The 57,671-nt window shown below is 46.3% G+C and carries 37 protein-coding genes (1 of these 37 only partly in view); 31 read left to right on the forward strand and 6 right to left on the reverse strand.

Annotated elements, in window-relative coordinates; all coding sequences use genetic code 11:
* Positions 1-51 carry the 3' end of a sensor histidine kinase gene (locus AABW11_RS07655; protein ID WP_340104243.1) on the forward strand. It extends 3,372 nt beyond the left edge of the window, so the window shows 51 of its 3,423 coding nt (coding positions 3,373-3,423); its start codon lies beyond the left edge, outside the window; its stop codon occupies positions 49-51.
* A gap of 11 nt (positions 52-62) precedes the next feature.
* Here the strand turns inward: AABW11_RS07655 and AABW11_RS07660 are convergent, their stop codons facing one another.
* The gene (locus AABW11_RS07660) at positions 63-533 is read right to left on the reverse strand and encodes a DUF4174 domain-containing protein (RefSeq protein WP_340104245.1); all 471 of its coding nucleotides are present in this window, start codon (positions 531-533) and stop codon (positions 63-65) included.
* A 198-nt stretch (positions 534-731) separates the two neighbouring features.
* Between AABW11_RS07660 and AABW11_RS07665 the strand changes: the two genes are divergently transcribed.
* The 10 genes from AABW11_RS07665 to AABW11_RS07710 all read left to right on the forward strand — a co-directional run bounded on the left by AABW11_RS07665 (position 732) and on the right by AABW11_RS07710 (position 14,869).
* Complete coding sequence (locus AABW11_RS07665) at positions 732-2,372, forward strand: N-acyl-D-amino-acid deacylase family protein (RefSeq protein WP_340104247.1); 1,641 nt, start codon at positions 732-734, stop codon at positions 2,370-2,372.
* 146 nt (positions 2,373-2,518) lie between these two features.
* Complete coding sequence (locus AABW11_RS07670; RefSeq protein WP_340104249.1) at positions 2,519-2,911, forward strand: VOC family protein; 393 nt, start codon at positions 2,519-2,521, stop codon at positions 2,909-2,911.
* A gap of 120 nt (positions 2,912-3,031) precedes the next feature.
* The gene (locus tag AABW11_RS07675) at positions 3,032-4,135 is read left to right on the forward strand and encodes a nickel-binding protein (protein WP_340104251.1); all 1,104 of its coding nucleotides are present in this window, start codon (positions 3,032-3,034) and stop codon (positions 4,133-4,135) included.
* A gap of 102 nt (positions 4,136-4,237) precedes the next feature.
* Complete coding sequence (locus AABW11_RS07680) at positions 4,238-5,107, forward strand: helix-turn-helix domain-containing protein (protein ID WP_340104253.1); 870 nt, start codon at positions 4,238-4,240, stop codon at positions 5,105-5,107.
* Positions 5,108-5,651: 544 nt separating this feature from the next.
* Positions 5,652-6,059: a YybH family protein gene (locus AABW11_RS07685; protein WP_340104256.1), complete on the forward strand. Its 408-nt coding sequence runs from the start codon at positions 5,652-5,654 to the stop codon at positions 6,057-6,059.
* A gap of 252 nt (positions 6,060-6,311) precedes the next feature.
* Positions 6,312-7,682, forward strand: a complete 1,371-nt coding sequence (locus tag AABW11_RS07690; RefSeq protein ID WP_340104258.1) for an FAD-binding oxidoreductase — start codon at positions 6,312-6,314, stop codon at positions 7,680-7,682.
* Positions 7,683-7,773: 91 nt separating this feature from the next.
* Complete coding sequence (locus AABW11_RS07695; RefSeq protein ID WP_340104260.1) at positions 7,774-8,463, forward strand: hypothetical protein; 690 nt, start codon at positions 7,774-7,776, stop codon at positions 8,461-8,463.
* A 331-nt stretch (positions 8,464-8,794) separates the two neighbouring features.
* Entirely contained in the window at positions 8,795-11,236 is a 2,442-nt protein-coding gene (locus AABW11_RS07700) for an outer membrane beta-barrel family protein (RefSeq protein WP_340104263.1), read from the forward strand.
* Positions 11,237-11,481: 245 nt separating this feature from the next.
* Entirely contained in the window at positions 11,482-12,393 is a 912-nt protein-coding gene (locus AABW11_RS07705; protein ID WP_340104265.1) for a carbon-nitrogen hydrolase family protein, read from the forward strand.
* 451 nt (positions 12,394-12,844) lie between these two features.
* The gene (locus tag AABW11_RS07710) at positions 12,845-14,869 is read left to right on the forward strand and encodes a serine hydrolase domain-containing protein (RefSeq protein ID WP_340104267.1); all 2,025 of its coding nucleotides are present in this window, start codon (positions 12,845-12,847) and stop codon (positions 14,867-14,869) included.
* Between the two features lie 256 nt (positions 14,870-15,125).
* Here the strand turns inward: AABW11_RS07710 and AABW11_RS07715 are convergent, their stop codons facing one another.
* Positions 15,126-15,893, reverse strand: coding sequence for a ZIP family metal transporter (locus tag AABW11_RS07715; RefSeq protein WP_445263748.1), 768 nt, complete (start codon positions 15,891-15,893; stop codon positions 15,126-15,128).
* A gap of 418 nt (positions 15,894-16,311) precedes the next feature.
* Here AABW11_RS07715 and AABW11_RS07720 point away from each other — a divergent pair, with 418 nt between their 5' ends.
* The gene (locus AABW11_RS07720; RefSeq protein ID WP_340104271.1) at positions 16,312-16,515 is read left to right on the forward strand and encodes a dodecin family protein; all 204 of its coding nucleotides are present in this window, start codon (positions 16,312-16,314) and stop codon (positions 16,513-16,515) included.
* A gap of 84 nt (positions 16,516-16,599) precedes the next feature.
* A complete protein-coding gene (locus AABW11_RS07725) occupies positions 16,600-17,913 on the forward strand; it encodes an RNase J family beta-CASP ribonuclease (protein ID WP_340104273.1) in 1,314 nt (437 codons plus the stop codon).
* Here AABW11_RS07725 and AABW11_RS07730 read toward each other — a convergent pair.
* Together AABW11_RS07730 and AABW11_RS07735 are read right to left on the reverse strand one after the other, a co-directional pair.
* Entirely contained in the window at positions 17,910-18,761 is an 852-nt protein-coding gene (locus AABW11_RS07730; protein WP_340104275.1) for a universal stress protein, read from the reverse strand. The genes AABW11_RS07725 and AABW11_RS07730 overlap by 4 nt on opposite strands.
* Before the next feature lie 2 nt (positions 18,762-18,763).
* Positions 18,764-21,193 (reverse strand): Lon protease family protein, encoded by a 2,430-nt coding sequence (locus AABW11_RS07735; protein WP_340104277.1) that lies wholly within the window; start codon positions 21,191-21,193, stop codon positions 18,764-18,766.
* A gap of 376 nt (positions 21,194-21,569) precedes the next feature.
* Between AABW11_RS07735 and AABW11_RS07740 the strand changes: the two genes are divergently transcribed.
* Both AABW11_RS07740 and AABW11_RS07745 read left to right on the forward strand, forming a co-directional pair.
* Entirely contained in the window at positions 21,570-24,638 is a 3,069-nt protein-coding gene (locus AABW11_RS07740) for a BamA/TamA family outer membrane protein (RefSeq protein ID WP_340104279.1), read from the forward strand.
* A gap of 286 nt (positions 24,639-24,924) precedes the next feature.
* Positions 24,925-26,457 carry a M20/M25/M40 family metallo-hydrolase gene (locus tag AABW11_RS07745; RefSeq protein WP_340104281.1) on the forward strand — a complete coding sequence of 511 codons (1,533 nt, stop codon included), beginning with the start codon at positions 24,925-24,927 and terminating at the stop codon, positions 26,455-26,457.
* 158 nt (positions 26,458-26,615) lie between these two features.
* Here the strand turns inward: AABW11_RS07745 and AABW11_RS07750 are convergent, their stop codons facing one another.
* Positions 26,616-27,188: a DsrE family protein gene (locus AABW11_RS07750; RefSeq protein ID WP_340104283.1), complete on the reverse strand. Its 573-nt coding sequence runs from the start codon at positions 27,186-27,188 to the stop codon at positions 26,616-26,618.
* A gap of 147 nt (positions 27,189-27,335) precedes the next feature.
* On the opposite strand from AABW11_RS07750, the gene AABW11_RS07755 reads away from it, so the two are divergent.
* The 9 genes from AABW11_RS07755 to AABW11_RS07795 all read left to right on the forward strand — a co-directional run bounded on the left by AABW11_RS07755 (position 27,336) and on the right by AABW11_RS07795 (position 37,725).
* Positions 27,336-27,470 carry a hypothetical protein gene (locus AABW11_RS07755; protein WP_340104285.1) on the forward strand — a complete coding sequence of 45 codons (135 nt, stop codon included), beginning with the start codon at positions 27,336-27,338 and terminating at the stop codon, positions 27,468-27,470.
* A 12-nt stretch (positions 27,471-27,482) separates the two neighbouring features.
* A complete protein-coding gene (locus tag AABW11_RS07760) occupies positions 27,483-27,782 on the forward strand; it encodes a serine hydrolase domain-containing protein (protein ID WP_340104649.1) in 300 nt (99 codons plus the stop codon).
* Between the two features lie 84 nt (positions 27,783-27,866).
* Positions 27,867-28,859 (forward strand): DUF4097 family beta strand repeat-containing protein, encoded by a 993-nt coding sequence (locus tag AABW11_RS07765; RefSeq protein WP_340104287.1) that lies wholly within the window; start codon positions 27,867-27,869, stop codon positions 28,857-28,859.
* Positions 28,856-30,967, forward strand: coding sequence for a PP2C family protein-serine/threonine phosphatase (locus tag AABW11_RS07770; RefSeq protein ID WP_340104289.1), 2,112 nt, complete (start codon positions 28,856-28,858; stop codon positions 30,965-30,967). The genes AABW11_RS07765 and AABW11_RS07770 overlap by 4 nt, the downstream gene beginning before the upstream one ends.
* A gap of 21 nt (positions 30,968-30,988) precedes the next feature.
* Positions 30,989-32,365 carry a hypothetical protein gene (locus AABW11_RS07775; protein WP_340104291.1) on the forward strand — a complete coding sequence of 459 codons (1,377 nt, stop codon included), beginning with the start codon at positions 30,989-30,991 and terminating at the stop codon, positions 32,363-32,365.
* A 90-nt stretch (positions 32,366-32,455) separates the two neighbouring features.
* Positions 32,456-33,343 (forward strand): alpha/beta hydrolase, encoded by an 888-nt coding sequence (locus tag AABW11_RS07780; protein WP_340104293.1) that lies wholly within the window; start codon positions 32,456-32,458, stop codon positions 33,341-33,343.
* A 528-nt stretch (positions 33,344-33,871) separates the two neighbouring features.
* Complete coding sequence (locus AABW11_RS07785) at positions 33,872-35,548, forward strand: M1 family metallopeptidase (RefSeq protein WP_340104295.1); 1,677 nt, start codon at positions 33,872-33,874, stop codon at positions 35,546-35,548.
* Positions 35,549-35,731: 183 nt separating this feature from the next.
* Positions 35,732-36,382: an NAD(P)H-binding protein gene (locus AABW11_RS07790; RefSeq protein ID WP_340104297.1), complete on the forward strand. Its 651-nt coding sequence runs from the start codon at positions 35,732-35,734 to the stop codon at positions 36,380-36,382.
* A 47-nt stretch (positions 36,383-36,429) separates the two neighbouring features.
* The gene (locus tag AABW11_RS07795) at positions 36,430-37,725 is read left to right on the forward strand and encodes an amidohydrolase (protein ID WP_340104299.1); all 1,296 of its coding nucleotides are present in this window, start codon (positions 36,430-36,432) and stop codon (positions 37,723-37,725) included.
* A 122-nt stretch (positions 37,726-37,847) separates the two neighbouring features.
* Here AABW11_RS07795 and AABW11_RS07800 read toward each other — a convergent pair whose 3' ends face one another.
* Positions 37,848-38,981: an ATP-binding protein gene (locus AABW11_RS07800; protein WP_340104301.1), complete on the reverse strand. Its 1,134-nt coding sequence runs from the start codon at positions 38,979-38,981 to the stop codon at positions 37,848-37,850.
* 484 nt (positions 38,982-39,465) lie between these two features.
* On the opposite strand from AABW11_RS07800, the gene AABW11_RS07805 reads away from it, so the two are divergent.
* From AABW11_RS07805 to AABW11_RS07835, 7 genes are all read left to right on the forward strand, one after another.
* Entirely contained in the window at positions 39,466-39,651 is a 186-nt protein-coding gene (locus AABW11_RS07805) for a hypothetical protein (protein ID WP_340104303.1), read from the forward strand.
* Between the two features lie 320 nt (positions 39,652-39,971).
* Positions 39,972-41,408 (forward strand): oxygenase MpaB family protein, encoded by a 1,437-nt coding sequence (locus tag AABW11_RS07810; protein ID WP_340104305.1) that lies wholly within the window; start codon positions 39,972-39,974, stop codon positions 41,406-41,408.
* 6 nt (positions 41,409-41,414) lie between these two features.
* Positions 41,415-42,272 carry a methyltransferase domain-containing protein gene (locus tag AABW11_RS07815; RefSeq protein WP_340104307.1) on the forward strand — a complete coding sequence of 286 codons (858 nt, stop codon included), beginning with the start codon at positions 41,415-41,417 and terminating at the stop codon, positions 42,270-42,272.
* Positions 42,269-47,785, forward strand: a complete 5,517-nt coding sequence (locus AABW11_RS07820) for an AAA family ATPase (RefSeq protein ID WP_340104309.1) — start codon at positions 42,269-42,271, stop codon at positions 47,783-47,785. Before AABW11_RS07815 ends, AABW11_RS07820 begins: the two co-directional genes overlap by 4 nt.
* Positions 47,786-48,298: 513 nt before the next feature.
* Positions 48,299-52,717, forward strand: a complete 4,419-nt coding sequence (locus AABW11_RS07825) for a hybrid sensor histidine kinase/response regulator transcription factor (RefSeq protein WP_340104311.1) — start codon at positions 48,299-48,301, stop codon at positions 52,715-52,717.
* A 1,701-nt stretch (positions 52,718-54,418) separates the two neighbouring features.
* Entirely contained in the window at positions 54,419-54,904 is a 486-nt protein-coding gene (locus tag AABW11_RS07830) for a nuclear transport factor 2 family protein (protein ID WP_340104313.1), read from the forward strand.
* A gap of 590 nt (positions 54,905-55,494) precedes the next feature.
* Positions 55,495-57,318, forward strand: coding sequence for an immunoglobulin-like domain-containing protein (locus AABW11_RS07835; RefSeq protein ID WP_340104315.1), 1,824 nt, complete (start codon positions 55,495-55,497; stop codon positions 57,316-57,318).
* The last annotated feature ends 353 nt before the right edge of the window (positions 57,319-57,671 follow it).

Genomic DNA, 57,671 nt, shown 5'->3' on the forward strand with positions numbered 1-57,671 from the left:
TCGGACATGGGAGGAGCTCTTTTTGTGATTACGCTGCCGATTGTCCAATGATGTGCAAAGGGTTAACCGCCATCTCTCATTTCACGCTGACGCATTGGCATTCTGTCAATGACGCGGAATAATTCGTCCGTGGCAAGAAACTCGTCCTGTTTTAGTTTAACACCGCCGTCTTTGCCAATTAAAAAAATGGAATAGCTGTTGTCAGGGGGAGAGAGGCGGGACCGAATGCTATTTGCGGATTCATCAGAAATTATTTCATTTTCCAACGTAGCACACTCCCCCTCAAAAACTGATATCAGAACCAAATCTCTGTCACGCAGTTCCTCAGAGTGAAACGCAAATTCATTCATTTGACGCTGATAAGACTCGCTTTTTGAATGCTTTGCAAACATCACGATGATCCGGTTTTCCCACTGGAACTGATTGAGTGAAATGTCTTTGCCTGGGCAGTCCGGTTCATTTTTGTCGTCACCGGCCTGAATGTGTGCCATAATAAAGAAAGGCAATAACGTAAGTAGTAAGATCTGATTCATAGCTATTGTTCAGTGTAAAGGGATGAATTTAATTTGAACGTTCATCAATTCAATAAACGGACAGGTGGTAGCGGGCCGTTCCATTTTACAGATGTCAAAACATAATATATGATTACTTTACAGTTAGCATCATTAATGATTCATTAGTATAATCACGTAAGCAACAAAGATAAGCTTATTAAAAGTGTGAGATATGATATGATAAAGAGAGTCTTGTTTGCAGGTTGTATGATATGGTTTGCTGCCTGCAGTACCACCGAATACGACCTGATAATAGAAAACGGCCGGATTCTTGATGGATCAGGAGATCCATCCTATACCGGTGACCTTGCCATAAATGCCGACACCATCGCCGCGATCGGGGACCTGAGCAAAGCCAGTGCCCGAAACGTTATTGATGCAGAAGGCCTTGCCGTTGCCCCGGGATTTATTAATATGTTGAGCTGGGCAAATGTATCGCTTCTGCATGATGGCCGGTCGATGAGCGACATCTTCCAGGGTGTCACGCTAGAAGTGATGGGAGAAGGGACATCGATGGGGCCGCTGACCAGCAAGATGAAGCTGGAGATGGCCGATAGCCAGGGCGATATCAAATATAATATATCGTGGAGCACTCTGGGAGAATACCTGGAAAATTTAGAGGAGAATGGTGTATCTACAAATATAGCATCATTTGTTGGAAACGGAACGTTAAGACGGTATGTGGTTGGGTTCGAAAATCGGCCCGCAACCAGCGAAGAACTCGACCAAATGAAAGAGCTTGTTCATGAAGCAATGCGGGAAGGGGCTGTTGGGATTTCCTCTTCCCTGCTCTACGCACCCAGTGCTTATGCCGATACAAATGAACTGATTGAACTGGCAAAAGTGGCATCTGAGTATGAAGGGATGTATATATCTCACATCCGGGATGAAGGCGACAGCTTGTTGGAATCTATTGATGAACTTATCACCATTGCCAGGGAAGCAAACATTCGAAGTGAAGTTTATCACCTGAAAGCATCTGGCGAAAGCAACTGGGCGAAGCTGGATACCGCAATCACAAAAATTCAGCAGGCTCGTGATGAAGGATTAGCCATCACCGCAGATATGTATAACTATCCCGCCAGTTCAACTGGTTTGCATGTGCAACTTCCGGATTGGGTGCGTGATGGAGGTATTGAAGCTATGATCGAACGGCTTGCAAATACATCGTACCGGGATTCGATTCTCTCAGACATTGAGTTCTCTCATACTCCTGATAAAATTCTTCTGGTTGGATTTGAAAATCCTGACTTACGCATTCACCAGGGAAAATACCTGTCGGATTTGTCAGAAGAGCTTGAAAAAAGCCCGGAAGAGGCCATGATTGACCTGATTGTGGAGGATGACAGCAGGATACAAGTAGTTTATTTTTCGATGTCTGAAGAGAATATGGTCAAAAAAGTGCAGCAGCCCTGGATGAGCTTCTGTTCCGATGCCGGTTCCTATGCACCGGAAGGTGTTTTTTTGAATTACAGTACACATCCGCGGGCATACGGATCTTTCGCTCGGCTGCTGGCCAAATATGTACGTGAAGACCAGGTGATTTCGCTTGAAGAGGCTGTTCGTAAGCTGACGTCTTTGCCGGCTGAGAATTTAAGACTGGAAAAGCGTGGGTCGCTAAAAGTAGGCCATTTTGCTGATGTAGTGGTGTTTGATCCCGAGACAATTCAGGATAACGCCACATTTGAAGATCCGCATCAGCTGGCAACAGGTGTTGAACACGTGTGGGTAAATGGAGTTCAGGTACTCAAAGATGGTGGACATACCGGTGCCATGCCGGGGCGAGTAGTTCGCGGCCCGGGTTATCAACCTCTATAGATGGGCATAAATGTGTTTGTCTTAGACTTAGTTTGACTGTTGATTTGATTAAGCAGGTAAATTTTTGTTCTATGTAAATCTGTTGAGTGCTAAGTATGAGGAATGCCAAACGTATAATTTAAACCGACAGTATAACAGTGCAAGTTATGCCTGACCTGAGATTTAACCACTACACAATTAAGGTGAAAAACCTGGACATAAGCGCAGCATTTTATGTAGATGTTGTAGGGCTTGATGAAATTAAGAACAGAACTGAAAAGCCGTACATACGATGGTTTTCGATTGGCGAAGGCGAGCTTCATATTGTTGAGGGAGATACATCCAGAATACAAACTACTGTCGGTCTTCACCTTGCTCTGAAGACATCAGATCTTGACGGTATGATTTCACAGCTCAACTCTAAGAATATATTGCTTCACGATTCATCTGGTACGCCTCACAGCTATACCTCGCGGGCCGATGGCGTGCGGCAGTTCTATTTTCAGGATCCGGATGGATACTGGATCGAGGTGAATGAAGCTGATTCAGTTGAAGGGTAAGGTCCAATTCCGGAATCTACTTAAGCAGTCATGAAAAAATCGCAATCATAAAAGTTCAAATTTGAAGTTCCAGACTTTTAGTTACATTGATAGGTCATTCCCTTCCTAATATCTGACATTATGCCTTTATTCATGGATTATCACTTGATTGATGAGATTGATATCGATTCGGTAAAACTGGGTCATAAGTTAGATAAATCCCTGCAGGATAAATACAGCGTCAGGTATCTGCAATATTGGGTGAATCAGGAAGCCGGAACAATCTTCTGCCTGATTGAGGCGCCTGATAAGGAAGCTTGTGAAGCAGTTCACCAGGAAGCCCACGGGAATATCGCCTGCCAGATTGTTCAGGTAGAGAGTGGCTTTTATAAATTGTTTATGGGTGAAACCCATCAGCTCGATGATGGGATTGTTGTAGGTAAAGACGGCAATTTAGACAAAGCCTATCGGTATGTGCTTGCGATCGATATTTGGGGAATTACAAAAGCTACAGTCACAACGGAGTTGAACCAACTGATACTGCCCGGGAAACCTAAAAAGCTGGTCCGGAGAATCATTCCCACGTACGATGGACGAGAGATCAAAAACAGTGAATTTTGTGAATTTCTGTGCGTCTTTACGCAGGCTGATGAAGCGATGGATTGCGCTATTGAGATACAAAAAGAGCTCTTAAAACGAAAAGAGAGCTCAGAGGATGAATCATGGAACATCACATTCCAAATGGGGCTCGGGGGCGGTCAGCCGGTGAAAATGAGTGATTCTTTGTTTGAAGAAACCATCAAGATTGCCCGGCGGCTCAGTTTAATTGCCAGTGACGTGGAAATTGTAGTATCGAACATCGTTAGCAGATTAAGTGCGGATGATGAGATAAATGAGAGCATTCCATCATTAAAAGCGATACAATCAGCAGAAGAGGAGTTTCTTGTACAACTGTTTGATATTACTGAAGAGAATCTCTCAAACCATGCGTTTAATGTCGAAAAACTTTGCCGCGAAATCGGTATCAGCCGTCCGCAGCTCTACAGAAAAGTGACAGCCATTACGGGCAGGCCTCCTGTGACGTTCATCCGCGACATACGCCTGAACAAAGCCTTATCACTCATCAAAGAAAACAAGTGCAACCTGTCCGAGATTGCCCTGGAAATCGGTTACAATAGTCCCTCCTACTTTTCAAAGTGCTTCCGCGGAAAATATGGTGTGAAAGCTTCAAGTGTTGCTGTATAGGTTGATTTTAAAAAATATGATGAGCTAATTTCTGGAATGCTTTGTAATTATTCCAGATGTCTCCGTTTTATTTTTCCCCTTCCAACTAAATGGACATAAAAAATGAACTTAAAAACTGTCACGATACCAGGATCAAAAACCAGGTTACAGTTCGGCTCAGGAGAAAAATCAATTTGTGATTATGGGCTTACCTACTCCTATATAGGTTTTTCAATTCCTGAGCAGTTTACAACCCTTTTTCCACGAATTGGCTTCCTTACATTTACAATGGTTACCGGGAAAGACATTGAAACACAGTTCCTGAACTATGAGGGCTCGGTAACAAGGCCGAACCACTTATACATTTCCGGTTTGTTTACCGAAAGTTCGTTAAAGATCAAGCAAACAGGAACCGGTGGTGCTTATGCAATGAAAGTGCATCCGGTGGTTGGCTATCACTTTTTAAAAATCCCTATGTATGAATTGTTAAACCGACAGGTCAGAATTTGCCGAATTATCGATTCGAGAGGCCGGTTCTTAGAAAAGGTAGAATCGGATTATGAAATTACATCGTTTGATAATCCCTACGTAAATCAGTTTTTCGAGGAAGTTCTGCCCCCCAAAGCAATGTTTCTAGACGACCCTATCTATCACGCTGTAAATAGTATCATCAAAAAAAGAGGCTTGATCTCGGTAAAAAAACTGGCAAAACAATGTTTTATGAGCAGGCGGACTCTGAACAGGCATTTTCAGCTAAAAGTGGGACTTTCTCCACAGGCGTATGCCAAAATCTGGCAGGTTCAGTATGCCATGGAACTCATACAGCGGAATCCAAAGGCCAGTCTGGCTAAAATCGCTTTTAAAGCCGGTTATTACGATGTGGCCCATTTAGCCCGCGATTTCAGAAACAAAGTAGCTCTCCCCCCTTCAGAATTGCCTCAGAGTATTAATCCTCTCTCCCAAAACTTCCTTGATGCACCGGGTGTATCGTAACCCGGATTATTCATCTAGAAATTTGGTGGTGGGCAACATGACGGCTGTCGGGACACGATCAAATTTCGAAGCTGCCCTGCAATCACCTGAACTTGAGTTACGTATACAAATTTTTATCTATAATAAAATCAGTTACTTATACTTTTATTTCACGCATATTCGTGAATCTTACGGGGGTAATATTGTCCGATTCGTACAGTAGAAATGAATCATATTCTAATTATGATTTAATTGGTAAAATACTGTAAAACCTATCTTTTGTCAGACCAGGTTGAAATGGGTGCCACGCCCCATTATGGTATGATGAGCGGCCCTAGGAAAAATACTACAGTAAACATTGGGGATTCGCCATTTCTTCTGACAATTGAAATAAATCGGGCAAGAGAATAATGGTTTTAAAGAGAAGACCGATTTCTCAGCCAATCAATTATTCACATTCTAAATAGCAACTATTATGAATCTTTTATTAAAAATCTCATTCACATTTATACTGATTAGTAGTTGGTGTATAACAACTCTACAGTCTCAACCTAAAAATGGAATCATGGCTGAATACCCCGAAGAGCAAGCAGAAATATTACAAACATGGGACGAAATTGTTAAGAGTGTTAAAGCCGGTGATATAGATAAATTAATTTCATTTCATGCGTACAGCCCCAAGTTTACAGAGTTTAAACAAGGCGCCCCCCGAAACGGAGCTGAGGACAACGAAGCTTTTGAACGGGGAGTGTTTGGAAGTGTAAAAGAAGTTTTGAAAATGGATGGGAATGATATGAAAATTGCTGTCTATTACGGAAACGTAGCCGTAGTGACCTTCCACTCAGACTTTCATCTGCAGTTTGAAGAAGAACTCGCCGTAGTGAATGATCAGATCAGCCTGGTATTTGTTAAAAATAGTGCCGGGGATTGGAAAATTGTGCATGAGCATCATTCGCCTTTGAAAGAGGTTTAAACGTGTAGCCATAAAAGGAGCTTCAAGCGTTGCCTGTGTTTTCCGGCATCCTTTAAGTGTCCTTTTTTAGTCAAGCTCTCCAATAAATGAATCAAAATTGCTACTTATTGAATGATTTGTGATGGATTTCCGACTTTCCCCCGAATAAATTGAATTAAAAGGTGAAGAGAGAACCATTGACTTTATTACAAGACCGGACAGCGTCCGACTTTTTTATCCAGTCATACTTTCAAAATCAAAAACAAGAGTAATATGAAAACAGTAATCAGTGATTTAAGACACGACCTGAATGTGGAAGTCATCCGGCCCGGGGATGTGACTTATGATGAAGAACGAAGTATATACAACGCCATGATCGATAAGCGGCCGGCTCTGATTGCGAAATGCAAAAATGTGGATGATGTGATTGAATCTGTAAATTATGCCAGGGAGGAAGGCATTGAAGTGTCCATACGCAGCGGCGGACACAGCGGCCCCGGCCTTGGCCTGGTGGATGACGGTATGGTAATTGATCTGTCTCCTATGAAAGACATTCAGGTAGATCCCAAAAGAAAAACTGTTAAAGTTGAACCAGGATGCACCTGGGGTGATGTGGATGCCGCCACTCATGAATACGGTCTGGCAACCGTGAGCGGGGTCATATCCACCACAGGCGTGGGTGGCCTCACGCTTGGAGGCGGCCATGGGTATCTGACCCGGAAATATGGCCTCACCATTGATAACCTCATCAGCGCTGATGTGGTACTTGCCGATGGAAATCTTGTGCACGCAAGTGAAAACGAAAATGCAGACCTGTTCTGGGCACTGCGCGGAGGCGGCGGAAACTTCGGAGTTGTCACTTCATTTGAGTACCAGCTTCATACCGTAAAAAATGTAATTGCGGGACCAATGTTTTGGCCAATCGATCAGCTTGAAACCACGATGAAATGGTACCGCGACTGGCTACCTGACATGCCGGACGATGTGTACGCGTTTTATCTTGTGTCAGAAGTTCCATCTGCAGATCCTTTTCCTGAAGAGATCCGGGGAATAAAAGTATGTGGCCTGATGTGGTGCTACACGGGACCGCAGGATCAATTTGAAAAATATCTTAAGCAGGCCCGCAGTGCAGCTAAGCCGCTTTTTGAATTTACAGGCGAGATGCCCTATCCCGCACTTCAAACCATGTTCGACGGATTATTCCCGCCTGGTTATCAATGGTACTGGAAGGGAGATTTTGTGCACGAAATAAGCGATGAAGCTATTAAAGAGCATGTGCGTTTTGCCAATATACCCACTCCTCTCTCGACCATGCACCTCTATCCTGTTGATGGTGCCGCACACGAGGTTGGCAGCGATGAAACCGCCTGGAATAAACGTGACGCCCGGTGGTCGATGGTGATTGTGGGCGTAGATCCCGATCCTGAAAATGCTGAGAAAATCAAAACATGGGCCCGGAACTACTGGAAAGCCGTGCACCCTCACACGCTTGGCGGATCCTACGTCAATTTTATGATGGAAGAGGGGCAGGATCGTGTAGAAGCATCATACGGAGATAATTATAAGCGATTGCAGAAAGTAAAAGCTAAATATGACCCGGATAACTTTTTTCACATCAACCAGAATATTAAGCCGGCAATCTAACACAATCATCCAGGGAGAGTTACAGCGTGTTTACAGATTAAACAGGCACAAAAAATGTGCCATTACATCTAAAAATAAAAAAGGAGAAATCATGAAAACAGTAAAACTGATAACTGTGCTGCTGGTAGCAGGCCTTTTATATGGGTGCGAATCTGAATCGCCTGTCGCACCGAACAGCGATCTGGACCAAATAGCATCTTTAGATGCACAGTCAATAACCGCTGATGCCAAATCAAATACCAAGTCTGCTGCTGATATATTCAATGTCGTTACCGGCAAAATGACAGGAGAATCCACGCTGCACCGCAATGGCAATGGTATAACAGTAAATTTTAAAACAACCGGCCTGATGCCAGGTCACGCCTATACCTTGTGGTGGGTGGTTTGGAATAAACCGGAACAATGTGCTACTCCGGGCGCATGCGTAGAATCTGATTTCGCAAATGCCCTGAACGTGGAAGTTCAGCTTATGTATGCCGCAGGAAGCGTTGCAGGAAATAACGGGAAAGGGAATTTCTCGGCTCACCTGAAAGAAAATGATGACAGCGGCTCAATTCATGAGCTTTTTGGACTGCCAAGCTTTGGCGGCCTGCAGGATGCTGATGCCGCAGAGATTCACGCTGTGCTAAGGAGCCACGGCCCAAAAGTACCCGGCCTGGTAAACGAGCAGATTAATAGTTATGAAGGCGGCTGTGTCGTCAATTTTGCCCCCTTTTCTGAAATACCTGACGAAGTTGGAGAGTGCGGGGATATCATTGCTGCCATTCACGCTCCACTATAAAAGTTTTTGATCCAGTCATGGCCAGACCCTTTTAATCAATAGATCAAGAGACCCAAAGGCCGGATTGATGATCTTCAAAACGGCTTTTGGTTTAACACCGGTTCAAATCAAAAGCGAAGATTGTATATATGGCTTCGAGCTAAAAAAGCCTGAAAAGTCCAAATAGTTGCGCGGTATGTCCAAAAATAAGCCTCCGGCGACCAATATATTGGATACTACGTGATGAGACAGAAACTCCGCTTTGCCGGGATTTATCACTTGCAGCGACTCTTCAAGTATTATCGGCCGGTGATTTTACAGAAGGAAAATTAACAGAGAAAAACAGATCAATATGAGAAATTTCAAGAATATGTTATTCGTATGCACACTATTTACAGTCTCTCTTCTCTTTTTATTTGCTCCGGTTATAGAGGCACAAGGTCAAATTACAGGAACTATCCTTGAAGAGGACGGCTCACCCATTCCAACAGCTAATGTCCTTTTATTGAATCCCGCGGATTCGTCAGTGGTGAAGGGAGCCGTAACCGACAATTCGGGGGTCTATGAACTCACCGGCATCACGCCCGGCCCGTATCTGCTTTCTGTATCCATGATAGGGTTCAGGCGTTATGTCTCTTCTGTTTTTGATGTAAACCAAAGCTCAATCGAGTTCGATGAAATTGTACTCCGGCTCTCGCTGGAACAGATGGATGAAGTGGGTGTTACCGCCCGGCGCCCCCTGTTTGAGCAGAAGATCGACCGGCTTGTTGTGAACGTTCAAAGCAGTATCACCTCGTCGGGCAGCTCCGTGCTTCAGGTTCTGGAGAAGTCGCCCGGAATACAGGTAAACCGGCAGAGCAATTCCATCTCCATGAGCGGTAAATCCGGCGTGCGGGTGATGATCAATGATAAATTCGTGCAGCTGCCTATCGATGCCGTCATACAGATGCTGAACGGAATGAGTGCCGCAAATATCGAACAAATTGAGCTCATCACCACGCCGCCGGCCAGGTACGATGCGGAAGGAGATGCGGGAATCATCCATATCAAAATGACGGAGTTTACCGAATTGGGAACCACAGGTATGGTGGGTGGAAATGCGGGTATTAATTATGCAGAGATACTGGGCGGAAATTTTAACATCAGCCATCGCAAAGAAAGATTTGCCATGTTTCTGGATTACTCCATTAACTACGATCGAACGCAAACTACTTGGAACAATCAGAGGGATTTGGTAACGGATACCTTTACGGAGCAGGTCATCATGGAGAGCACCCGGAACCCATCCACGGGAGTTCAAAATGCTCGTATGGGACTGGAATTCAAAATGGGCCAAAAAACAACAGGCGGACTCCTTGTTACAGGATATCAAAGACTCTGGGAAACACGGGATATTTCGGACAATTTTAACCGCTTCAGCCCTTCTTCCAGCCTGCTCACCGAAATGTCGGTACGAGAAACCAACCGGTGGAGAAACGGTCTGATAAACGTCAGCCTCGATCATGACGTCAGTAAAAACGGTTCGCTGCGGTTTGATGTGGATTATCTCTATTACGTAAATAACAACCCTTCATTCTACGTGAACAGGTTTGTAGAGGGTGATATCAACCGTATGGACGGTGAAAGTATTGATGTTGAAAAAGAGACACCCATACATATACGGGTTGCAAAACTGGATTACGTTGAGGTAGTTTCAGATAAGTTTACCCTTGAAACCGGAGTGAAAGGTTCGCTCTCTGATTTCACCAATATCGTGAGCGTTTCCAACCTGGTACAAAATGCGTGGGTTGTCAACGATACGTTTTCTCAGGATGCCGACCTGTCGGAAAAAACAGGTGCTATATATCTTTCCGGAAACTGGAGCCCCGTCGAAACGATTCAGGTGAATGCCGGACTGCGCTTTGAGTACACAGACCGCTTTTTAAGCACCCCCGACAGCCCCGGGCTTGTAGACGTACAGGATGGCTATCTTTTCCCCAGTTTATTTGTTCAGAAAAGCTTGCCAAAGGATAAACGTATTGGATTTTCCTACTCCCGCAGAATTACCCGGCCAACCTTTAATGATCTGGCACCATTTGTTTTCTTTTTGGATCCAAACACGTTCTTGTCTGGCAATCCCGACCTTGAACCTGCCACCAGTGATGCACTGAAACTGGACTATAACCACAAGCAGCTTCTCGTATCCCTCCAGTACAGCTACACGAAAGACGAAATTGTTGCATTTCAACCCGTTGTAGATCCGGACAGGAACGAGCAGACATTCAGCACGCAGAATCTGAGCTATTTTCAATCCTATGGATTTACGGCAAGCCTGCCGGTATTTTTCGCCCCCTGGTGGGAACTTCGGGCAAACGTATCAGGAACGTATCAGGTATTCAGAACCGCCCATATGGATGACAACCAAACCCGGGATATATATGGATACTCCGCAAATCTTACCCATTCTATAGATCTCCCCCGAGATTTTTCGCTTGAAGTTTCAGGGTATTACCAGTCCAAAACGTCTGCAGGCATCATGCAGTTTAAACCCCTGGGTGCTGTGAACGCCGGCATTCAGAAAAGAGTGGCATCCGGCAGAGGAACGCTGCGACTATCTGCTGATGACCTGTTTTCCACAAATTTGTGGAGATACAGTGCAAAAATACCTGGCGCAAACCTGGATACCAGCGGCATCTACGATTTCAACAACCGTAACGTAAAAATGACATTTACCTGGAATTTTGGAAACAGCAAAATTAAAAATGTAGATATCAGCGCCGGTTCCGAGGAAGAGCAGGCAAGGGTGACGAACTGATGTGCAGATAGCAACGTAGTTCTGGATTGATTTCTATTGTATGAACAGGGGATCATTGAGAAGTATCCCATTCAATGAAAACATTTTGCTGAATAAAGAGTGAGATTTGGGGGGCTTCTCTGTGGCTTCAGTGCTTCTGTGACCTTCAAACAACTGTCCTCTATAGGAATTAAGGCCGGAATTGATCATAGTGTCTGAAGCTTTTCCGTCTGTATCACATTAAACACCTGATCAGCAGGTAACCTATGCCAAATACAATAAAAGTAGCTGCCGCACAGCTTTCACCTGTTTTCCTCAATAAGACAAAAACCGTAGAGAAGGCGTGCTCTGCCATTCTCGAGGCCGGAGGGAACGGGGCAAAACTCATTGTCTTTCCCGAAGCGTTTATTTCCGGGTATCCTGACTGGGTATGGCTCATTCCCAATAGCAAAGGAGCCGAGCTGAATGAGCTCTATATAAAACTGGTCGAGAATGCGGTTTCTGTCCCTGACCAGGCAACGGTTCAGCTTTGCAAGGCGGCAAAGAAAGCAGGGATTAATGTTGTGATGGGGATGAACGAACGAAATTCCGAAACGAGCGGGGCAAGCCTGTACAACAGCCTGTTGTTTATAAGCGAAAGGGGCGACATCATGGGCAGACACCGCAAGCTGATTCCCACCGGAGGCGAGCGGCTGGTTTGGGCACAAGGGAAGGGAGATACGCTAAAATCGTATGACACCTCAGCGGGTAAACTGGCCGGCCTGATTTGCTGGGAGAACTACATGCCACTGGCAAGGACCGCTATCTACGAAGGCGGTGCTCAAATACTGGCGTCTCCCACATGGGACAAAAGCCCCAACTGGCTTCAGTCCATACAGCATATCGCGCGGGAAGGCGGACTCTTTGTCATCAGTACCTGTATGGCCCTGAGAATGGATGATATTCCGGATGAGTACAATTTTAAAAAACTGTATCCAGAGGGACGAGAATGGGTCAACACAGGCAACAGCTGCATCATTGCTCCGGGCGGAAAAATCCTGGCCGGTCCGCTGGATGCGGAAGAGGGAATTTTATACGCTGATATTGACCTCCAACAGATCATCGCCGCCAAGCGTATGTTCGATGTGGCAGGGCACTACGCCAGGCCGGATGTGTTCAACTTTTCTGTGAATGAGTAGGTTTATAAACTTTAAACTGTTTGCCATAAACAGATTTCAAAAGGACTCAGTTTAAATGAGGGTGAAATATTTCAAAGCGGACATCATTTATTCTACTACCGGGTGGATCGAGGTAAATGAAGCTGAGACGGATGTAAACAAAGGTTGGATTGAAAAATACATTTGCCGGGCAAAAATAAATCAGAGAATTTTGCAGCAGTTTCCAATTGCATTGAGGGTATGAAAGTTAACCGGGTATGTCTCGTTTCGCGGATAAAACCAATCGGGATTTGAATAGTTTGAAGGATTCAATTTGGTAATCTGAATATTGAATTTAGATACTGAATAGGGTCTGTTTTTCATGACGTTGCTTGCAAAGTACAGTTGGAAATAGGCATGAAATCAAATAATATATCAATAGGGATAAATTACTTTTAATGTTACGAGAGAACCAACACAAATATGAGAGACTATGAAAAATCAACATCCGCATATTAAGGCTATATCTTCATTTAAAATTTTGATGGGCAGCAGCAAAACTTTTTTATGCATCACTCTACTCTTCAGTTTTATATCGGTGAGTTCGCATGAGGTAAATGCAACAGCACTTGTTGGTCAGCAGGCTGATACTTTGTCTGTTGACAATCGAGATAGCATTGAGGCTGACACCACAGGGCAAATTAACTACCAGGAGCTAAGTGAGTTTATCGATGGTATTGTAGCAGCCCAGCGGCGCGAGCATCAACTATCCGCTTTAGCTGTTTCGGTTTTGCACAACGACAGTCTGTTTTTTTCCAGTGGTTACGGACTGGCCGATATTGAATCTGAGCGGCCGGCAGAGGCGGACCAGACACTTTTTAGGATCGGTTCGGTATCCAAAACTTATACATGGACAGCCGTGATGATACTGGTAGAACGGGGATTGCTGGACCTGGACAGGAACGTAAATGAGTACCTTAGCGAGGTTCAGATTGAGGAGGCTTTTGATGAGCCAGTGACCATGCGCCACCTGATGTCTCACCGCGCCGGTTTTGAGGACTCTATTCAGTTATTTGCCGTAGCAGATGATGACCCGCGCACTCGTTCTCAGCTTTTAAGCGATCACCAGCCCAAGCGGGTGTTTCCACCGGGTGTGCGAACGTCCTACTCCAACTGGGGTGCTGCTCTTGCTGCACAGATTGTTGAAGATGTTGCAGAAGTGCCATTTGAAGTATTACTCCGAGAAGATATTCTGGATCCACTTGGCTTGGAGAATACCATTACTGATTTACCTGCCGAGATGAATGAAAATGATAACGTGAACCTGGCTACCGGGTATAAGCCAGATCGAGGTGCGCTGGATATACAAAATTATTTACAGCTTGGTGCATACTGGCCTGCTGGCGGCATGGCAGCTACTGCAGCGGATATGGCACGATGGATGCAGTTTCATCTGAATGGAGGAGAACTGGATGGTGTGCGTCTGCTTTCCTCCAGCACACATGAACAGATGTGGACAAGGGCTTTCAACGACAGGCCAAATGGTGCCGATGTTGCCCACGGATTTCAGGACCGGCCCTACCGTGGGGTGAGGATGATAGGGCATAGTGGCGGCACGGCAGCTTTCCTCACTAATATGATAATGGTACCTGAGCTGAATCTTGGAATATTTCTTTCACAGAATAGTGCTGAGAGTTCATCTGCTATATTCCATCTTCCCGAATTAATTATCGATCAGATTCGCGGCTACACTTACCAGCCTTTACTGGTCAAAGAGTCCACCGGTGACGAACTAGAGGATATGGCCGGAACGTACCTCAATAACCGGCGCGTCTTGTCAACTTTTGCTGCGGTTATGGGACTATCATCTTCTGTTACCCTTTCCACAGTATCTGACAGCGCTATTGTTTTAAGTGGTTTGGGAGAAAGCACTTATTATAGAAGATGGGAAGGGCGGGAAGATATCTTTGAAGATGCGGCGGGTAATCGGCTTTCAGTCATTCAGGACGACCTTGGAAACGTCGCAGCATTAGCTGATGGCAGTGGTGTTCATAGTATGGAGAGGGTGGGTTTTATGAATAACCCAAATACGTTTTTTGGTTCATTTGGTCTCGTTCTGCTACTCACGCTCACAACCTTACTTGGAGCATGGAGGAGATTCGGGCATAGTCAAAATCATGGATTATCTTCTCGCATAGCCGGTTTCACATCATTTCTGGCTTCCGTATCTATATTGACCCTGGTTGTCGCTGCAGCAATACTGGTAACGTCACTTTCAGGTTTCGACATCAGCCAAATGCCGGAAAACTATCCATCAAGTTCCATGTATTTCACTCACTATGCCGGCTGGTTCGTTGCAGTCATGTCACTGATCATGTTAATTGGTCTCTGGCCGGTATGGTCATCCTCCGGGTTGAAATTATTTCGCCGCCTTCATTACAGTTTGTATGCGGTTGCTCTATTTTTCTTCGTCATTCAGCTTTGGCAGTGGCGGGTCATTGGAGCTGAAGTAATCTGACGGAAGTAGTGTTTAACTACCTATAATTTACATATCTCAGAGCGAAATGAGGGCATCACCCGCGATCATCCATTCACTGATAGAGCGGGTTTATCGCATTAGCAAGAATGAGCTGTTTAGCCAGACAAAGTCATTTTTATCCCGCCTTTTTTACAGATTGCTAATTCACTTTCCATCACTATAAGAATCTCAGCTTGATTCATAATTTAAATAGGAGGATTAGATCAGTTCATGAAAATTGATGCCATGAGCATTCTCAGACGTCGATAGCAAACTGGAAGAGAATCATACCGATGGCGGTAATGAGCATAAGCAGATACACATATTTGCTATTTAACTCTTCACGTGCATCAGGCACAAGTTCTTTAAACACCATCCAAAACATGGCTCCAGCTGCAAATCCAAGGCCGATCGGGAGATAAGTTTTAAAGGCAAGCACAAAAAGAAACGCCGGTATTGCCATAATGGGTTGCGGAATACTGCTGAATATACTCCATAAAGCAGCTTTTCTGACGCTCGTGCCACGAGGTATTAAAATCAGACTAATGGCAAGACCTTCCGGAATGTTGTGGATGGCTATAGCAATGGCTATAAATGACCCGAAAGATGGGCTTTCCCCGAATGAGACCCCAACGCCAATGCCTTCTGCAAAGGAGTGGACCGTCATTATTCCAACAATCATCAACATTTTGATGGCACTTGCACCGGTCACTTGTCCTATCGAATAATCTTTATCCGTGTTGTTAAGGATTTTATGGGAAATAAATACCAGTGTGCCACCGGCAATAAGGCCCCCGATAACTTTAAAAGTTTTTTGATCAACCCCTTCGATTGTAATGCCTTCATAAACAAGCCCAATGCTTGCGCCGAGCATTAACCCGGCCGCAACTGAATTTCCAATACCCAGCCATTTGTTATCAAATTCCTTGATGAATAAAAACGGTATGGCTCCAAAACCTGTTGCAGCGGCCGTGACGAAAGCAGCTATAAAGACATGAAAAATGGTTACGGTGCCCCCGGCCATATCTCCCACCACCCAGTATGAAGCGGCCAAAACAGCTATAAAAAGTAATATGGCAAATGCGCCGTTAAGAGCATCATTCTCATCAGGCCGTTCAATAGCATTTTTTGCACTCATGGTTATCGACAAAGGTTAGTTTAAGAAATTGAGGGGATGATCTTGCAAGACAAACAGGTTAAGAAATGTTTTACGTGGATAAAAAATAAATAGATCGCTAGAGAAGGTAATTACCCCTGAGTGCGGGTAGAAGTATTGTGAAAAACTGATTATTGAATTGCAGTTTTTTAAAAGATCAAAGCATAAACGGCAGTCTGCATAGAAATCAACTGCATGTAACTGAAATACAACACGTTACTGAATGATGAGGTAAAAAGCGCTGTTATAGTATATCATAGTAAATTCAAACAAAGCAGGAGAAGACATGGCCATAACAAAAGTAATAGAAGTGATAGCAAGTTCAGAGAAAAGCTTTGACGATGCCACAAAAAATGCACTTGAAGAGGCGTCAAAATCGGTTAATAACATTACATCTATCTACGTGAAAGAGATGAACGCAAATGTTACAAATAATCAAATAGTATCGTATGCTGTAAATGCCAAAGTCTCTTTTGAAGTGGGTAAGTAAATTATGTTTAAACGTCTATTAAATATTTAAGCATCCCTGGCCCGGTGAATTTTCACCGGGCTTTTTAATTTAAAAAGGTTCATTATGAAGGTATATACAATCGGAGGGTATAACGAAGTAGGAAAAAACATGACGGCCATAGAGGTTCGCGATGAGATCGTTATCCTTGATATGGGATATGACATGGAGGAGCTTATAGACATGGAAAATCCGTCTGAATCGTCGCCCACAAAAATGATGATCCAGTCCGGGGTCATTCCCAATGACAAGATGTTGTACCAGCAGCGGGAGAAAGTGAAAGGAATTGTCATCGGCCATGGTCATCTCGATCATGTTGGAGCCGTAGCCAAAATGGCCGGCTCGTACAATTGCCCGATTTTTGCATCTCCCTATACCATGAAAATCATTGAAGAGCAGATCAGCCAGGACAATAAAGAGGTGAACAATAAACGGATTGTGCTTGAGCCCGGGACAATCCACAACCTGACATCTAACATTGCGATTGAATTTGTAAAAGTGACCCACTCTATCCCTGATTCCATGCTCACGGTACTTCATACGCCGGAAGGACGCATGGTGTACGGGCTGGATTTTCGGATTGACAGAAACCCTGTGATGGGCGGTAAGGTTGACTTTGACCGGCTCAATCAGCTTGGCAAAGAAGGAGTAAAAATATTAGTGGGAGATTCTACCCGTGTAGGTGACCGTGGCACCAGCTCTACAGAGTCGGCAGTAAAAGAACAGCTAAATAATATATTAGACCAGCTCTATAAAGATCGATCGGCAGTCGTTGTGACAACATTTTCATCTCATATTGAGCGGCTGAAAAGTATCATGGACGTGAATGACGGCCGGCGAAAAATTGCGTTAATCGGGCGATCGCTCAAAGAGTATACAAAAGCGGCTGATGATCTTGGATACCTGGATCGTAAAGGCGTGGAAATTGCCAGTTTCCGTGAAGAAGTGAATGATCTTTTTGAAAAAATAAGTGAAAACAGGGAAAAATGGCTGATTGTTTGTACCGGAAACCAAGGTGAGGAGCGATCGGTTCTTAAAAAGCTTTCGAAGGATCAGTATCCGTTTCAACTTCAGGAAGGGGATCATGTGGTATTCTCTACATCCACCATTCCAACACTCATCAACAAAGCTGAACGGTATAAGCTTGAACGAAGCTTGAAGAAGAAAAATGTAACACTACATCTTGATATCCACGCCTCGGGACACGGTCACCGTGAAGACCTGAGAATTCTGATTCAGACGTTAAGACCAGACATCATGATTCCCGGCCATGGCGATATTCAGAAACTTGCAGAACACGTCACGCTGGCACAGGAAGAGGGATATAAATTGAATGAAAACCTCTTTATTTGTGAAAATGGCAATGTCCTGGAATTTTAAATGGTAAGGAGTACGGGGCTATCAGCAGTGTCGAGAATTAGCTCCAGGACATTGCGCTTAGTGAACCGCTTGGTTTTTGGCAGGATCACTATTCCACCTCGAAGACTGTTTACGAGGAACAGGAAGCGTCCCATATCAGCTTGTTGAAGTGTGACAATTTGCGCCTCGCGTTCGTTAGTCAGCGTCTCTTTAAGGTTATATTTGTGATCATCGACCGGAAATGCTTCTGAAATGTCAATCACGGCGAAGCTGGTTTCGTTTTTTTCGGCTACATCAGATGCAAAGGATAGTCCGGAAACGCTGCGTTCTGAACCATCAAAGACTACGATTGGAGAACGCTCCGGCGTATAGCTTTTTTGAAGTATCAGTACGGGTTTTTCGGCTTTCTGCAGAATGGTCAAAGCAGTGCTTCCAATTTTTTCAGATCTTGATTTCGAATAAGACCGTCCCCTGCTGCCAATGGTGATAATATCGGAGTCTTCTGCAGCCTCCAGAATTTTTTCGGCGACTTTCCCTTCTGCTGAGCTCCAGGTATGAGAAAGTTCGTGTTGCCTGGAAATCAGTTCAAAATGTTCCCGAATGGTTTTTTCGAGAGACCGGATTTCCTGCTCTATCGATTTTCGGCCGACAGATGATAGTCTGCCTGTTAATTCCTCCACCTCTACCAGAGACGGCAGCTCACTGAGGCGGAGCCACTTAGGATCCCGAACGAAGATTCCATGAATTCTCGCCTGCAGAAGCTGTGCAATTATCGCAGCGGTTTCAAGTGCCGTTCTGCTGTGATAAGAGTGGTCGAGAGCTACCAGTATTTCCTTTAATTTTTCGGAATTGTCGTCTGAGTCAGTCATGATTAGTCTTCTCCGTTTTCGGAGATCATAAATTCACGTCGTTTGTCGGCAAGTTGATTGAGCCGGTCCATCACTTTATAATTAATAGTTCCCTCGGGGTAATTGCCGTCCTCGTCCAGGTCTCCCATCTCGAGTCCAGTCAGGATTTCCATACCCTCATCCACTGATTCAACGGAGTAAATGTGAAACTCTTCGTTGTCTACGGCCTCACGTACATCTTTTCGAAGCATAAGGTTTTTTTCGTTGGCCTGTGGAATCAGAACACCCTGTTCGCCGGTAAGCCCCCGCTCCTTACAAATATCAAAATACCCTTCAATTTTTTCGTTCACGCCGCCAATCGGCTGCACTTTTCCATGCTGATTGACTGAGCCTGTTACGCTGAAAGATTGCTTGATGGGAATATCACCGATGGATGAAAGCAATGCGTAGAGTTCGGCTGATGAAGCACTGTCGCCATCTATGTTGGAGTAAGACTGTTCGAATACAATACTTGCCGAAAGTGAAAGCGGACGATTTTTAGCATATCGCTCGCCCAGAAAACCCTTTAAGATCAGAACACCCTTTGAGTGTATGGGACCGCTCATCTCTACTTCACGTTCAATGTCTACAATGTCTCCTTTACCGAGCTGCACGCGTGCTGTAATGCGGGTTGGCCGGCCAAACGTACTGTTTCCGATCATCGATACGGACAAACCGTTAACCTGACCAGGGTGTTCGCCTTCTGTGTCAATGAAAATATAGTCCCGGTTAATTGCTTCATGGACTTTATCCTTCAGTCGGCCGGACCGGTAAATTTTATGCTCAATAGCTTTTTCCACGTCATCAAGCTTAACAACATCGTTGCCGTTTTTCTTAGCCCAATGATTAGATTCAATCAGAAGTTCTACGATTTCTCCTGTCTTGGCAGATAGTTTTTCGCTGTCGCCTGCCAGTCGTGCGCTCTGCTCAATAACCCGTCCTACTGCATATTTATCAAAATGTGTAAGCTCGTTCTTTTTAATCAGGCCTGCCAGAAGCTGAACATACTGGTCATGATTATTGCTGTCGCGGTCTATCTCGTCTTCAAAATCAGCTTCAACCTTAAAGAGTGATTTGAATTCCGGGTCAAGCTCGCAAAGCATATAGTAAAGCAATCGTTCGCCGATGAGAACTACCTTAACGTCAAGGTCAATAGGCTCAGGTTCCAGGGAAACGGTGCTTATGAGACTATAGGACTCGCCCAAAGATTCAATTTTTAGCTCGCCTGATTTCAGAGCACGTTTAAGGCCTTCCCAGGCAAATGGTTCCATAATCACATTGCGTGCATGTAAAATGAGGTAGCCGCCGTTTGCTTTGTGAAAAGCCCCCGGTTTAATCAGGTTAAAGTTGGTGGTAAGTGCACCCATCCTGGACTGGTATTCTACCTTACCCACTAAATTTTTGTAGTTGGGATTATCCTCATGAATAACCGGCGCCCCCTCAGTGTCGCTGTGATCTACCAGCACGTTTACTTTATATCGGTCTAAAATCGGGTTTTGGGACGCATCCGGCTGCTGCTGCGATTGCTGTCCGCCGCCGGCCAGTTGTAGCATTGGATTTCCCTGCCCCTGTGGATTCATGATTTTTTGCACGTTATCAACGATATCCATCTCAACGCTATCTAAAAAGTCCTGGACCTCTTCAAGGTCTGAAAACTCATCCCGAACCTTTTTGAATAACTCTTTGATAGCATTTGTTGCAATTTCTTTATCCAGCTTCTTCTGCTCATCACGGATCTCCCGTTTGTTGGAGGGCATTTTCTGGATAATTTTCTGAAGCTCTTGCTGTAGTTTCTTCGTCTCTTCTTCCAGGCGCTCTTTCTCCTCGTCCGATAGCTCCTTCAAATCTTCATTGTCCATCAAGTCGCCGTCTTTCATGGGGGTAAATGTGAAGCCGGCGGGGGTTCTGACAAGGGCAAGGCCTTTTTCTTTTGCCTTTTTCTGCAGCTCCTCAAACGACTCATCCTGATCTTGCTGAAGCCTGTTTTTAAGTGACTGCTTCCTGTTTTGATACTCTTCCGTTTCAAACGATGACCGCAGTGTAGGAACCAGATCTTCTATAAGCTGATCCATCATCTCTTTAAGCTTCATGCCTCTGCCGGCGGGTACTTTCAGGACCCCGGGCTTGTATCGGTCATCAAAATTATTGATGTAGCAAATGTCAGGCGGTGTGGGTTTGTCTTTGGCTTTTTGCCCCATGAATTGCCGGATATGACTCAGTCGGTTTGTCTCATTTGGGCCAAGAGCAAAAATATTGTAGCCGTCTTTTGGAATATCTACCCCAAGTTCCATTGATGAGGATAAACGCTCCTGTCCGATAATTGTCGATGTGTCTGTGATATCTTCTGTGGTCTCAAAATCAAACGCATCGGTTTCGCATGCCAGTATTAACTTCTCTTTCGTTAGTTTTTTCACTTTAGCTGCCTCTTATTTTTAGATTTAACTCCTTGAGCTTCTTATTATATAGAATGAATGATTATAAGTTGTAGTTCCACGTGCAGAAATAAAACCTGATGTTTAACATAGAAAGAACGATCGCAGATCACCTTCTCTGAGAGATCAAGAATCAGGTTTTAGGATTGTTTTCGATGATTTAGCACCCAGGCATCTGCTATATCGACGAAAAATTCTGATGAGTGCTTTGTATAAACGAGTTTGTTTGAAAGCAAAAGAGCAGGTTAAAGCGCTTAGGCGGAACTATTTTTATCGAAAACAGGAGATTTGGAACTCTATCATGCTGGCGCTCATTGATTTAATATGAGGCTAATCCTAAAACTCAAAACCACCTCCCATGAATAAGGTAAATAAGCTCCCCTACTGGATCTTTTTTTGTGTTGGTTTGATGATCTTACCCGATTTGGTAAATGCCCAATATTTTGGGAGAAACAAAGTCCAATATGAAGATTTCGATTTTGAAATTCTGCATACTCCAAATTTTGACATCTACTATTATCCGCGCGAAAGAGAAGCGGTCACTCAGCTTGGGGTTCTTTCCGAGCGATGGTACAGCCGTCATTCACAGGTATTTAATTATACATTTGCCGGAGTAAATCCCCTTATTTTATATGCAAATCATGCCGATTTCCAGCAAAATAATATAGTACCCAATGTTGGGGTTGGTACCGGTGGTGTTACCGAGGGCCTCAGGAACCGGGTGATTATGCCCATGGCTGAGTCTAATCGGAGCACCAATCATGTATTGGGCCACGAATTGGTACACGCGTTTCAATACAGGTTAGCGAAGGGAAGTAATATCGGCGGCGTTCGAGCTACATCAAACATTCCGCTGTGGTTTATTGAAGGAATGGCCGAATATTTATCCATAGGGCCGGAAGATGCGCAAACTGCCATGTGGATGCGCGATGCCGTACTTCGGGATGATCTGCCCAGCGTCAGCGATCTTGCAAACAGCCGGGAATATTTTCCCTACCGGTACGGTCACTCTCTCTGGACGTTTATGACAGGTACCTGGGGCGATCAAATTGTTTACCCACTGTATGAATCAGTTGCAGTTAATGGAATCAAAAGTGGCCTGCAGGATACGCTAAATATTTCCCCCGATTCTCTTTCCGGGCTATGGCACGAAGCCATCACATCTGCTTACCGGGAAGATGTGGAACGAGCTACACCTCCCGATGAAATAGGTGAAGAGATATTTTCCGGTGATAATGAATTTTTGAGAACAGCCCCATCTATAAGCCCTGATGGTGAGTATGTTATATATATTTCCAACGAAGAACTTTTTTCACTGGAATGGTACCTTGCTGATGCCGAAACAGGTGAAGTGATCCGAAGCCTGACAAACACACTCACCGACCCCCACCTGAATGCACTTCGGTTTATTGAATCATCCGGCAGCTGGTCGCCCGATGGCGAACGGTTTGCAGCTGTTGTTTTTGAAAAGGGTGACAACCAAATTATTATCATAGATCCGGACGACGGAGGCATAACCAGGGAGCTTCGGTTTGATGAAATTGATTCCATGACCAATCCGGCGTGGTCACCTGACGGAAATAAAATTGTCTTTTCCGGCTCCAGTGATGGCTTTAGTGATCTGTGGATGTATCATATGGAAGAAGATTCACTGCAGCAGCTAACCGACGAAAGGTATGCTGATTTGCAGCCTGCCTGGTCGCCAGATGGCCAAACGGTGGCTTTTATTTCAGACCGGGGCCCGGATACTGATCTCGAAAGCCTGGATTTCGGTGAAATGGTGATTTCGCTGATGGATTTAGAAACAGGTCAGATCACGTCATTGCCGATATTTGAAGACGCTAAACATATCAATCCACAGTTTAGCCCTGATGGAAATTCATTGTTTTTTATTTCAAATGCTGATGGCGTCAATAATATTTACCGGTTTGATTTACAGACTCTGGATCGCTATCAAGTAACGGATGTAAGTACCGGGGTAAGCGGTATTAGCCAGCACTCACCTGCTATGTCGATTGCCGGTGAAACGGGTACAATGATTTTTACCACCTTCAGCCAGTCAAATTATCTGTTTAGAAAATTCTCGGCCGATCAACTCACAGGAGAACTGGTAGAGCAGGATCAGCCAGGGGTGAACGCAAAAATGCTCCCTCCTTTCGATCGAAGAGGTCCTCAGTCGGTTTCCGAGCTGCTTTCGCAAACAGGTATAAGCATGCTTCCCGATTCAGTCGTATCCAGGTCAGATTATGAGCCGACTCTTCGCCTCAGCTATATTGGGGGTGGTGGCGGAATTGGAGTATCGAACCAGCTTGGTGTAGGTGCAGGAGGCGGTATTGATATGCAGTTTAGTGATATGCTGAACCAGCATCAGCTGATGACCACACTCCGCATACAGGGCACGTACAAAGATTTGGGAGGACAGGTGGCTTATCTCAATAGAGACAACCGTTTTATTTGGGGAGGGTCTGTATCTCACATCCCTTTTAGAACCAGCCGCGCATTTTTCTCGCAGGATACCACATCCGTGGATGGAGACGAAGTTGTAGTTCCAACCATAAATCGTATAAACCGGCGCGTATTTAGCGACAGGATTTCAGCGCTGGGTATGTATCCGATTTCTACCACTCAGCGGCTGGAAAGCAGTGTGGGTTTCAGGCATATATGGTATGATGTAGAACTGGAAAAGACGTTTTTAAATCAATTTGGCAATCCGTTTCGGCGCGATGTCGAAGGATTTGATACTCCTTCTCCTCTCAATCTTTTTGATGCTTCCATCGCTTACGTTCAGGACAGTTCTATACCCGCTCTCACCGGCCCGATCGATGGCCAGCGGATGCGGTTTGAGGTTACCCCAACCACGGGATCATTGAATTTCGTAAGTACGCTGGCAGACTACAGAAAGTACTTCTACTTACAGCCGTTCACCCTGGCGTTCAGAGCACTTCACAGCGGACGATATGGCGAGGATGCCAATGACGACCGGCTCAGCCCTGAATTTGTTGGTTTTGAAAGTCTAATGAGAGGGTACAATTTTGCATCTTTTGATCCTGACGAGTGTACGCAGCAGGAGGAAGGTATAACGAACTGTGCTGAGATAAACCGTCTCACCGGCAGCAGTATGGTTGTATCAAACGTAGAATTAAGGTTTCCGCTGCTCGGTCCGGAACAGCTTGCTCTGATCAGTTCACGAACCATACCAACGACACTGACGACCTTTTTTGATGGCGGCGTAACATGGACACCGACTGATCTGCCTGAGTTGAAATGGGAGACACAGACAACGGAACGAATACCGGTATTCAGTGCCGGCGTTAGCCTTCGTGTGAATATTTTAGGTTACCTTATAACAGAACTCTATTACGCGGTTCCCTTTCAACGGCCGGAGAAAGGCGGATATGTAGGGTTTCATATCTCACCGGGTTGGTAAAAATTCGAGAATAGCATATGAATGACTTAATTCACATTTGATTGTCTTTTCTTCGGCAAGAGATGATTTGATTGGTATAAAGAGAGGCTGGTAAATTTTATGCATGATATTAGATAATGTGCTTTCTACTCTCATTCTTGGGTGAAGACGTACTATTGAATCAGCTTTATCTGATATTTAGTTTCACTGTTATTTTTAAACATCTGAAAAAATTGACGTTGAGAAGCAGTTAGGAATCATCTAAGTTATTTCAAAGTATTTTACTCACCAGCTTAATCCGTCCTGAATGCATCGAAACTTACTGATTCTAATCTCTCTGTTAATGTTCGGAACAACACTTCTTCAGGCTCAAACGGCTCCGTTGGAGGCTGCCAGGTCTTATACGGAAGAGAACGCCCATGCCATTTTACAGGACTACATGGAGTTGCTTCGTATTCCTAATGTTGCTTCGGATCTGCCAAATATCAACCGGAATGCAGATGCGCTGATGGATGCATTTGAGAAACGCGGTGTAATTATGGAGCTGCTGACTCTGCCGGATTATCCGGATGCTCCCCCGGTGATTTTCGGCGAGCTAAAGACACCGGGCGCCAGCCGTACTCTCAATATCTATGTCCATTACGACGGGCAGCCCGTAGACCCCGGCAATTGGACACATGATCCCTGGGAACCTGTGCTCTATTCTGGCCCGATAGACCGTGGCGGGCAGCCTATTCCGTTTCCGGCAGCCGATCAGCCGATTGATCCCGACTGGAGAATCTACGGTAGATCAGCATCTGATGATAAAGCCCCTTTCCCGGCGCTGCTTGCTGCTCTGGATGCGCTACAGCAATCTGAGAGTACGCTCACCTCGAATCTGAAGTTCTTTTTTGATGGAGAAGAAGAAATTGGCTCACCCCATATCCCTTACTACCTGGAACGTTATAAAGATAAACTGGCCGGTGATCTATGGCTGATTTTTGACGGGCCGAGGCATCAGAGTGGACGTCCGCAGGTGGTGTTTGGTGTTCGCGGTGTTACCGGAATGGAGGTAACCGTATACGGTCCGCACCGGCCTCTCCATAGCGGGCATTATGGCGGTTGGTCACCTGTGCCGGGTCAAATGCTGGCCGATCTCCTCGCAAGTATGAAGAACGAAACAGGAGAAATACTGATCGAAGGATTTAATGATGAAACGGAACCCATCACCCAGGCGGATCGTGAAGCTTTTGCCACGCTGCCGGATGTTGACGATGAAATCCGGGATGACCTCGGGCTATCATGGACCGAGTTTGAAGGGCGGGCGCTGATAGAAAGCTATATGTATCCCACATTGACAGTGAGAGGGCTGCAAAGCGGAAATGTTGGCGAACTGGCTCGTAATGTAATCCCCACCCGTGCCACAGCCAGCCTCGGGGTGCGGCTGGCAAAAGGCAATGAGCCGGAAGTAATGCTCGATAAAGTAGAGGCGCATATTCGCAGTCAGGGCTACCATATTGTGCATGAAGAACCTGGTTTAGATACGAAAAGAGAGCACAGTAAAGTTGCCAAAGTCACCCGCTCAACAGGCTACCCGGCTATGCGAACATCCATAGATAATCCTATGAGTAAGCGAGTAGCACAGGCAATTGATGATGCTACGGAGGATGATCTTATTCTTTATCCTACAATGGGCGGTACGCTGCCGCTGTATCACTTTGAACAGACCCTGGACGCACCCATTATTATCGTGCCCATTGCGAATCATGACAACAACCAACACGCTCCGGATGAAAATATACGAATTGGTAATATCTGGTATGGCATCGAGATTTACACCGCCATGTTTACCATGGAGTGATTTTGACTGAGTGGTTCGGGATTGATTTTAAATACGATTCTGCGCGAAAGGTTACAGGAGAGGGCAAAAAATTGTGAGTAACAGCTTAAAGTATGTTCATAATATCCTGAAAATGTATAGTCTGATTAGTCAATATCATAATGGTGAAAGAAAAAAGGTTAATCAAACACGAGAAGCTGGAAACCTTTGTGCATATGTTCGGTAACTACCGTGAGCATAGATAATCCAATGGTCACCTCATTATTCACCTCGTTTTGTTCATAACCACGGGCAAGCAGCGATTGCCCGCATACAACTATTTCTGCGCCGGCCTCTTTCAGAGCATCAATAAGCGGTATATTCGGATTGTCAACGTCGTTCTTCCTGCGGTATCCGTCATGGTTCAGGATCGATTCCGTGGCACCGCCATGGGCCACAATCACAACACTGAGATTCTCTTTAGACACTCCGCCCAGGCCGTGCAGATTCATCATTCTCGCCACATTGTTTAGCCCCTGATTGAGACGTTCCTTATCGGATTGAAGGGTTTTCAGATCAATTACAATTCTGTAGTGAATATCGGAATCTGGGTCAACAGCGCCGTTTATTTCGTAAATTCCTCCATAGTTGTTAACAATCGGATACCGGGCATCCTGGGCAAAAGCTGAGGAGGATAATGAGATAGCAAAGAGGATAGTCCCAAAAAGAAAAGGCAGTTTTTTCATTTCACGTGTGGATTGGTTTGATTTCATGTGATTGTGAAATATACTAAACCTGGAAGAGATAGCTCTGGCGGAACCTGGTAATGCGTCCGGCAATATTCCAATCATTTGCTTCAAGAAATTGTGTATCATAGACATACGTATTTTTAAATATCTGCTCATTTGATCGCCAGTATTATGAAAATCCACCCAATGTATGCATCACTCCTGATACTATACCTATTTGCTGTTCCGTCTCTTTTTTCGCAGTCTCCAGCAGCCGTTTTCGAAATGGATATTGAGCCGGCCGATCAAATTGTGGAACGCTTTTAAACTGAACACCAGATTCCAGGAATGAGTGTGTCTGTCTACAGGGGCGAAGAGATGATTCGGTCAAAGGGGTATGCATTTTCTGATCAAGAAACAGAGGCTTCCGTTGAGCCCTCAGCAACCCTGTTAAGGATAGGGAATGTATCAAAAATCTATAAGGCCGCAGATGGTGCATTACTGATAGAGAAGGGAAACCTTGATTTGAATCAGCCGATTCAGGTTTACGTACCCGGCTTTCCTGTGACGAGGCACGCTGTGATAGTTGAAGAAATTGCCTGGCATAACGGTGGAATCCAGTATTATCATCCGGGATGAAATGCTTTATTGACTACGAATTCGAAACCACAATGGAGTTAATGCGTAACAGGTGTTTACAACATCTCACGAATGGTATCATGCATGGCAGTACATAAATCCCTTACGGTTCTCCTCCTTTTTGCCGGGCTCGTTGGATTTTATAATCCCTCTACCGCACAGGATAAAACACCAAAATCAAGACTCATTGAACAAGGCCTGGTGAAAGGCGAACCCTTTGAGTCAGAACGTTTTCCTGTGGACCGAACGGTAGAGCTATCAGTTTTTACGCTTAACGGCAACGTAGAAATCTATGAAAATCCCGATATCGATTACATCCAGATCGATCTCTATGTGGATCGGGGATTTTCTCTTTGGTCGGGCAGTACAAGCCTGGATAATTACCGGATTATATTTCAGCGGACAAGGGAGAAGATTATTGCAAGTGTAGAGCCCAGGCGAACGGAGTCGCGCGTATGGAAAGGCGACAATATCACGTTCAGCTATATCGTACAAACACCAGTAAACGTTTCATCGCGAATTCGAAATACTAAAGGCGATATCTACGCCCGAAATTTAAAAGGTAAGCATCTCATTCAGGCCACGGTGGGGAATTTGTTTCTCGATAATCTTGAGGGTGAAATTAATGCGTTCTCGGCAAGTGGTAACATCACCGCAGAGAATATGAAAGGTGAGCTGAATGCAAAAACGACAAACGGCGGCATTACGGTAGTTAATTCAGACGGGGAAGTTCGCCTGCGAACCGTGACGGGACCCATTGACGCAAATAGCGGGCGCGGGACGTTTATTGCGGCAACCACCACCGGGAATATAAACGCGCGGCTTTTCTCGGTTGGCGAGGGCAGCTATATAGAAACAGTGACGGGTTCAGTTAACCTGACACTGCCTGCAGAGCTAAACTATTCAATACAGGCGTCGGGTTCATCGGTGGACGTGAGTGATCTGCTAAATCAACGTGAATTTGAAGGACGCGTTCAGCAGCGGGTGGCAAACGTCAAATTTGGAAGCGGGACTATTCCAATTCAAATTTCGTCCGTGTCAGGTAATGTGATAATCAAAACGGGCACTAACAGATGATTTTTGAAAGTGCTTCATTGGGGGTGGGAAAAGCCGGTGTGGCGACGGCTCTCTGCCTGATCTTTTGTTGGTCGCCGGTTTCAGCGACTCAAACGGATTCCGGTGTACAGATCTTACAGGCTGATGACCTTCAGAGCCGCGATAATGTTATATATCTTACGGACCAGTGGAAGTATTTTTCCGGAGATGATCTGCAGTTTGCAGCTCCCGGGCTTGACGATTCGGAATGGGATCAGATCAGTACCTATCTGACTTCTTTTGATTTTGCATTTGCCGAGTGGCAGGGCATCGGATGGTTTCGTCTAAAAGTATATGTAGACTCTTCATTAGTAAACAGGCCTCTCGCCCTGCTTATCGAAAAACATCTTGGCGCCTCGGAGGTCTATCTGAACGGTGATGAGGTCTTCAGCCTGGGCAACATCAACCCGGATGGCACAATTGAATCTTACACTGATTTTAAGCCAAAAATGATCGTCTTTCCTGATGCCGGCGAACAGACCATTGCCGTTCGCTATGCCAACTTAACGCCCGATAGCTTTATCGAGGAAGAAGGCATGGCCGGGTTTCGGTTTCTTTTGGGTGATGCAAACTACCATTTAGATTCACGGGTTGATACAGCTATGTGGCGATCGGGCTGGCAAACATTTTTCCTGGGTTCACTCCTTGTATTTGCCGTCATACACCTGCTGCTTTTCTCGTTCTATCCGGCTGAGAAACGGAACCTGTTTTTTGCACTTTTCACGCTCTTCCTCGGTGTTCTGGTCCTGTCAATATTCAAAACAGAATTCACGCACTCCCCTTTTGAGTCAGTCATTTTTACGAAAATCGCCCAGGTAACATGGATACTGACCATTCTCTATGCTCTGAGATTCACTTACAGCTTGTACCAAAAAAGAACACCTGTACAATTCTGGGTCTTTGGAATTGCAGGGCTGATTCTAATTGCAGGAATTTGGTACAACGTGGGGCAGATTTACCTGGCCCGCGAGCTGTTTGTGTTGATTGCAGTTCTTGAAATGCTCAGGGCATTGTTTAAAATCGTGCTGCAGAAACGGTCCGGGTCATGGATTATCGGGTTTGGCATTTTCTGTTTTTTGATGAGCATCCTGTACCGGATTTTGATTAATGCCAATCTGTTAACCGGCGAAACAACCACAGCAAGTATTCTCGGATCAGGCACGATGATCTTTGCGATGTCGGTGTTTCTGTCGCGAGATTTTGCCGTCACGCAAAAACGGCTGGAGCAAAAGCTGATTGAGGTTAAAGATCTTTCCGAAAAAACACTGGAGCAGGAGAAACGGAATAAAGAAATTGAGATCGAAACGCGTCTGCTCGAGGCTGAAAACAAACGGAAAAGTCACGAGCTCGAAGAAGCCCGCACCCTGCAGCTATCAATGCTGCCGAGTAAGCTTCCAAATGTTGATCCGTACGACATTTCCGTGTACATGGAAACAGCCACAGAGGTTGGTGGCGACTACTACGACTACTCTGTTCAGGATGATGGCTGGATGACCCTTGCCCTGGGCGACGCCACGGGCCACGGTATGAAAGCCGGCATTATGGTGGCGGCTGCAAAGAGTAATTTTCATATGCTCGCGGGCGAGAAAGATCAGGTAAAGATGCTGCATCGAATGTCTGACGGGCTTCGGAAAATGGATTTACACATGATGTACATGGGCATGATTATCATGCGCTGTAATGGCATGAAGGCAGAAATTATTTCAGCGGGAATGCCGCCGGTATTATGGTACCGTAAAAAACTGGGACGCGTTGAAACCGTAACGCTGAAAGGCTTGCCGCTCGGCACAAAAGTAGCGTATCCCTATCAGACACGGCAGCTCGAGTTCGACGCGGGCGACACTATTTTACTTATGAGCGATGGGTTGATGGAGCTTTTTAATGAAAAACGTGAACTGCTTGGTTTAGAACGGATAAAGCGGGAACTGCTCAATAAATCCTGCGCGACCTCTAAAGAAATTATCAAGCATATGCGCAGCCTGATGATGAGCTGGAGCGGAGATCATAAAAATGAAGATGACGTAACAATGATGGCCGTCAAAATTAAAGATGATGAAACATACGCTGGATCAGAACGTAGCGAAAAATGATGCAAAACAGAGGAGATCAGAATGAATAAATTTCTACCGGTACTTTTTACAATCATTTTGCTATTCCCGCTTGCGCTGATTGCGCAGCAGACTGAACAGACAGAAGATCCATTCAAACGTGATCCCATCTTTAATAAGTCGCTTGAAGAACTCCTTGGAATGAAATCTGAATCTGAGTCGGATTCTACCGGGATTGAGCCGCAGCGACGATTCAGAAGTTTTCAGCAGGAAGGCATCGATTTTGATGGTGCCCTTGAAGCCGGCCCTTACAACACAAACCCGCTTTACAACCAATTTCCCAACCTCCCGATGATTCACTACAACCGAGTGGACGGCTTGTTCCTTGGCCTTAAAAAAGAGAGAATGCAGTGGTATGATTATGGAGACTGGTTTGATCTCAATAGATTCAGGGTGCATGGACTGATTGGCTATGGCACCGCATCAACACGATGGGATTACGCGATCGGACTGGAGCGGTTTGTTGGAAGACAAAACAGAATTTTGGTTGGGGCTGAACTTCATCGAGCCACCGCCACAGAGGATTATTGGCGTGTCGGGCTCATCGAATCAACGTTTACATCCCTTTTTGCTGCCTACGACTTCCCCGATTATCACCTTAAAGACGGGTTTGGCGTTTATACCGCTGTTAGAGGAAAGCGCTGGTTCGAAGGAGCCTTTTCATATAATAATGACGATTTTTCATCATTATCGGTCGGCACAACTTACTCCTTTTTTGGAAAAAGAAGCACATTCAGGCCTAATCAGCCGATCGATCTTTCCACGGATGAAACCAATATTCAGCGGCTGAATGTTGCACTGTCGTTCAACCCCAAACGGCTGATTTTAACCCGCTACTTTTCCATGTCTGCTATGGCTGAATTAGAGCTGGCGGATAACTCCGGTTTCGATAATGAATTTTCGTATAGCTCGTACCTGGCAGAATTAAATCTATTCTCCAATTTTGAGCCGGGATCTGTTTTGAAATGGCGGCTCAGAGCAGGAAGCATCACGGGAAATGCCCCGTTGTTCAAACAGCTTCAGCTGGGTGGCATTGGGTCACTTCGCGGCTCGCCCTACAAGGTATTCACGGGAAATCAGATGTTGTTGAGCAATGTGGAACTCCAGTTTGGAAGCAGTATTAGCGGCGGCAATGAATGGATTGATTTCGACAGCTTCTATACTACGTTTTTCCTCGATTCTGGATTTGCCCGTCAAAGCAATCTTCTTGAGGACTCAACCAACCCGTTTGATGATATCGATGGATTCAAACTCTCCGACCTTCAGCACGACATTGGAGTGGGCCTTGGATCAGACCTAATCCGTGCCGAGCTCGCATGGCCGCTGAAGCGATTTGGAAGCACACCGGTATTTTGGATTCGGTTTAACCCCACGTTTTAACAGGAGTTGATGCTTAGTGATGTTTCTTTTTCGAAACTGAACGGAAAAAAGCTACATTAAGCATCGACAATTTTAACTAAGATTCCTGTTATGATCTACCGCGCTTGCTCTTACCTCTTTTTATCTATCGTCCTGCTGTTTCCGGCGTTTCTCTCAGCACAAACCAGCACAATCCGCGAAAGTCTTCCGATTGAAAGTTCAGCACTTGGCAAAACTGTAGAGTATAATATCTACCTGCCGAGCGGGTATGAAACATCAAACCGAAGCTACCCGGTGCTCTATCTTCTGCACGGCTATACCGATGATGAAATTGGCTGGACCCAGTTCGGTGAGGTGCAGCAGATCACCGATGTAGCATCAGCCAGCCTTGCGGTGACCGATATGATCATTGTTATGCCTGATGCAGGCGTGAGCTGGTATATCAATAGCCATGACGGAAAGGTAAACTACGAAGATTTCTTCATCCAGGAGTTAATACCGCATGTGGACGAAACCTACCGAACACGGCCAGCCAAAGAGTTCAGGGCTGTGGCGGGCCTGTCGATGGGCGGATATGGTACGCTGATTATGGCCACAAAATATTCGGAGCTTTTTACGGCCGCTGCCCCGCTTAGCGCTGCTGTTTTTCTTGATGAAGAGATCACAGAAATGCCACAGGAAAACTGGGACAATGCTCTTGGCACGCCGTTTGGAGAAGGGCTGGAGGGCGAAGATCGCCTGACCGACCACTACCGCGAAAACTCTATTATTGATATCATGGCGAGTGAAGACCCGGAGAAGCTGAATACCGTAGATTATTATATCGATTGTGGTGATGACGATTTCCTGATTCGCGGTAATATGGAGCTTTACAGCACGATGATTCAGAATGAAATTAACGCTGAATTCAGAGTTCGAAACGGCGCTCATACCTGGGATTACTGGCGAACCGCCCTTCCCGACGTACTTGAATTTGTTAGCGCACGTTTTCACAGGTAGAAATATGAAGACCTTGAAGCGTCCGCAGGACCTCCAAGCGTCTGGTTTAAGTACTGAGAGACTCTGGCAGGAGCCGGAAATGCGCCGGTACTCTGCCAGGTCCGAATCATCAATCTGTTATTGTCCGTAAGCCCTGGCGGCGTCTGTTTTAAGGACCGGATGGTGAAAAAGGCTCGAAACATGGCATGTCTCTCATTTGCTGAATAAAGGATTGACTCGAAACTAAGCCATCTGGATAGGTTTATGTTGCTGGCTTGAACAGACATGCCATGTTTTACTTTCGAAAGACCTTGAAGCGTCCGCAGGACCTCCAAGTGTCTGGATCATTGACTAGACTCTGTCAGAAACCCGCAAAAGGCGCGGGAATGCTGACAGGTCTTATTTTTAAACCTGTCCGCCAACCGGCTGATCTGTCGGCGTTTAGTACGATACTTGATTATTAATACCGAATTATATTTATATATACCGACTCTGGCAGGAGCCGGAAATGCGCCGGCACTCTGCCAGGTCTGAATCATAAATCACACAATGCTCAAAAATAGAATCAATCTTTCGCTTTCTTTTGCAGTGATCATGCTGTTTGTATGTGCAAATGTGCAGGCGCAAATGTTTGATCAACCAACTGACTTTACCCGCCAGGATACACTCCGCGGCACCATCACACCGGAACGGGCCTGGTGGGATCTGACGCACTATCACCTGGATGTGACCGTAGATATTCCCGGTCAGTCCATTTCAGGCAGTAACACAATAAGCTACCGTGTGCTGGAGCCTCATGGTGTGATGCAGATTGATTTGCAGAAGCCGATGGAAATTACCCGGATTGTTCAAAACGGAAGAGAGCTGCAGTATGAGCGAGAAGGAATTACGTGGTGGGTACAGATGAGTGAATCACAGCAGACGGGTGACATCAACCAGCTCATCGTAGAGTTTGAGGGTACGCCGGTTGTTGCCGCGAATCCGCCCTGGGATGGCGGGCTGACCTGGGAGATGGACAGCAACGGGAAGCCGTTTGTGGCCAACTCAAACCAGGGAATTGGGCCAAGCATCTGGTGGCCAAATAAAGATCACGTGTATGATGAACCTGATAGTATGAAGATCAGTATCACGGCCCCGGATGATTTAATGGCGGTGTCAAACGGACAGCTGACATCAACCGAGCAAAATAGCGACGGCATGTCCACCTGGCACTGGGAGGTGGTGAATCCCATCAATGCATACGGTGTGAACCTGAGTGTTGGCGATTATGTGCATTTTGATGAGACATATGATGGTGAGGCCGGGATGCTGACTCTCGACTATTACGTATTGAGGGAAAATGAGGAAAAAGCACGCGAGCAGTTTTATGGCCAGGTAAAACCGATGATGGATGCATTTGAGCACTGGTTTGGCCCCTACCCTTTTTATGAGGACGGCTTTAAGCTGATTGAGGTTCCCTACCTGGGCATGGAGCATCAAAGCGCGGTGACGTATGGCAATGGCTACGCAAACGGTTATCTCGGACGTGACCTGAGCGGCTCGGGCTGGGGGCTTGAGTTCGATTTTATCATCATCCACGAAACAGGACACGAATGGTTTGCCAACAACATTACTTACGCTGATGTGGCCCACATGTGGATTCATGAAGGGTTCACCAATTACTCGGAAAGCCTCTACCTTGATTATCACTACGGCGAACAGGCAGCAAACGAATATGTTCGGGGATTACGTGCCGGCATTTCAAACGAGCGACCGATCCAGGGAATCGAGGGCGTATACTATCGCGGTTCGGGCGATATGTACAATAAGGGCGGCAATCTGCTGCATACGATCCGGCAGATTGTGAATGATGACGAGCTCTGGCGTCAAACATTGCGCGGATTGAATCGGGAATTCAGACACCAAACAGTGACCACAGCGCAGGTTGAAACCTACATCATCGAAACAACAGGGATTCCTTTGGAAACTGTGTTTGATCAGTATGTACGTGATATTCGCATTCCTACTCTTGAGTATCAATTTCGCGACGGCAGGCTGCAGTATCGATGGGCAAATGTAGTGGATGACTTTACCATGCCGGTGGATGTAACAATCGGTGGCGAAGAGATTCGGCTTGAGGCTTCGGATCAGTGGCAGGCGATTTCTTTAGAGAGTTCAGAAAATGCTAAGCTGACAGTTGACCCCAATTACTATGTGGGAAGCTTTAATTTGCTGGGTGAAAAGTAGCTGAACAATTTAATTGTAAGAACCCAAGAAATTTTAATTTGTATGTACACTTGAGTAACAGTCTGTACTAAATTGCTTTCCCACGAATGAAATTACTCTTCTCTTTCTCTTATTCACACTGTTTTCTTTACTCATTATCAGTCAGACGGAGTCATTCAAAAAAATCCATCAGATGTCATAATTATGAATAAAAAAACTGCAGTAGTGCTCGGCGCCACTGGTTTGGTAGGGTCTCATGTTATAAACCTGCTGCTTGACGATGCGCGCTACTCTACCGTGAAGGTCTTTCATCGTCGCTCAACCGGCATCAAGCACGATAGACTGGAAGAACAGGTCATAGATTTCGATGATATTGAATCGTGGAAAAACCAGTTAACAGGCGATGAGCTCTATTCCGCAATGGGAACCACCATCAAAAAAGCGGGGAGTAAAGAGGCGCAGTTTAAAATTGATGTGACATATCCTCTTGAGGCCGCAAAGGCTGCCGCAGCAAACGGCGTGAAAAAGTATTCGCTGGTATCCTCTGCCGGCGCCGATAAGGAATCAAGGCTTTTCTATCCACGGATTAAGGGCGAGCTGGATGATGCCGTGAGTGGACTTTCGTTTGATCGCATCACCATCATGAGACCCTCAATTCTGGATGGGGAACGTGAGGAGAGCAGGCCGGGTGAACGGTTTGGCCTGGCCGCGATGAGGATTGCGGGCAAGATTCCCGGCCTGAAAAAATATCGTCCTATTCTGGCCGAGCAGGTCGCAAGGGCCATGATCAACTCTCTTCAGGATGATGCAGGTGGGTGCTTCATATTCGAGCCAAATGAGGTTTTTCATTTGTAAATCTGTTTCAGTAATATCCGTTTATATTTAACCTTACTATCCTATCCATGAAACAACTTTTCCTTCTTTTACTCTTTGTGTTTGCTTCCTCAGCAGTAATGGCTCAAACATCCCAACTTAAACAGATTATTGATGAACGTGCGGATGACATAGAGCAAGAGGTAATTGAGTGGCGGCGACATTTTCATGAACACCCCGAGCTTTCCAACCGGGAATTTGAAACGGCTGAATATATTGCGGACTATCTAACCGGGCTTGGGCTGGAGGTTGAAACAGGCGTCGCAAAAACCGGTGTGGTGGCGTTATTAGAGGGCGGGCAGCCGGGGCCGGTCATTGGTTTGCGTGCCGATATGGATGCACTTCCAGTCACCGAGCGCACTGATGTGCCATTTGCGTCTACTGCAACCGGTATATATCAGGGAAAAGAGGTGGGCGTGATGCACGCTTGTGGGCATGATACCCACATGGCTATTTTGATGGGCGTCGCAAAAATTCTCACCGACATGAAGGATGAGCTGTCAGGTACCGTAAAGTTTATTTTTCAGCCGGCTGAAGAAGGTGCACCTGAGGGAGAAGAGGGTGGTGCCGAGCTCATGGTAAAAGAGGGCGTCCTTGAAAATCCGGATGTAGATGTGATTTTTGGGCTTCACATCAGCGATTACGTACCCGTGGGGACCATTCGATACCGTCCGGAAGGAATCATGGCAAGCGTGAACAGTTTTAGCCTTGATATTAAAGGAAAGCAGGCCCACGGTTCTGCTCCATGGAATGGCATCGATCCCATTGTCACGGCAGCACAAATTATCAATAACGCACAAACGATCGTGAGTCGAAGTATGGAGCTGACCAATCAGGCGGCGGTTGTTACCTTTGGCGTGATTGAAGGCGGGGTTCGCAATAACATCATCCCGGAAAGTGTAAGCATGCAGGGAACCATTCGTGCACTTGACGAAGATATGAGACAGCTTATTTTTGAGCGGCTCGAAACTATTGTTCAAAATACGGCTGCAAGTAACGGAGCCGAGGCAACGCTAACCATTAACAAGGGATATCCCATCACTTATAATGATCCCGAACTTACAGCGAGGATGGCTCCGACTCTTGTAGAGGTAGCGGGCGAAAATAATGCAATTATCATGAACGCCATCACCGGCGCTGAGGATTTCTCATTCTTTCAGGAGGAAGTGCCGGGACTCTATTTCTTCGTAGGAGGGAAAGCACCGGGAAGAGAAGCCGCAGGTCATCATACGCCGGACTTTTACATCGATGAAAGCGGGATGAAATTGGGCGTGCGCGCAATGAGCAACCTGGTGGTGGACTATATGAGAGGTGCGGGAATGTAACGGTGTCTATTAGCTTTAAGATCGTGGGTTTGAAGCATGAGTGAGGAAACCCTCTTTTCGCCAAGCGATCCCTTCGGGAGGAACCCTTAAAAGAGGGTTGGCGCACAAACTCACAAATTCGTTTAAAGCGATTCAGGCATGACAAAATCCCTGAAGTTATCCCGGTGAATGCCGTGAACATTTTGAGTGTAGTTTTTTGTGAAGGTCTTTGGAAACCTGATATCCCTTTTCGGATTCCATTTAAACTCATATCCGGAGATATCACTGCCCGATACCTCCACATAATCCACTTCCTGCTGCTGCTTGGTTCTCCAAAAATGCATCCTCGTGTTTCGTTTGGCATATCGCAGTTGTTTGAGGCGTTCACTGATCAAAAAGTTTTCCCATAAGGCTCCTTTATCCGTGCGATTAACAAGTGGATTATAGTCGTGGATAACCGCATTTCTAACACCATTGTCGTAGAAATAAATTTTTTGGCTCTTTTTTATTTCGTTTCGAAGATTTTTACTGAATGCCGGCAGCCTGAAAATTACAAATCCCTTTTCGAGAATATCGATGTAGTGAGACACGGTTTTGGGATCCAGCCCAATCAAATCACCAACCTCTTTATACACCACTTCCTGTCCCGCCTGGTACGAAATAGCCTGGACCAGTTTCTGGATTGCGTCGGGTTTTCTGATACCTGCATAATTCAAAATATCTTTGTACAGATAGCTTTCAACCAATTCATCCAAGACCTCATCCGGACGGGTAGAATGGTTTAGTACATCCGGATAGAAACCGTAGATCAGGCGGTTTTCTAAATCTTGCTCTGATTTTAAATATCCCACATGGTCTTGCCACTCTTTCCAGCTAACAGGATACAAATTGAAACTCCATTTTCTTCCCGTTAATGGCTCCTGAATGCTGCTGTTGAGATCAAAAGCAGAAGAACCGCTGAGTATGAGCTGTTTGTCTTTAAACTGATCTGTTATAATTTTCGAGGTAAGGCCGATAGTTGGTATGCGCTGTGCTTCGTCTATAAATACTATGTCAGCCTCTCCGATCAATTGCCGTATTTGTTCCGTGTTTGGTTCATCCAGCAATCGACGCACAGTAGGGTCATCTCCATCAAAAAACTGAACCTCTGTTTTTCGGGTTTCCAACATACGTTTTACCAGTGTTGTTTTCCCGACCTGCCGGGCGCCAATAAGTACAAGCGCTTTCCCGTCAAAAAGCAGATTTTCCACCTTTTCTTGTAGCTGTCTTTTGATCATGAGTCATCTTTATAATGGATGAAAATGAAACGACAATATATAACTAAACGGGATTATAATCCATTTTAGTTATAACTATATAGGAATACAATCCTTTTTGGTTATAATAATACGGGAATACATAACAGTATTGTCCTATACTTTTCAGTATTGCTCATGAAAAGCTTTCTTCGTGAACCTTCATGTCCCGGCACCTTTCAGCCTGGCGGATCCCTTTGGAACGTGGTTTAAAAAACGGGCTTTAAATTTACTCAAAGCCTTGGTGTTTGCCACCCCCGCAAGGGATCCCACTGTTAGGGAAAAGTTACGAGGGTACGAAGCTTCACCAATGATGATGAGTGTAACAATTAGCACGTCTATTCCTGATTAAATCTATTAAATGCGCAGTGAGTCCAAACATTTGCGCGATATGTACAAGCATTCCTCATTGTGAGAAAGTAGTTTTTGATGGAAATCGGAAGATACCCAAATAAAGTGGCTCATCATGAAATCATCCAGTTCAGCATGCCCGCTTCAAAAAGAAGAGGGACTAAATCGTACGATTCGTGTTTGGGGCCTAAGTGCCAATATTGTGAACATCGTTGTGGGAGCCGGAATATTTGTACTGTCGGCCATTTTGGCCACCTACTCAATTTTTATCCTATCAAACAGAATCACAAAAGCAGATTGAAATAATGCTGATAAGATTTCAATGAAACCAAGATTGTAATGGTGAAAGAAATATGTCACCAATGATCTTGTAAATATGCACAAAAATGTTTCATAAAATTATTGGCAGGTTCAATTAATCCTGTACTTTTTGAATAAAATGATGTATTTGAGAGATAAACAATGAATAGAAGGATTTGTTTAAATAATTACACTTAAAACCTGATTTGTAACTATCCGGCGCTTTCACTGGTAGACTCTCCTTAAGGCCAGAGATGTTATAGCACAGAAAACACCTAACCGAAATTCTGAGGAAGAGTTAAAGAACCCCCTCATATTTCTATGCATAAACTGAATACAGTGGAAGAACTAGCCCCAAAATACGTCTGGAAAGGTGTAGATCTCGAAAAGATGAGAACAGAAGTTGATGATCCGTCTGATGAGGCGGTCAATGATCTTTACAAATCCAAGTCGATGCGCCATTTGAGCAAGAGCCTCAAACTCATGGCAAGAAATGATGAGCCTGTGCCTGAAGACTTACCAGAGCATCTGAAAAATTTCATCGATAAGAATAGGGTTGTAGATTTCAGTACCGAAGACATCAGGATGTTTAACAGATCGCACCAGATCTGGAAAGAACACGGGATGAAGTTTGTGTTCATCCTGATCTTCAGGGCCCTCCCCTACACCTACATGGCGGAGAAACCCGCAAACGTACTCCACATGACCAAACTGCTTGAAGAGCACACGGACAGGCGGATCATTGAAACAGCACAGTTTGTGTTTGATGTGATGGATAAAAATTGGTGGGAGCCTGATAAACGGGGAATTCTTACGGCACTCAAAATCAGGATTATGCACTCCGCAATGAGGCACATCATTCAGGATTCTACAAATGAACAGTATCAGTGGAATGATGCGTGGGGCAAGCCGATCAGCCAGGAAGACCTTATTGCCACAAACCAGGTGTTTTCGCTGGAGTTTATAAAAGGAATGAAGATGATCGGCCAGGAGCTCAGTCGCGAGGATCAGGAGGCGTGGTTTCATACCTGGAAAAGAATTGCGGAAATAATGGGCGTTCAGAAAATTTTGATCGCTGATAGAATCGATGAGGCCTGGGACCTTCAGGTTACGGTTTACGATCATCTGTTTAAAGATGAGACCGTTGCAGGTAAACCTCTTGCTGTTGCCCTGGTACAAGGCATGCACAGGTTTAAAATGCCGGAAAGACTCGTTCTGTTCTTTATGAAGACGATGTTGAAAGATGAGAGATTTCCCGACTGTTTTGATCGGATGCTCAGTGAGCACTATGCAGAAAAATACCCGGATCTGTTTAAAAAACATGATTCACCTGAAGCAGAGGAAAAACATAAGAAAGAGGTCTTGCACAAACACGCTCATGAAGATGCGATGCAATACCACAAAATGATGCGTGACAAAAAGGAAGAAATAAAGAAGCAGAGTGGGGATTCACACGAGGGAATTCTCCTGTTTATTCTTGATAAAATTCTAAAGCTGCTCGGAATCAGGGAAGAGAAGCTCCATAGAATTGAAATCGAGTTTCAGCTACTGCATAAGATCCTCCATGATGTGGAAAGCGGTAAGCCACTGGAAAAGCTGGAAGAGGATTCTGTGTTAGAGTTAATTACCGTATTTAGTGGAATTATGGTTTCGTTCCTGTCTGTGCATTTCAGGGACGGAAAATATTCCAGCACGGGCGAAAAATCGGGGTTCCGTATCCCAAAAGATCTGCAGGAAGATTGGGCTCTTAAAGGATAGCGTGCTATGGATGTAAACTACAAAAAATCGATAATCGCCTATTACGATGCCACCCGGCTCGACTACAGGGTACTGTGGCTCAGCGATAAGAATCGATCGGTTCATTTTGGTTACTACGACAAAGGCATCAAAGATCATGGTGAGGCCCTCCTGAATATGAACCGTGTGATGGCTACCAAAGCGGAAATCAAAGACCGTGATATCGTTTTGGACGCAGGGTGTGGCCAGGGCGGGAGTGCCGTCTGGCTGGCGGAACAATATGATGTGCAGGTAACCGGTATCACACTTGTGCCGCACCAGGTTGAGAAAGCAGAAAGACTTGCACGCGAAAGCGGGGTGAACGATAGAGTCTCTTTTTATGAAAAGGATTACACTGATACCGGTTTTGCTGACGAGTCGTTTACTGTAATCTGGGCGTGTGAAAGCTTGTGCCACGCACTCCACAAAAAGGATTTTTATGATGAAGCTTACCGGCTTTTAAAGCCCGGCGGGCGGCTGATATGCGCCGAATATTTCAGATCAGAACGGCCCCTCACGGATGCCGGAGAAGCTCTCCTTTCTGAATGGCTCGATGGCTGGTCGATTAACGATATCGATACAATGGAGGAGCATATTCAGAATGCGGAAGCTTCGGGATTCATTAAACCGAGAGTTGAAGATATTACGACATTTACTGAGCCCTCATTAAGGCACCTGCACAGTATGTCGAGCAAGTTGTGGGCGCTTGGAAGAGTATTAAAAAAGATAGGACTGCGAAATCATGTGAATCATGGAAATCACTACAGCTCAATAAAGCAGTATGAGGCACTCAAAGAGGAGTTGTGGCGGTACGGATTGCTATCGATGACAAAAGACGACAGATGACACAGCAAGTAAATCACGCCCTTTTGCAAGGCTATGAGATCGATAAAACACTTCTACGTAATGACCATTACGAAATCTGTATAGGCAAACGCCTGTCAGATGGCAATAAAATTGCCGTTAAGAAATCTGTTTTCCAGAACGGAGATCTTATGAGTGTGTCGAAGCTGGGGCATGAATATGATATCATGAAGGGGCTGGAACACCCCGGGGTCCCTAAAGTGTATGATTTTCAGTTCGACGGTAAAACAGCCGTGCTTGTTGAGGAGTTTGCGGAAGGGACATCCCTCCAGGACCGGATTTTCAAGACAAAACTGACCTATGAAAATGTTCTCGACCTTGCGATAGAGCTCGCCGATGTACTCCACTATCTGCACGGGCAGTCGGTTATTCACAAGGATATCTCCCCCGGAAATATAGTCGTGTCGGATGATGGAAGGCTGAAACTCCTTGATTATGGTATCTCGTCGAATCTCTTCTCAGAGACGAATGATATGCTGAATGTCGATAAGATTGAGGGGACCTTAAATTATATATCGCCCGAACAAACCGGCCGAACGGTCTATTCAGTCACGCATACATGTGATTTCTATTCGTTTGGGATCCTGCTGTATGAACTGCTCGCTGGCAAACTCCCGTTCGATTCTGTTGATCCCCTGGAGGTCATACATTTTCACCTGTCTCGAAAACCGCTCTCACTTAAGTCTATTCTGCCCGATCTTCCCCCTGGTTTTGAGCAGGTGGTGTTCAAGCTTATTGAAAAAAACCCTGATGAACGGTATGAGACGGCGGCCGGTATCAAAGCCGACCTGGAGCTTATCCGGGAGCACATGACGTCGCAAAAGCCGCTGACTGAGTTCAGGGCCGGTCTGAAGGATATTTCTGTTAAATATAAGCAGACGCAAAAACTATATGGCCGGGAAAAAGAGATCGAGCAGCTGACCGATGTTTATGAAGACTTGAGTTCCCTTAAGTCGACCATGGCCCTGGTTTCAGGCTATTCAGGTGTTGGGAAGTCGGCGTTGATCCGGCAGGTGAAGTATCCCATCATACAGAAGAACGGCACGTTTATCAGCGGGAAGTTCGATCAGCTGAAAAAAGATATCCCCTACTATGCATTTATTGAAGCGATTAAGGAGTTTATTAAACATCTGCTCTCCGAACCTGAAGGTAAAATCAACGCCTGGAAGCATCGCATCTCCTCAGTGCTGGGTGAAAATGCGGGTTTAATTACGGAGGTGATTCCGCAGCTTACGCTCATAATCGGGGAGCAGCACTCCGTACCAAAACTGCAGCCTGCAGAGCAGGAGTCGCGCTTTAATATGGTGCTTCTCGACTTTATTTACGCTTTCAGCACGGCCAATAGTCCGCTGGTGATTTTTCTTGATGATCTTCAGTGGGCAGATTTGTCGTCACTGAATCTTGTAAAGCGTATTCTCGAAAATCCCAGAGATGAGAGCATCATGATACTTGGTGCCTACCGAAGCAATGAAGTGCACCAGGGGCATCCATTGATGATTACGCTAAACCAAATCCAGGAATCGGATGGCTCCGTTGCGGATATTCACCTGGAGCCGCTGGACCTCCAGACAACAATTCAAATTACAGCAGACTCTTTCGGGATGACGCCGGAGGAGGCAAAAGAGCTCGGGGGCCACGTATATGGTAAAACTCAGGGCAACCCGTTTTTTATTCACAGTTTCCTGAAGTCTCTTTTTGATAAACAGCTGATAACCTACGATCCTAAAACACACTGGAAATGGGACAGCAGCGAAATTGAAGCGCTGGAATATACCGCCAATGTTGTTGATCTGATGACCAATGGGCTGACGGAGCTCCCGGGCGCAACTCAGAAAGACCTGGAGTATGCATCTGTACTCGGAAACACCTTTGCGCTGACCGACCTATCGAACATCACAGGAAAAAGTGAGCTTGAAATATATGAGGACCTCAAGCCTGCCATCAGGGACGGCTATATTCGATCGATCGATCTGAACTACCGCTCCCTCTCGTTAAAATCATCACAGCCGGACGAACTATCGGTTGCAAGCATCTCTTCTGAGTCGATTCAGTTTACATTCAGTCACGACAAAGTACAGCAGGCAGCTTACAATCTCATTTCAGACGTAGAGCGTCCGTTTGTACATCTGAAAACGGGGCGCCAGCTTTTGAGAAACAGGGATGAATCCCAGCTTCATGATGATATTTTTGAAGTGGTAAACCACTTTGTTTGGAGTGCCGATCTCATCAAAGAGAGAGAGGAGAAAAACAGGATATGTGAACTCTGCCTGATTGCAGGGCGAAAAGCCAAAGATTCCAATTCATACAGCCTTGCCGTCCGGTTTCTGTCTATGGCTGCCGATTTTCTCGGCAAGGATAGCTGGGAGACTCATTATGAGCTCACCTACAACGTACTTGTAGAACTGGGTGAGTGTGAGTACCTGAATGACAACCCAGATAGCGCAGAGAAATATTTTGAGCTGGTGCTCAGCCATGCCAAGACCCGGTTTGAGAAGCTGAAGGTTTACTACCTCCACTCCTCACTCTACCTGAAAGTGGGTAACTCGCTGAGGTCTCTCGATCTCGGCCTTGAAGCTGCCAAACTTTACGATATTAGGTTTCCCAAGAACAAAAATACGATCCAGGCCACGACAGCGATTCGGCTAGCCAAGTACCTGCTTCTGTTCTCGACGAAGTACAGGAACCCGGAGACCCTCTATCATCTTGAAGAGTGCGAAGATGAGGAGATAATTGCGCTCAACAAGTTTCTTATTGATCTCGCAACGAGTGCTTACCAGCAGGATCAGAACCTGATGATGCTCGTGATTTTTAAAATCATCGACTTGTATATAAAGCATGGATTTACGGACGCAAGCGGCTGGGGTTTTTCAGGCTTTTCGGTGGTGGTACATTCAGCCCTGAAGCTGCAAAAGAAAGGGTTTGATCTGTGGGATATCACCAAAAAGCTTCACCAGCGCACCGAATCGCCTCTGATTAAATGGCGCCTGAACTACACGGTACTTGCGTTTCATAACCACTGGCGCATACCCATACGGAACAGCTACGATGATATGCTGGATACAATAAAAGCGTGCGTGCTTAATGGTGATCATATATTTACGAGCTACTCCGTTGCGCTTTACCTGAGGCATCGCCTGAATGCCGGCGACCAGTTGGAAGAGGTGATTCATGCATCAGAGCATCATATTTCGCTGATTGAAAAGTCCAGAGGCGGCTACGATTTCTTTGAGTGCTTCTATCAGCTGGCAAAGGCACTGAATGGCCAAACAAATGAGAACAGCTGGGAAGATGACTCTTTTGATGGTAAAAAGGCCCAAAAGAGACTCGAAGATGAGGGAAACCGCACAAAACTCGGGTTTTTCCATTCAGCAAAGTGTAACTATCTGTACATGAGCGGAAACTTTCATGAGGCGCTGGCCGAAAGCAAAATAGTCCATAGCTATGCGGATAATTTCATTGCTGATATACAGGAGGTTTCCTACGCGTTTTATACGTCCTTATCAATAGCGGCCTGTTATAATGACTTGAACCGCGCTGAGCAGAAGAAATATCTGAAGCTATTTAAAAAGCATCTTAAAGATGTGAAGCTGTGGGTGAATGGGAGCTACGAAAATTTCAGCCAGCACTACCAGCTCCTAAAGGCGGAGCTTTCGGTGATTGAAAATAACTTTGAAGAAGCGATGCAATCGTTCGAAGAGGCGATCAGGCTATCTGAAAAGCACGGATTTAAAAACGTAGAAGCGATTGCCAATGAACGGGCAGCAGCATTCTGCAGGAAAGCAGGTTTGGAAAACCAGTGCCGGTTTTATGCTGAAGCCGCGTGGAATAGTTGCAAAGAATGGGGGGCTCATTTAAAATGCGACATTCTGGAAAAAAACTATCCCGAGATTCTGACTTCGAAGACATATGATATTGAATTAACAAGACGGGAGTCAACAACGTCAACCTCCAGCCGGTCCGAGCTAAACCTGGCCAGTGTGATGAAGGCGTCGCAAAGTATCGCAAGCCAGGTGAAATACGATCAACTGCTCAACAACCTGATGCAGATCACCATCGAAAATGCTGGAGCTGAACGCGGCTGTCTGGTTCTTTACAAAGATGATCAGCTCTGCATTGAGGCGATTGGTATATCAGGCGCAGATATTATTGAATTGTATCCATCGATTCCAATAGATGAGCTGGAAATTATGCCGAAGTCCGTTTTGAACTACTCATGGAGAACCGGGGAATTTGTGGTGCTTGATGATGCACAACACGAAGAGAGGTTTAACCAAGATCCTTTTATCCAAAAAAACACAGAGATTTTATCCGTTATGTGCCTTCCCATTACGTTTCTGGGCAAAAGTATCGGCCTGCTCTACCTTGATAACAGCCTGATTGAGGGAGTTTTTAACGAAAACAGAATAGAGATGATGCAGATTCTTTCAGGCCAGATCGGTATCTCAATTGAGAATGCCAACCTCTACACCAATCTTGAAGAGAAAGTAAAAGAGCGTACCCGGGAGATTGAAAAAGCATATGATAATCTTGAGGTGGCTCATGAAAATCTAAAATCGGTACAGCAGCAGCTTATCCAGCAGGAGAAGCTGGCATCGCTGGGCCAGCTTACGGCAGGTATCGCCCATGAGATCAAAAACCCGCTGAACTTCGTGAATAACTTTTCGGACCTGAGTTTGGAGTTAGTTGAGGAGGTGAGGGAGGAAGTTCGACGGGTGACCGAGGACGGTGGACCGGAGGGTGAAAAGGCAAAAGGCAAAAGTGAAAAAGAAACTCCCCTCTTGAGAGGGGACGGTGTTGCCGACGGCAATACCAGGGGTGTGTCGGGTGAGGACGAGAGACCCGAAATTGGTGACATATCGAACAATGTCTATGACCCATCACTCATCCTCGACATCCTCGACGACATCGAAGCCAACCTTAAAACCATCCACAAACACGGCACCAGGGCCGATTCCATTGTAAAATCCATGCTGCAGCATTCTCGCGGCGGCGATGGCAAGATGGAACCCACACTACTGAACCCCATCATCAAAGAGTATGTAAACCTGGCGTTTCACGGGATGAGGGCTGGAGAAGCTCCGATAAACGTAGATATTGATCTCCAGTTTGATGAGAGTATTGGTGAGGTGCCAATGGTTGCTGAGGATTTTAGCCGGGTGATTTTGAACTTGGTTAATAATGCGTTTGATGCCATGAGGGAAAAGAAGGGTTCAGGGGACAAGGTTCAAGGAGCAGGGGAATATCACCCTAAACTAACCGTCCGCACGAAATCAGATCATGGTAAGATAACAGTCGAAATCGAAGACAACGGTCCCGGCATTCCGGACGAAATGAAAGACAAAATCCTGCAGCCGTTTTTTACGACCAAGAAAGGGACGCAGGGAACCGGGCTTGGGCTTAGCATTACGAATGATATTGTTAAAGCGCATGGCGGCATGCTTGATATTGACTCATCTGAAGGTAAAACTATTTTTTCGATCACACTGAAAAAATAGCTTGTAGATCGCTTTCCGTCTGCACGCTGTATTTGTGAGCTGACGGATTATGGACACTCAGCAGCGGTTTCCCAAACGGTTTCGTTTGAAAAAAAACCAATAGAAGCAGGCAGCTGAAAGGTGGGTATTTCGGCGACTCCTCTAAAGCTATAAGCGGGAATGTTTTAAAGACCTGTAAAAACTCATGAAAGCCTGCCTGACGTAAAAATAGATTTCTCCAATATTGTGGCGCAGATTGATTTATAAAGCTATACTTGAAAAAAGCTTTAGAGTATTATTTAAATTGCCATGCATCGAATGATAGAAAACGTAATAGATTTTACTATGCCCGCGACATGGCCTGGATCAGTATTCAGTTTGTCAGAGAGATGTCTGCCAAATCTTACAATCCAGAAGAAGAAAGAGGTGCGGGGAACTGGGCTTAAGGTGAGTTTCTCCGATGAAATTATTAAAGCCCACAGGGGCCAAATCACTATAGAAACCAAAGAAGAATAAAAGGCACCATATATCTCATTGAATTGCCAATTTAACCAGACAACTCTATCGTCACCTGCCAGGTATTTCGGGTTCCTGATGGTACTCCTGCCACTGTTTTTACTGGCTGCCTGCACCGACACGTCCAGAGGTCAGGACGCCTCGCTCCCACCACCTCTTTACTCTCAACCTCAAACGGTTGAATTAAATGCAGGTGTGTCTATTCCTGCCACACCAAAAATCATCAACCCGGATAGCGTAGCCAAGCCCCAATCCTTTACCGTTAATCAATCAGCTTTAACCACAAAAAATGCGTATCCCAACCGACATCAATTACCCGATGACTTAACCATCATACCCATTGATAAAAGCCAACTCGAAATCATAAACCTGGGCGAAGGCAACCCCAATTTTGTCTTACACAGTTCAACTGGTGATACTATTCCGACCGGTGTTCCTGTTCCCGCTAAGGGCAAAGTGGTAAAAGCGATTCATACAAAACCTACTCAAGCCCTGCCACCCGCTACCAAAGATGCCGCTATTGCCCACCTGCAATATTTAAATATGGAGCAGGGTATGGCTTCATCTTTCGTCAGGGCCGTCATTGAGGACAAAAGCGGAAATATCTGGATGGGGACCCGTGGAGGGGTGAGTGTATATAATGGAGAACGTTTTACCCATTATGGCGAAAACGAAGGCCTATCCAATAATTTCATAAGGGCAATGGCAGAGGATCAGAGCGGGAATATCTGGTTTGGGACCGAAGGCGGAGGAGTAAGCGTATTTGATGGTGAAAGCTTTACACACTACACCGAAAAGGAGGGCTTTTCCGATAATTTAGTCAGGGCTATTTTGGTGGATAGAAACGGAAATATCTGGATGGGGACCCGTGGCGCAGGGGTAAGCGTCTTTGATGGAGAAAGTTTTATCCATTACACTGAAAAAGAAGGTTTATCCTATAATGATGTGATGTCCATTTTTGAGGACAAAAGCGGAAATATCTGGATCGGTACTTTTTATGGAGGGGTGAATGTATTTGATGGTGAAAGCTTTACTCATTACAACGAAAAAGAAGGCCTGTCCAATAGTAACGTTGTGTCTATCGCTGAAGACAGAAAAGGAAATATTTGGCTGGGCACTGATGGCGGCGGGGTAAGCGTATTTGATGGAAACAGCTTTACACACTACACCGAAAACGAAGGCGTATCCAATTGGGCAGTACTGTCCATTCTGGAGGATAGCAGCGGAAATATCTGGCTCGGAACCCTGGGTGGGGGTGTAAGCGTATTTGACGGAGATAGCTTTATCCACTACACCGAAAACGAGGGCTTATCCAATAATACAGTCTACTCCATCATGGAAGATCAAGGCGGAAACATCTGGGTGGGAACTGAGGGTGGCGGAGTAAGTATATTTAACGGGGAAAACTTTACTCATTACAGTGAAAGTGAAGGCATATCCAGTAATATCGTCAGGGCCGTTTTAGAGGATCAAAATGGAAACATCTGGGTTGGGACACAGGGCGGCGGGGTAAATGTTTTTAATGGCGAAAGCTTTACCCATTACACGGTGAAGGAAGGCTTATCCAGTAATACTGTTGTATCTATTCTTGAGGATAGTAGCGGAAATATCTGGCTGGGGACTGAAGGTGGCGGGGTGAGCGTATTTGACGGAGAGAGCTTTACACATTACAGCGAAAATGAAGGCCTGTCCAATAGTTATGTCAGAGCCATCGAAGAGGATAAAAATGGACATATCTGGCTTGGATCCCGGGGAAAGGTGACTGTCTATAACGGAGAAAAATTTATCCATTATACCGATAATGAGGGCCTATACAGACGTAATGTCTGGTCCATTCTTGAGGATCAAAACGGATATATCTGGCTGGGTACTGAAGGCGGAGGGGTGAGCGTATTTGATGGCGAAAGCTATACCAACTATACCGAGAATGAGGGCTTATCCAATAATATCGTCAGGGCCATCACAGAGGATAAAAACGGAAATATTTGGCTGGGGACCTGGGGTGGAGGGGTGAGCGTATTTAATGGTGAAAGCTTTACCCATTACACCGAAAAAGAAGGCTTATCCAATAATACCGTTTTCTCCATCTTAGAGGACAAGAGTTTACCTTCAAATGAGATCGGTGTCTATGTCGGAACAGAAAATGGGCTATCCAGAATTTCGTTAATAGAAAATGAAGCTTCTGATGAAAAGGATTATGAGTTTAGCATTCAAAACTTTGGCAAACAAGATGGGCTGAAAGGACTGCAATTTACAATGGGTGCCACTATCGACAGTAAAAATCGCGCATGGTGGGGTACCAGAAGTGGTTTAGTGATGCTGGATTTGAATACACTTAAACTTTCTGAGAAAATACCCCAACCCCGTTTATCCCAAATAGAAATTAACGAGCAATTTATAGACTATCGCAACATCCCTGTTAGTTCCGAAAGCTATCAGGATCAAATTAAATTTAATAGCGTTCAAAAGTTTGAGAACTATCCTATCGGTTTGGAGTTGCCCTACGATAAAAACCACCTGACCTTTTATTTTGCAGCCATAGATTGGGCAGCACCGCATAAAATCCGGTACAGCTACAGAATGGAAGGCTTAAATACCGATTGGAGCCAATCCGCCGCCGACCCGATGGCCGATTACCGTAACCTGCCCTTTGGTACCCACACTCTCCAAATCCGGGCTATAGGTGAGAGTGGAGTATGGAGTGAGCCGTTTGAGTATGCATTTACGATACTTCCACCCTGGTGGCGTACCTGGTGGGCATATTCCCTGTATGCTGTTCTGTTCTTAAGCGGGCTCTATTTACTGAGGCGCTATGAGCTGAACCGGTTCAACCTGAAAAATCAGCTGCAGAATGAAAGGGTTGAAACAGATTCCCTGAGGAAACTTGATCAGCTGAAATCCCATTTCTTTGCAAATATTTCTCACGAATTCAGAACGCCGCTCACCCTGATCATCGGTCAGATTGAAACACTGCTGGATTCTGAGAATGACCGAAACAGAAAAAAGAAATTGATCTCGGTAAACAACAGTGCCGGGCAGCTTCTCTCCCTGATCAACCAGCTGCTGGACTTGTCGAAGCTGGAGGCAGGAAAGATGGAATTGGAGCTGGAAAAGCAGAATTTGGTACCGTTCTTGAAGAACCACTTCTTCTCGTTTGAATCTCTTGCAGAGTCAAAAAATATCACCCTCAGTTTCTCGTCGTCAAGGACTGCTATAAACGTACGGTTTGATACGGATAAGCTGGAGAAGGTGTTTTTTAATCTTTTTTCGAACGCCATCAAATTTACGGAGCCCGGCGGGCAGATTGATGTGTCAGTAGATGTTCTTCATCCAAATAAAGATGTTGTAGAAATACGGGTGAAGGATTCCGGAATTGGAATTTCCAGTGAGCGACTGCCCTATATTTTTGATCGCTTTTACCAGGCCGATTCCTCAAACACCCGTAAATATGAAGGAACCGGAATTGGCCTCTCCATTGCGCACGAAATGGTGATGCTGCATAGCGGAACGATTGATGTAGAGAGCAGTGAAGGTGAGGGAACGGAGTTTGTCGTTCGCCTCCCAATTGAAGAAGACCAAACGACAGTTGACCATGAGTCTGGCGTTGATGAGCAGCTGTTGACTGAGGAAGATTCAGGTTTAAAACCACTTCCGGATTTTGATGCGCTGCTTTCCGACCATGATGAAATCGTCCTGATTGTGGAAGATAATGAGGATGTCCGTTCGTTTATCGCTGAACAGTTAAGAGGTAAATACAAAATTCTGGAAGCCGCTAACGGCATGGAGGGAATTGCCGTATCGCAGGGCACCATCCCGGATCTGATTATAACCGATTTAATGATGCCGGAAATGGACGGATATGCATTCAGTGAAAAAATCCGGGGTGATGAAAAAACCAGCCATATTCCCATCATCATGCTTACGGCCAAAGCCGGCCTGAACCCCAAAATTGAGGGACTGGAACTGGGGATTGATGCCTACCTGACTAAGCCTTTTCATGTGAAAGAGCTAAAGACACGGGTCAGAGCTCTCATTCAGCAGAGGAAAAACTTAAAACAGCAGTTTAGCAGCACCACCTATTTCAAGCCGTCGGTGATTGCAAAAACGCCGGCTGATCAGAATTTCCTTGCCAAAGCGATTGATGTGATCGACAATCATCTTAGTGATGAAGAATTTCGGGTCGAAGATTTTGCCGGGTCGCTGAACATGAGCAGCTCCCAGCTCAACCGGAAACTGAATGCCCTGGTCGATCAGCCCGCCGGGAACTTCATTCGGTCCGTGAGGCTGCAGCGCTCCGCCGAACTACTTAACCAGACCGATAAGCCAATTGCTGAGATCTGCTACGACGTCGGGTTCAACGATCAGGCGTACTTCTCCCGCGTCTTCAAAAAACAGTTTGGTAAGAGTCCGTCGGCTTTCAGGAAGTTGTCGATTTGATGGGAAGGGGATTTTGAAAAGCGTTGTTTGAGTTAGTTCTATGAACAGGGAGGTGTCTCGGCTTCGGCCAAAAGAGGCCTTCGCTCGACATGACAGGGCTTGTTTTAATTCAACGGGCGGCGCATCAGGCCAGAAAGTTGGCAAAGGGTTTTGATCTGCGCCGCCCGCTTTTCTACCCCACGCGTCTTGTCATCCCGACTAAATGAGCGGAGCGAATGCATGGAGGGATCTCCTTGTGATGGGCAGGAATCAGAACAGGGAGATCTCCTTATTATTGTTATGAGTTTTGAAAAAGCGTTGTTTGAATGAGTTCCAAGTGCAAGAAGATTTCTCGGCTGCGGCCAAAAGAGGCCTCCGCTCGAAATGACAGGGCTTGTTTTAATTCAACGGGCGGCGCATCAGGCCAGAAAGTTGGCAAAGGGTTTTGATCTGCGCCGCCCGCTTTTCTACCCCACGCGTCTTGTCATCCCGACTAAATGAGCGGAGCGAATGCATGGAGGGATCTCCTTGTGATGGGCAGGAATCAGAACAGGGAGATCTCCTTGTTATTGTTATGAGTTTTGAAAAAGCGTTGTTTGAATGAGTTCCAAGTGCAAGAAGATTTTTCGACTCCACACCAGAAAAGCACTGGTGTTTCGCTCGAAATGACAGGGCTTGTCGGAATAAAGGGCGGCGTACAAACCCCTGTTGTTTGAATCATTCAATCCTAAGCCGCCAACATGAATAAATCCATCGCGGCGCGGGAATCACCCTGGTTCAATTTGGGAATTGGTGCGCCGCGTATTGTCAAATCAACGTTGCTGTCATCTCGACTAAGCGAACGAAGAGATTGCACGGAGAGATCTCCTCGTGATGGGCAGGAGTTTTGAATATGCGTTGGTCAAGTCAGTTCTAAGAATCGGGAGATTTCTCGACTGCACACCGGAACAACCCCGGTGTTTCGCTCGAAATGACAAAGCGCTGGGTGTATTGAAGGGCGGCGTATTAGACTCCCAATCTTGCCAAACTTCCATTTACGCCGCCAATGCCAACTTATTCGCGGCGCGGCAATTAACCAGGTTCTTGGGCTGAGTCTTATGCGCCGCGCCTTCCCCAACCAGTGAACCTGTCATCTCGACTAAGTGAACGAAGAGAGCGCATGGAGAGATCTCCCCGTGATGGGCAGGAGTTTTGAATATGCGTTGGTCAAGTCAGTTCTAAGAATCGGGAGATTTCTCGACTGCACACCGGAACAACCCCGGTGTTGCGCTCGAAATGACAAGGCGCTGGGTGTACTGAAGGGCGGCGTTTAAACATCCCAATCTTGCCAAACTCCTATCGACGCCGCTAATGCTAATTTACTCGCGCCGCGGCAACTAACCAGTTTCTGGGGCTGAGTCTTATGCGCCGCGCCTTCCCCAAACAGTGAACCTGTCATCTCGACTAAGTGAACGAAGAGAGCGCATGGAGAGATCTCCCCGTTATCGGTGGGAGATATTAAAAAAAAGCTTTAAATACCCCATTTTGCCCAAATAATCCAAAAGTATGCGTGGTTTGTACAAGAATTCGGTCTCTCCCTGAGATACTTTTTGAGAGCAATCATTCAACTATAACCGGTGCATCAATGAAAAGCTACCAGCTATTCAATGAGTCATCAGTTGTATATAGGATAGAATAGAGTTGCCAGGTTCAAAAAATTCAAACCCGAGGAAAACGCACATTATGAAAACAAATTCGACCAACCTCTTTTTCGCTTCTTTACTAGCAGTTTTCTTATTCATGACGGCCTGCACTCAAACGCAAAACAGTAATCCAAATGTAGAGATCATAGAAGGTTTATATGACGCATTTGCAGCCGGGGATGGCGGGGCCGTGCTGGCAACTTTTTCACCGGAAATTGTCTGGAATGAAGCTGAAAGCAACTCTCTGGCGGACGGCAATCCATACGTGGGGCCACAGGCTGTTGCAGAAGGCGTATTTGGACGGATTGGACAGGAATGGGAGACATTTAATCTCACCGATCAAACCCTGTATGGGGTCGGTGAAGATATGGTAATGGCTACCGGAAGATACCAGGGAACGCATGCTGCAACCGGAAAGTCGATCAACGCACAACATGTCCACATCGGGTGGTTTGAAAATGGTAAGGTGACACAATTTCAACAGTACGTGGATACCAAACAGCTTGCTGAAGCGGAAGCGGAATAAATCAAGACAGAGAGAGCCCCGGAATGAAGTTCTTGAGAACTGCTTCGTTTCGGGGCTTTAATAAAGGGTCTGATAGAAAGGTTTGGGTTGTGTGTTGAACTGTCTAATTGTCGAATTGGTGAACTGTTGAATCGATTCTCGAACGACAAACAATTCCACAATTCATCAGTTCAACATGAGCCACCCTGCGCTAAAGCTACGGATGACACGCAAAGCGAACACTCAACAATATAACTTGTAGCAAAAACCCTGAAAATGCGCCAAAAGTCCAAACATTTGCGTGGATAGTCCAAGACTCTTTCGGGTGTAAATGGTAGAATAGTTTCGAAAATAGTGCCGGAAACTTTGTGTGCTTAACAACAATTTGAAAAGATCTTCTTACAGCAGATCGGCCCAAATTCTCTCCTTAACCTAATAGACATAACTATGAACATACTAACAATTATGAACACTTTAACACGATCCCTCCCCGCGCTGGCGGTGCTCCTCGCCACAGTGCTCTTCCTTGCTCCGGACCTCCATGCCCAGACCCTCGCTCTCGACATGGCTGCCAGCGACGCTGTCGCCGACGTTAGCAGAAGCTCGATAGCGTGGGGGACTACACGGGCGACGGCGCCCTTGACCTCGTCGTTACGGGGGAGGACGCCTCGCGCAACCCCGTCGGGCTGGTGTACCGGAACGACGGGGCAGGGGGGCTCGTGCTCGACGCGGCTGCCAGCGCCGTCGTCGCCGACGTTAGCAATGGCTCGGTGGCCTGGGGGGACTACACGGGCGACGGGTGGCTTGACCTCGTCGTCACGGGTGCCGACGCTGGCACCTTCAGTGCAGTGGGGCTGGTGTACCGGAATGACGGGTCGGGCGGGCTCGTTCTCGACGCAACCGCCAGCGCCACCGTCGCCGACGTGTGGAACGGATCGGTGGCGTGGGGGGACTACACGGGCGACGGCGGCCTCGATCTCGTTGTCACAGGCGATCAGAACTTCCTCTTTGGCAGTTTGAGCCAGGTCGGGCTGGTGTACCGGAACGACGGGTCGGGCGGGCTCGCGCTCGACCCCGTCGCCAGCGACCGCATCCCCAATGCTGAGGGGGGCACGGTAGCGTGGGGCGACTTCACGGGCGATGGGGCTCTCGACCTCATCGTTTCGGGCTTTCTCGGAATTACCCCTGTGACATCGGTGTTCAAGAACGTCTCAAATCTTCCGCCCGTTGCGGACGCCGGCCCCGATGGCGCCCTCATCACGCTCGATGGCTCCGGCTCCTCCGACCCCGACGGTGACGTGCTGACATACTTGTGGTCTGAGGGCGGCGCCGAGATCGCCACGGGCTCCACGCCTACCGTCACGCTTGGGCTCGGCACCCACACGATCATGCTGACCGTCACCGACCCGTTTGGCGAGACCAGTTCGGACGACGTCATTGTCACCGTCGAGGACACGACTCCGCCCGAGATAATCCTCGCCGGCGACGACCCCGCCACGGTCGAGTGCGGTACGGCCTACGCCGACGCCGGGGCTACCGCTGTCGACCTAGTCGACGGTCCCGTCACGGTCGCCCTTGACGCCAGCGCTGTCGACACCGACACGCCGGGCACCTACACCGTCACGTACGAGGCCACCGACGCAGCCGGGAACACGGCCACGGCTGAGCGGACTGTGACCGTCGAAGACACGACGGCCCCTGAGCTCACCGTGAGCGCCGACCCGCTCGTGCTCACCCGGCCCAACCACAAGTACGTCACCGTGTCGCTCGCCGACCTCGGCCTTACGGCTGCCGACGCCTGCGACGGCACCATCGAGCCGGGACAGGTCTACGTCGCCTCGGTGTCGAGCGACGAGCCCGAGAACGCTAGCGACGACGGTAACACGTTTGATGACATCGTGGTCGACGATTGCCGGACGGTCCGCGTCCGCGCCGAGCGCGATGGGATGGGCAACGGCCGAGTCTACACGATTACGCTGGCCGTGGCCGACGCCGCGGGCAACGTGGGCACGGCGGCCTACGAGGTTCAGGTGCCGCTGAGCAGCAACGGCGAGGCCGCCGTACCTGACGGCGCGGTCTACACCGTCGACGGGTGCGACCTGAGCATCCCGGCCGTGGCTCCGCCTGCCGCAGCGCTGGCGCCTGTTGGCTTCGGTCCCGAGACAGCGCCCGCCGAATTTGCTTTGAGCGCGGCCTACCCCAACCCGTTCAATCCCACAACCACGATCAGCTTTGACCTTCCCAAGGCCTCTTTTGTCAGCCTTTCTGTCTATTCGATTCTCGGACAGCAGGTGGCGCAGCTCGTGAATGAACAGAAAAGCCCCGGCCGTTACACCGTCAGTTTCGACGCATCCACCCTCTCCAGCGGAATCTATCTGTATCGCCTGCAGACCGATTCCTTTATGGAAACCATGCAGATGACGCTGGTTAAATAGTGCCAGCCATATCGCAACAGCCCCGCCCCGGTACTCCCGGGGTGCGGGCTTTTGTATAAAGAGAACGAACCCGCCGAAGGCAATCATGCCCCGATGGTCAACATCCCTTTTTGCCTGCACAACAGGCGATTGACGGGACTACAAAAAATAATGCCTTAGAGCGCTATAGGGTCTGCGTTGTAAGGCTTTTTTTAAGTCATGGTCCGCCGGCCGCCGAACTGAAAAAACGTAAAGCCTAAAAAGACCTTTAAAAAAAACCGCTCTCATCATGTACGGGGTTTTTATGATCTTTTAATCTCCGTCCGACATCACATGTAACTTACCTTAGACTACCCCGGCAGTAGACTCGGCGC

Origin of the sequence: Rhodohalobacter sp. 8-1 (assembly GCF_038150125.1) — a bacterium.
Lineage (GTDB): Bacteria > Bacteroidota > Rhodothermia > Balneolales > Balneolaceae > SW132.

Coding starts and splice junctions, on each gene's coding strand:
- AABW11_RS07660 (WP_340104245.1), bottom strand. CDS start 533: ATGAATCAGATCTTACTACTTACGTTATTGCCTTTCTTTATTATGGCA.
- AABW11_RS07665 (WP_340104247.1), top strand. CDS start 732: ATGATAAAGAGAGTCTTGTTTGCAGGTTGTATGATATGGTTTGCTGCC.
- AABW11_RS07725 (WP_340104273.1), top strand. CDS start 16,600: ATGAAGGTATATACAATCGGAGGGTATAACGAAGTAGGAAAAAACATG.
- AABW11_RS07670 (WP_340104249.1), top strand. CDS start 2,519: ATGCCTGACCTGAGATTTAACCACTACACAATTAAGGTGAAAAACCTG.
- AABW11_RS07765 (WP_340104287.1), top strand. CDS start 27,867: ATGGCAGTACATAAATCCCTTACGGTTCTCCTCCTTTTTGCCGGGCTC.
- AABW11_RS07750 (WP_340104283.1), bottom strand. CDS start 27,188: ATGAAATCAAACCAATCCACACGTGAAATGAAAAAACTGCCTTTTCTT.
- AABW11_RS07770 (WP_340104289.1), top strand. CDS start 28,856: ATGATTTTTGAAAGTGCTTCATTGGGGGTGGGAAAAGCCGGTGTGGCG.
- AABW11_RS07790 (WP_340104297.1), top strand. CDS start 35,732: ATGAATAAAAAAACTGCAGTAGTGCTCGGCGCCACTGGTTTGGTAGGG.
- AABW11_RS07745 (WP_340104281.1), top strand. CDS start 24,925: ATGCATCGAAACTTACTGATTCTAATCTCTCTGTTAATGTTCGGAACA.
- AABW11_RS07680 (WP_340104253.1), top strand. CDS start 4,238: ATGAACTTAAAAACTGTCACGATACCAGGATCAAAAACCAGGTTACAG.
- AABW11_RS07695 (WP_340104260.1), top strand. CDS start 7,774: ATGAAAACAGTAAAACTGATAACTGTGCTGCTGGTAGCAGGCCTTTTA.
- AABW11_RS07795 (WP_340104299.1), top strand. CDS start 36,430: ATGAAACAACTTTTCCTTCTTTTACTCTTTGTGTTTGCTTCCTCAGCA.
- AABW11_RS07785 (WP_340104295.1), top strand. CDS start 33,872: ATGCTCAAAAATAGAATCAATCTTTCGCTTTCTTTTGCAGTGATCATG.
- AABW11_RS07800 (WP_340104301.1), bottom strand. CDS start 38,981: ATGATCAAAAGACAGCTACAAGAAAAGGTGGAAAATCTGCTTTTTGAC.
- AABW11_RS07775 (WP_340104291.1), top strand. CDS start 30,989: ATGAATAAATTTCTACCGGTACTTTTTACAATCATTTTGCTATTCCCG.
- AABW11_RS07720 (WP_340104271.1), top strand. CDS start 16,312: ATGGCCATAACAAAAGTAATAGAAGTGATAGCAAGTTCAGAGAAAAGC.
- AABW11_RS07730 (WP_340104275.1), bottom strand. CDS start 18,761: ATGACTGACTCAGACGACAATTCCGAAAAATTAAAGGAAATACTGGTA.
- AABW11_RS07740 (WP_340104279.1), top strand. CDS start 21,570: ATGAATAAGGTAAATAAGCTCCCCTACTGGATCTTTTTTTGTGTTGGT.
- AABW11_RS07755 (WP_340104285.1), top strand. CDS start 27,336: ATGAAAATCCACCCAATGTATGCATCACTCCTGATACTATACCTATTT.
- AABW11_RS07810 (WP_340104305.1), top strand. CDS start 39,972: ATGCATAAACTGAATACAGTGGAAGAACTAGCCCCAAAATACGTCTGG.
- AABW11_RS07700 (WP_340104263.1), top strand. CDS start 8,795: ATGAGAAATTTCAAGAATATGTTATTCGTATGCACACTATTTACAGTC.
- AABW11_RS07820 (WP_340104309.1), top strand. CDS start 42,269: ATGACACAGCAAGTAAATCACGCCCTTTTGCAAGGCTATGAGATCGAT.
- AABW11_RS07685 (WP_340104256.1), top strand. CDS start 5,652: ATGGCTGAATACCCCGAAGAGCAAGCAGAAATATTACAAACATGGGAC.
- AABW11_RS07690 (WP_340104258.1), top strand. CDS start 6,312: ATGAAAACAGTAATCAGTGATTTAAGACACGACCTGAATGTGGAAGTC.
- AABW11_RS07715 (WP_445263748.1), bottom strand. CDS start 15,893: ATGGCCGGGGGCACCGTAACCATTTTTCATGTCTTTATAGCTGCTTTC.
- AABW11_RS07830 (WP_340104313.1), top strand. CDS start 54,419: ATGAAAACAAATTCGACCAACCTCTTTTTCGCTTCTTTACTAGCAGTT.
- AABW11_RS07675 (WP_340104251.1), top strand. CDS start 3,032: ATGCCTTTATTCATGGATTATCACTTGATTGATGAGATTGATATCGAT.
- AABW11_RS07805 (WP_340104303.1), top strand. CDS start 39,466: ATGAAATCATCCAGTTCAGCATGCCCGCTTCAAAAAGAAGAGGGACTA.
- AABW11_RS07780 (WP_340104293.1), top strand. CDS start 32,456: ATGATCTACCGCGCTTGCTCTTACCTCTTTTTATCTATCGTCCTGCTG.
- AABW11_RS07815 (WP_340104307.1), top strand. CDS start 41,415: ATGGATGTAAACTACAAAAAATCGATAATCGCCTATTACGATGCCACC.
- AABW11_RS07705 (WP_340104265.1), top strand. CDS start 11,482: ATGCCAAATACAATAAAAGTAGCTGCCGCACAGCTTTCACCTGTTTTC.
- AABW11_RS07710 (WP_340104267.1), top strand. CDS start 12,845: ATGAAAAATCAACATCCGCATATTAAGGCTATATCTTCATTTAAAATT.